Source organism: Streptomyces sp. TP-A0356, from assembly GCF_001417775.1.
Lineage (GTDB): Bacteria > Actinomycetota > Actinomycetes > Streptomycetales > Streptomycetaceae > Streptomyces.
In genome coordinates, this window is the sequence record NZ_BBZJ01000018.1 from 269,942 (window position 1) to 327,612 (window position 57,671).

Annotated in this window: 43 protein-coding genes and 1 tRNA gene (1 of these 44 cut by a window edge); 21 read left to right on the top strand and 23 right to left on the bottom strand. The window is 70.1% G+C overall.

Annotation, left to right across the window (positions count from 1 at the left end):
- Positions 1-280 precede the first annotated feature (280 nt).
- From ASC56_RS16390 to ASC56_RS39730, 4 genes are all read left to right on the top strand, one after another.
- Positions 281-1,075: a glutaminyl-peptide cyclotransferase gene (locus tag ASC56_RS16390; protein WP_234376972.1), complete on the top strand. Its 795-nt coding sequence runs from the start codon at positions 281-283 to the stop codon at positions 1,073-1,075.
- Positions 1,076-1,312: 237 nt separating this feature from the next.
- Positions 1,313-3,619 (top strand): (Fe-S)-binding protein, encoded by a 2,307-nt coding sequence (locus tag ASC56_RS16395; protein ID WP_055492150.1) that lies wholly within the window; start codon positions 1,313-1,315, stop codon positions 3,617-3,619.
- Between the two features lie 242 nt (positions 3,620-3,861).
- Complete coding sequence (locus ASC56_RS16400; RefSeq protein ID WP_079102556.1) at positions 3,862-5,334, top strand: sugar transferase; 1,473 nt, start codon at positions 3,862-3,864, stop codon at positions 5,332-5,334.
- 75 nt (positions 5,335-5,409) lie between these two features.
- Entirely contained in the window at positions 5,410-6,672 is a 1,263-nt protein-coding gene (locus ASC56_RS39730; RefSeq protein ID WP_055492151.1) for a hypothetical protein, read from the top strand.
- On the opposite strand, the gene ASC56_RS16410 is transcribed toward ASC56_RS39730, so the two are convergent.
- A complete protein-coding gene (locus ASC56_RS16410) occupies positions 6,648-7,553 on the bottom strand; it encodes a bifunctional 2-polyprenyl-6-hydroxyphenol methylase/3-demethylubiquinol 3-O-methyltransferase UbiG (RefSeq protein ID WP_079102535.1) in 906 nt (301 codons plus the stop codon). The two genes, ASC56_RS39730 and ASC56_RS16410, sit on opposite strands and share 25 nt — an antisense overlap.
- 365 nt (positions 7,554-7,918) lie before the next feature.
- Here ASC56_RS16410 and ASC56_RS16415 point away from each other — a divergent pair, with 365 nt between their 5' ends.
- Both ASC56_RS16415 and ASC56_RS16420 read left to right on the top strand, forming a co-directional pair.
- Positions 7,919-9,418 (top strand): O-antigen ligase, encoded by a 1,500-nt coding sequence (locus ASC56_RS16415; RefSeq protein ID WP_055492153.1) that lies wholly within the window; start codon positions 7,919-7,921, stop codon positions 9,416-9,418.
- Entirely contained in the window at positions 9,415-10,773 is a 1,359-nt protein-coding gene (locus ASC56_RS16420) for a lipopolysaccharide biosynthesis protein (protein WP_055492154.1), read from the top strand. The genes ASC56_RS16415 and ASC56_RS16420 overlap by 4 nt, the downstream gene beginning before the upstream one ends.
- Here ASC56_RS16420 and asnB (ASC56_RS16425) read toward each other — a convergent pair.
- From asnB (ASC56_RS16425) to ASC56_RS16450, 6 genes are all read right to left on the bottom strand, one after another.
- A complete protein-coding gene (asnB, locus tag ASC56_RS16425) occupies positions 10,752-12,662 on the bottom strand; it encodes an asparagine synthase (glutamine-hydrolyzing) (RefSeq protein ID WP_159039664.1) in 1,911 nt (636 codons plus the stop codon). The genes ASC56_RS16420 and asnB (ASC56_RS16425) overlap by 22 nt on opposite strands.
- A 73-nt stretch (positions 12,663-12,735) precedes the next feature.
- Positions 12,736-15,018, bottom strand: coding sequence for a bi-domain-containing oxidoreductase (locus tag ASC56_RS16430; protein WP_055492156.1), 2,283 nt, complete (start codon positions 15,016-15,018; stop codon positions 12,736-12,738).
- Position 15,019: 1 nt separating this feature from the next.
- Positions 15,020-16,225 (bottom strand): glycosyltransferase, encoded by a 1,206-nt coding sequence (locus ASC56_RS16435; protein WP_055492157.1) that lies wholly within the window; start codon positions 16,223-16,225, stop codon positions 15,020-15,022.
- Positions 16,222-18,204 (bottom strand): alginate lyase family protein, encoded by a 1,983-nt coding sequence (locus ASC56_RS16440; RefSeq protein ID WP_055492158.1) that lies wholly within the window; start codon positions 18,202-18,204, stop codon positions 16,222-16,224. Before ASC56_RS16440 ends, ASC56_RS16435 begins: the two co-directional genes overlap by 4 nt.
- Complete coding sequence (asnB, locus tag ASC56_RS16445; RefSeq protein WP_055492159.1) at positions 18,194-20,113, bottom strand: asparagine synthase (glutamine-hydrolyzing); 1,920 nt, start codon at positions 20,111-20,113, stop codon at positions 18,194-18,196. Before asnB (ASC56_RS16445) ends, ASC56_RS16440 begins: the two co-directional genes overlap by 11 nt.
- A gap of 1 nt (position 20,114) precedes the next feature.
- Positions 20,115-21,647, bottom strand: a complete 1,533-nt coding sequence (locus tag ASC56_RS16450; RefSeq protein ID WP_055492160.1) for a glycosyltransferase — start codon at positions 21,645-21,647, stop codon at positions 20,115-20,117.
- A 295-nt stretch (positions 21,648-21,942) separates the two neighbouring features.
- Here ASC56_RS16450 and ASC56_RS38075 point away from each other — a divergent pair, with 295 nt between their 5' ends.
- The gene (locus ASC56_RS38075; protein ID WP_159039665.1) at positions 21,943-22,707 is read left to right on the top strand and encodes a class I SAM-dependent methyltransferase; all 765 of its coding nucleotides are present in this window, start codon (positions 21,943-21,945) and stop codon (positions 22,705-22,707) included.
- 93 nt (positions 22,708-22,800) lie between these two features.
- Here the strand turns inward: ASC56_RS38075 and wecC are convergent, their stop codons facing one another.
- On the bottom strand, positions 22,801-24,042 hold the full coding sequence (wecC, locus tag ASC56_RS16460; RefSeq protein WP_055492162.1) for a UDP-N-acetyl-D-mannosamine dehydrogenase: 1,242 nt from the start codon (positions 24,040-24,042) through the stop codon (positions 22,801-22,803).
- A gap of 88 nt (positions 24,043-24,130) precedes the next feature.
- A complete protein-coding gene (locus tag ASC56_RS16465; protein ID WP_199836005.1) occupies positions 24,131-24,763 on the bottom strand; it encodes a WecB/TagA/CpsF family glycosyltransferase in 633 nt (210 codons plus the stop codon).
- Between the two features lie 517 nt (positions 24,764-25,280).
- Between ASC56_RS16465 and wecB the strand changes: the two genes are divergently transcribed.
- Together wecB and ASC56_RS16475 are read left to right on the top strand one after the other, a co-directional pair.
- A complete protein-coding gene (wecB, locus tag ASC56_RS16470; RefSeq protein ID WP_199836006.1) occupies positions 25,281-26,558 on the top strand; it encodes a non-hydrolyzing UDP-N-acetylglucosamine 2-epimerase in 1,278 nt (425 codons plus the stop codon).
- Positions 26,559-26,902: 344 nt separating this feature from the next.
- Complete coding sequence (locus ASC56_RS16475; RefSeq protein WP_055492164.1) at positions 26,903-27,874, top strand: Yip1 family protein; 972 nt, start codon at positions 26,903-26,905, stop codon at positions 27,872-27,874.
- Positions 27,875-28,020: 146 nt separating this feature from the next.
- On the opposite strand, the gene ASC56_RS16480 is transcribed toward ASC56_RS16475, so the two are convergent.
- A complete protein-coding gene (locus tag ASC56_RS16480; RefSeq protein WP_055492165.1) occupies positions 28,021-29,346 on the bottom strand; it encodes a UDP-glucose/GDP-mannose dehydrogenase family protein in 1,326 nt (441 codons plus the stop codon).
- Between the two features lie 297 nt (positions 29,347-29,643).
- Between ASC56_RS16480 and ASC56_RS16490 the strand changes: the two genes are divergently transcribed.
- Both ASC56_RS16490 and ASC56_RS16495 read left to right on the top strand, forming a co-directional pair.
- A complete protein-coding gene (locus tag ASC56_RS16490) occupies positions 29,644-29,865 on the top strand; it encodes a hypothetical protein (protein WP_159039666.1) in 222 nt (73 codons plus the stop codon).
- Between the two features lie 65 nt (positions 29,866-29,930).
- The gene (locus tag ASC56_RS16495) at positions 29,931-31,256 is read left to right on the top strand and encodes a glycosyltransferase (RefSeq protein ID WP_234376973.1); all 1,326 of its coding nucleotides are present in this window, start codon (positions 29,931-29,933) and stop codon (positions 31,254-31,256) included.
- A 653-nt stretch (positions 31,257-31,909) separates the two neighbouring features.
- On the opposite strand, the gene ASC56_RS16500 is transcribed toward ASC56_RS16495, so the two are convergent.
- Both ASC56_RS16500 and dcd read right to left on the bottom strand, forming a co-directional pair.
- Positions 31,910-32,419: a phosphoribosyltransferase gene (locus ASC56_RS16500; RefSeq protein WP_055492168.1), complete on the bottom strand. Its 510-nt coding sequence runs from the start codon at positions 32,417-32,419 to the stop codon at positions 31,910-31,912.
- A gap of 7 nt (positions 32,420-32,426) precedes the next feature.
- Positions 32,427-33,002 (bottom strand): dCTP deaminase, encoded by a 576-nt coding sequence (gene dcd, locus ASC56_RS16505; RefSeq protein ID WP_055492169.1) that lies wholly within the window; start codon positions 33,000-33,002, stop codon positions 32,427-32,429.
- Between the two features lie 515 nt (positions 33,003-33,517).
- Between dcd and ASC56_RS16510 the strand changes: the two genes are divergently transcribed.
- Positions 33,518-33,591: transfer RNA gene (locus ASC56_RS16510), tRNA-Gly, on the top strand.
- A gap of 15 nt (positions 33,592-33,606) precedes the next feature.
- Here ASC56_RS16510 and ASC56_RS41200 read toward each other — a convergent pair.
- Positions 33,607-33,849 (bottom strand): hypothetical protein, encoded by a 243-nt coding sequence (locus ASC56_RS41200; protein ID WP_055492170.1) that lies wholly within the window; start codon positions 33,847-33,849, stop codon positions 33,607-33,609.
- A gap of 353 nt (positions 33,850-34,202) precedes the next feature.
- Positions 34,203-35,180, bottom strand: coding sequence for a serine/threonine-protein kinase (locus ASC56_RS16520; protein WP_199836007.1), 978 nt, complete (start codon positions 35,178-35,180; stop codon positions 34,203-34,205).
- 39 nt (positions 35,181-35,219) lie between these two features.
- Between ASC56_RS16520 and ASC56_RS16525 the strand changes: the two genes are divergently transcribed.
- From ASC56_RS16525 to ASC56_RS16535, 3 genes are all read left to right on the top strand, one after another.
- Positions 35,220-35,765: an RNA polymerase sigma factor gene (locus tag ASC56_RS16525; protein ID WP_055492172.1), complete on the top strand. Its 546-nt coding sequence runs from the start codon at positions 35,220-35,222 to the stop codon at positions 35,763-35,765.
- A gap of 235 nt (positions 35,766-36,000) precedes the next feature.
- Positions 36,001-36,573, top strand: a complete 573-nt coding sequence (locus ASC56_RS16530; RefSeq protein ID WP_055492173.1) for a hypothetical protein — start codon at positions 36,001-36,003, stop codon at positions 36,571-36,573.
- A gap of 137 nt (positions 36,574-36,710) precedes the next feature.
- Complete coding sequence (locus tag ASC56_RS16535; RefSeq protein ID WP_055492174.1) at positions 36,711-37,406, top strand: hypothetical protein; 696 nt, start codon at positions 36,711-36,713, stop codon at positions 37,404-37,406.
- Positions 37,407-37,904: 498 nt separating this feature from the next.
- Here the strand turns inward: ASC56_RS16535 and ASC56_RS16540 are convergent, their stop codons facing one another.
- The 4 genes from ASC56_RS16540 to ASC56_RS16555 all read right to left on the bottom strand — a co-directional run bounded on the left by ASC56_RS16540 (position 37,905) and on the right by ASC56_RS16555 (position 44,413).
- Complete coding sequence (locus ASC56_RS16540) at positions 37,905-39,272, bottom strand: deoxyribodipyrimidine photo-lyase (RefSeq protein ID WP_055492175.1); 1,368 nt, start codon at positions 39,270-39,272, stop codon at positions 37,905-37,907.
- A gap of 16 nt (positions 39,273-39,288) precedes the next feature.
- The gene (locus tag ASC56_RS16545) at positions 39,289-40,815 is read right to left on the bottom strand and encodes an SDR family oxidoreductase (protein ID WP_234376974.1); all 1,527 of its coding nucleotides are present in this window, start codon (positions 40,813-40,815) and stop codon (positions 39,289-39,291) included.
- A gap of 544 nt (positions 40,816-41,359) precedes the next feature.
- Complete coding sequence (locus ASC56_RS16550; RefSeq protein ID WP_159039668.1) at positions 41,360-42,430, bottom strand: hypothetical protein; 1,071 nt, start codon at positions 42,428-42,430, stop codon at positions 41,360-41,362.
- A 273-nt stretch (positions 42,431-42,703) separates the two neighbouring features.
- Positions 42,704-44,413 (bottom strand): trypsin-like serine protease, encoded by a 1,710-nt coding sequence (locus ASC56_RS16555; RefSeq protein WP_371330069.1) that lies wholly within the window; start codon positions 44,411-44,413, stop codon positions 42,704-42,706.
- A gap of 701 nt (positions 44,414-45,114) precedes the next feature.
- Here ASC56_RS16555 and ASC56_RS16560 point away from each other — a divergent pair.
- Positions 45,115-46,146: a metallophosphoesterase gene (locus ASC56_RS16560; protein WP_055492177.1), complete on the top strand. Its 1,032-nt coding sequence runs from the start codon at positions 45,115-45,117 to the stop codon at positions 46,144-46,146.
- Here ASC56_RS16560 and ASC56_RS16565 read toward each other — a convergent pair.
- Entirely contained in the window at positions 46,074-46,742 is a 669-nt protein-coding gene (locus ASC56_RS16565) for an alpha/beta fold hydrolase (RefSeq protein WP_055492178.1), read from the bottom strand. The two genes, ASC56_RS16560 and ASC56_RS16565, sit on opposite strands and share 73 nt — an antisense overlap.
- 63 nt (positions 46,743-46,805) lie before the next feature.
- Between ASC56_RS16565 and ASC56_RS16570 the strand changes: the two genes are divergently transcribed.
- Positions 46,806-47,339: a cysteine hydrolase family protein gene (locus ASC56_RS16570; protein ID WP_055492179.1), complete on the top strand. Its 534-nt coding sequence runs from the start codon at positions 46,806-46,808 to the stop codon at positions 47,337-47,339.
- Between the two features lie 532 nt (positions 47,340-47,871).
- Here ASC56_RS16570 and ASC56_RS16575 read toward each other — a convergent pair.
- A complete protein-coding gene (locus ASC56_RS16575) occupies positions 47,872-48,081 on the bottom strand; it encodes a hypothetical protein (protein ID WP_055492180.1) in 210 nt (69 codons plus the stop codon).
- Between the two features lie 897 nt (positions 48,082-48,978).
- Here ASC56_RS16575 and ASC56_RS16580 point away from each other — a divergent pair.
- A complete protein-coding gene (locus ASC56_RS16580; RefSeq protein WP_159039669.1) occupies positions 48,979-49,128 on the top strand; it encodes a hypothetical protein in 150 nt (49 codons plus the stop codon).
- Positions 49,129-49,211: 83 nt separating this feature from the next.
- Here the strand turns inward: ASC56_RS16580 and ASC56_RS16585 are convergent, their stop codons facing one another.
- From ASC56_RS16585 to ASC56_RS16595, 3 genes are all read right to left on the bottom strand, one after another.
- Positions 49,212-51,887, bottom strand: coding sequence for a hypothetical protein (locus ASC56_RS16585; RefSeq protein ID WP_055492182.1), 2,676 nt, complete (start codon positions 51,885-51,887; stop codon positions 49,212-49,214).
- A 168-nt stretch (positions 51,888-52,055) separates the two neighbouring features.
- Positions 52,056-52,682 carry a hypothetical protein gene (locus ASC56_RS16590; RefSeq protein ID WP_055492262.1) on the bottom strand — a complete coding sequence of 209 codons (627 nt, stop codon included), beginning with the start codon at positions 52,680-52,682 and terminating at the stop codon, positions 52,056-52,058.
- The gene (locus ASC56_RS16595) at positions 52,679-54,376 is read right to left on the bottom strand and encodes a PHP domain-containing protein (RefSeq protein ID WP_055492183.1); all 1,698 of its coding nucleotides are present in this window, start codon (positions 54,374-54,376) and stop codon (positions 52,679-52,681) included. The genes ASC56_RS16590 and ASC56_RS16595 overlap by 4 nt, the downstream gene beginning before the upstream one ends.
- Before the next feature lie 319 nt (positions 54,377-54,695).
- Here ASC56_RS16595 and ASC56_RS16600 point away from each other — a divergent pair, with 319 nt between their 5' ends.
- From ASC56_RS16600 to ASC56_RS16610, 3 genes are all read left to right on the top strand, one after another.
- On the top strand, positions 54,696-55,319 hold the full coding sequence (locus tag ASC56_RS16600; RefSeq protein ID WP_055492184.1) for a DedA family protein: 624 nt from the start codon (positions 54,696-54,698) through the stop codon (positions 55,317-55,319).
- A gap of 406 nt (positions 55,320-55,725) precedes the next feature.
- Positions 55,726-57,012: a serine hydrolase gene (locus ASC56_RS16605; protein ID WP_063784973.1), complete on the top strand. Its 1,287-nt coding sequence runs from the start codon at positions 55,726-55,728 to the stop codon at positions 57,010-57,012.
- A 227-nt stretch (positions 57,013-57,239) separates the two neighbouring features.
- A protein-coding gene (locus ASC56_RS16610; RefSeq protein WP_055492185.1) for an undecaprenyl-diphosphate phosphatase crosses the window boundary here: on the top strand, positions 57,240-57,671 show its beginning. It continues 489 nt past the right edge of the window; only the first 432 of its 921 coding nucleotides appear in the window; it begins with the start codon at positions 57,240-57,242; its stop codon lies off the right edge, out of view.

Sequence of the window (57,671 nt, forward strand, 5' to 3'; positions counted from 1 at the left end):
GCCCACGCACCCCGACCGGGCACGCCCGACGGCGCCCACCGCATCCCGGCGGGGCCGCGCCACGAGACTCGCCGCGTGGGACTCGGCGCCTCCCCCGGCGCCCGCCGCATCGGAAGCGGTATCACTCCCGGCACCGGCTGCCGGGCGCGTCCACCACGCACGAGCAACCGCATCTGACCACGCCCGCCCCGCGAAACCCACCGCATCCACCCAGCCCCACCCCGCGAAACCCACCGCAGCCAACCGAGCCCGCCCCGCCGCGGTCGCCATGCTTGTCTGTGTGCTGTTGCTCGTCTCGTGCGGGTCGGCGGAGCGGGCCGACGAGCGGGCGCCACGGGCCACGGCGGGGCGGCGGGCCGCCGTGGCCCGGGTCGAGCATCTGCGGGTCAAGGTGCTCCAGGCCCTTCCGCACGACCCCGACGCCTTCACCGAGGGCCTGGAGATGGCCGGGGGCACCCTCTACGAAGCCACCGGGATCTCCGGCCGGTCCTCGGTACGGGCCGGGCCTCCCGGCAGGAAGCCCACGGTCAGCGCCGCACTGCCCACGCCCCTGTTCGGTGAAGGGATCACTGTGCTCGGCCGGACCCTGTGGCAGCTGACCTGGCGCAACCGGATCGCCATCGAGCGCGACGCCCGCACGCTCGCCGAGCTGCGCCGCGTCCCGTATCCCGGCGAGGGCTGGGGCATGTGCCTCCAGCGGGCACGGCACCGGCTGGTGACCAGCGACGGCTCCGCACGGCTGACGTTCCGTGACCCCGGCACACTCGCGAAGACGGGCGAGATCGCCGTCACCGAAGCGGGCCGGCCGGTGACACAGCTGAACGAGCTGGAGTGCGTCGGCACCACCGTGTACGCCAACGTCCTGTTCACCGACCGCATCGTGCGCATCGACCCCGCCACCGGCACGGTGACGGCGAGCGTCGACGCCTCCGGCCTGCTGCGCGACGACGAACTCGTCCCCGGGGCCACGCTGAACGGCATCGCGGCCCTCCCCGGAACGAACCAGTTCCTGATCACCGGGAAGTTCTGGCCCAGGATGTTCCGTGTGCAGTTCGTCCCCGCCGGACCCGCCTGATCCTCCGGACCCCGCCGGACCCGCCGGCACCCGCCGGACGGACCGGCGGGTGCCGGCGCTGAGCCGGGCCCCACAGCGACGCAGATCACCGCCTGCCCCACTACAGTGCGGCGGCATAAGTGGGTAGTCTCAGACGGACTGCATAAGTTACCGCTTAGTAATGAACATCTTCGGAGTACACAGGAAGTACACCGAGGAAACCAGGAAACCCCCTCGCAGGCCCGAGGAGCCCCCAAAATGCAACTCGCCGCGATCATCGTGTCGCTGGTCCTGACCGTGGTCGGCGTTGCGCTGCTCGCACGCGCCATCGGTCAGTTCGTCCGGTACTTCAAGCTCGGCCAGCCCGTCCCCGCCGGCAGCCGGACCGACAACCCCTACCAGCGCAGCGTGACGCTGGTGCGGGAGTTCCTCGGGCACACGCGGATGAACCGCTGGGGCATCGTGGGCTTCGCCCACTGGTTCGTGGCCGTCGGCTTCCTGACCCTGCCGCCGACCCTGGCCCAGGCGTTCGGCCAGCTCTTCAAGGCCGACTGGACGCTGCCGCTCCTCGGTGACTTCCTGCCGTTCGAGATGTACACCGAGTTCATCGGCGTGATGACGACCCTCGGCATCCTCGTCCTGATGGCGATCCGCCTGCTGAGCCTGCCGTCGAGGGCCGGCCGCAAGTCCCGCTTCGCGGGCTCCAAAGCGGGCCAGGCGTACTTCGTCGAGTACGTCATCCTGACCATCGGCCTCGCCATCTACGTGCTGCGCGGCCTGGAGGGCACGCTGCACCACGTGGACGGCTACAGGGCGTCGTACTTCGCCTCGTACCCGCTCGTCCTCGCCTTCCAGGGCCTGTCGGTCGGCACGCTGCAGAACCTGGTCTACCTGGTCGCGATGATCAAGATCAGTGTCTCGTTCATCTGGATGATCGTGGTGTCCCTCAACACCAACATGGGTGTGGCCTGGCACCGCTTCCTCGCCTTCCCGAACATCTGGTTCAAGCGCAACGCGACCGGTGAGACGGCGCTCGGCGCCCTGCAGCCGATGACGTCGGGCGGCAAGCCGATCGACTTCGCCGACCCGGGCGAGGACGACGTCTTCGGTGTCTCGCAGGTCGAGCAGTTCTCCTGGAAGGGTCTGCTGGACTTCTCCACCTGCACCGAGTGCGGCCGCTGCCAGTCGCAGTGCCCGGCCTGGAACACCGGCAAGCCGCTGTCCCCGAAGCTGCTGATCATGTCGCTGCGCGACCACGCGCACGCCAAGGCGCCGTATCTGCTGGCCGGCGGCGGCAAGACCATGGAGGGCGAGGAGAAGGCGTCCGCCGAGCAGCTGAAGGACGTCCCCGCCGCCGCTCTCGCCGAGGCCGAGCGCCCGCTGATCGGCACCGCCCAGGAGAACGGCGTCATCGACCCGGACGTCCTGTGGTCCTGCACCACCTGCGGCGCCTGCGTCGAGCAGTGCCCGGTCGACATCGAGCACGTCGACCACATCGTCGACATGCGCCGCTACCAGGTGATGATCGAGTCGGCGTTCCCGTCCGAGGCGGGCACGATGCTCAAGAACCTGGAGAAGAAGGGCAACCCCTGGGGCCTGGCCAAGAAGCAGCGCCTGGAATGGACCAAGGAGGTCGACTTCGAGGTGCCGGTCGTCGGCCGGGACATCGAGGACCTGTCCGAGGTCGAGTACCTGTACTGGGTCGGCTGCGCCGGCGCCCTGGAGGACCGCGCCAAGAAGACCACCAAGGCCTTCGCGGAGCTGCTGCACATCGCGGGCGTCAAGTTCGCGATCATGGGCGGCGACGAGAAGTGCACCGGTGACTCCGCCCGCCGCCTGGGCAACGAGCCCCTGTTCCAGGAGCTCGGCATGGAGAACGTGGCCGCGCTGAACATGGCCTTCGGCGAGTCCCTCGACGAGGACGGCAACGTGGACCCGGCGACGAAGAAGCCGAAGTCCGCCAAGAAGATCGTCGCGACCTGCCCGCACTGCCTCAACACGATCGGCAACGAATACCCGCAGCTCGGCGGCGACTACGAGGTCATCCACCACACCCAGCTGCTCCAGCACCTCGTCGACGAGGGCAAGCTGGTCCCGGTCACCCCGGTCGAGGGCCTCATCACCTACCACGACCCGTGCTACCTGGGCCGCCACAACAAGATCTACACGCCCCCGCGCGAGATCATCGGCAAGGTCCCGGGCCTGCGCAACGAGGAGATGCACCGCCACAAGGAGCGCGGCTTCTGCTGCGGCGCCGGCGGCGCCCGCATGTGGATGGAGGAGCGGATCGGCAAGCGCATCAACAACGAGCGCGTCGACGAGGCCCTCTCCCTCAACCCGGACATCATCTCCACCGCCTGCCCGTTCTGCCTGGTCATGCTCACGGACTCGGTGAACGGCAAGAAGGCCGCAGCCGACAACGGCTCCGCCGCGGGCGGCAAGGTCAAGGAGTCCATCCAGGTCGTGGACGTCGCCCAGCTGCTCCTCGACTCCGTCAGGACGCCGGTCGACCCGGAGGGCGAGGCGGAGACGGAGAGCGAGCCGCAGCCGGAACCCGTGAAGTAGACGGCGTACGCAAGCCGCCGAGGGCCGGGGTCGCAGGGTGCGATCCCGGCCCTTCGTCACGCACCGGCCGCTCACCCTCTCGGACCTGCCGCCGCATATGCGCCGGGCATGGCGCTCTGCTCATCGGGTGACAGTTCCCCGTGACCCAGCGTCGCGCCCCCGTCACCCGCAGGCGGCCATACACACTCGAACAGTCCCTTTTGATCCCGCTTGGAGGGCGAATGTGGCTGTTCGGGGAGACCATGCCCCACGTACCAGTGGCAAGCCATACGCAGACACACGTCATCCCGAAGCAACCACCGTCCGGGCGCCGCACCGGCAAGCCTGCCTGGTACGCGCCGGCCGCCGTCCTCGGTGACGTGGCCGGCGCCGCCGTGCCGGTGTACCTGTTCTTCGCGCTGGCCGACAGCCCGTACGCCGCGGCGTACGCGACAGCGGCGGCCGCGGCCTGGCTGCTCGTGCGCGGCGCACGGGACCGCTACTGCGAACGCCGTCTCGGCGAGCGCGACAACATCGTCCCCGCACTGCAGGACTGGCTGGTGCTGGTCGGACTGCTCGCGGTGGTCAGGGCGGCGACGGGCGAGGAGTCCCCCTTCCTCCTCGCGCTCGCCGCCCTCGTGCCCTGCGCCCCGACGAGCGCCGGCGTGCAGACGCTGATCCACCGTCATCTGGTCACCCGGCGCCGGGGCGGCCGGGCCGTGCGCCGGGCCCTGCTGATCGGGGAGGCGGACGCGGTCGACGGTCTGGTGAGCCACCTCGCGAGGCGGACCGACCACGAGGTCGTCGTGGTCGGGGTGTGCCCGGTCGGCGACGAGGACCCCCAGGCCCTGGCCCCCGTCGCCGCCCGTCTCGACCGGCAGGCACCGCCGCGCATGTCGGCCGACTCCGCCCCGGTGCTGGAGGCGGCCCGGCGGCTCGACGTGGACGTGGTCCTCGTCGTGCCGGGTCCGTACATGGCCGGAACGCGTCTGCGCCGGCTGTCATGGGCCCTGCACGGCGAGGAGCGCCCGCTCGTGGTCGTGCCGGGCCTGACCGAGGTGGCGGGGCGCCGGGTGGGCGTCTCCTCCGTGGCCGGGCTCACCATGCTGAACGTCGCCCCGCCCCTGCGGCGGGGGCTCGCGACACTGCTGAAGTCGGTGACGGACCGGCTCGGCGCGGCGCTGCTGATCGTGCTGCTGGCCCCGGTGTTCGCGGTGGTGGCCCTGGCCGTACGACTGGACTCCCCGGGCCCCGTCGTGCACCGGCAGACCCGCATCGGCCGGGGTGGGGTGCCCTTCACCATGGCCAAGTTCCGCACCATGGTCGCCGACGCCGAGCGGCTCAGGCACCAGCTGGCCGGGACCAACGAGCAGGACGGCCGTATGTTCAAGATCCGCCGCGACCCGCGGATCACCCGCGTCGGCCGGGTGCTGCGCCGCTACTCCCTGGACGAACTGCCCCAGCTGTTCAACGTGGTGCAGGGACACATGTCCCTGGTGGGCCCACGGCCGCCGCTGCCCGCCGAGGTCGCCGGATACGACGAGGTGGAGCTGCGCAGGCTGGCGGTCAAGCCGGGCCTCACCGGCCTGTGGCAGGTCAGCGGCCGCTCGGACCTGTCCTGGGACGAGACGATCGCCCTGGACCTCAGGTACGTGGACAACTGGTCCCCGTCCGTGGACCTCGGCGTCCTCGTCCGCACCGTCCGCGCGGTCATCGCGGGGACCGGAGCCTACTGAACCACCGCCGGGCCCGCCCCCGTTCGACGGCACCGGCGACGACCACCACCACCGGCGATCCTCGGGGAGGGCCCCATGCCGTCGAGAACACCCACCGACCACTCGTCCCGGAACCGCTTCCGGCCGGGCCACCACACCGCGGGCGGCCACCTTCCCGAGCCCTGTGACACCGGGGACGTACTCCCCCTGGCGGACCGGCTCTTCCGGTGGGCCGACGCCCGCGACTGGGCGGGTCCCGACCCGTACGACGGGCTGACCGGCCCGCTGGGACGGCTGGCTGGTCACCGTGTGCTGCGGCAGGCGCTCCTGCAGGCGGTCAAACGCAGCCCGCTCGACCTGCGTCCGGTCCTGGGCATCCGCCCGCTGCGCACCGCGACGGCCACCGGATGCGCCGCGGGTGCCTGCGCCCGGCTCTCGTCGTCCCCCCTGTGGCGGGAGCGCGCCCTGCGTCTGGGCCGGCGGACGGCCGCCGAGCAGATGACGGGTCGTTACGCCGGCCTGTGGCGCTACGAGTTCGACGTACAGACCCGGTGGTCGTACTACCCCGCCTCCGTCCCCAACCTCGTGGCCACCACCTTCTGCGCGGACGGCTGCCTGGACACCGGGACACTCGACGACGATGCGGTGCGCTTGCTCGCCCACGGACTCCTTGAGCACCTGTACAACGGCACGTTCTTCACCTACACCCCGACCAGCGGCGTCCTCGTCCACAACGCCAACCTCATGGGCGCCGCGCTCGCCGCCCGTCTGGCCCGCATCGGAACACTGCCCGGCGGTCTGGCGGAACGTCTGGCCGGTGCCGCCCGCAGTGCCGTCGAGGTGAGCCTGGACGGCCAGCGTGCCGACGGTTCCTGGCCGTACGGACGGGGCCCGCGGCTGGACTGGGTGGACGGCTTCCACACCGGGTACGTGCTGCTGCGCCTCGAACAGGCGGGCACCCTGCTCGGTATGGATGTCCGGACCCCTCTCGAACGGGGGGCCGACCACTACCTGCGGAACCTGTTCGACGGCCCCCTGCCCCTCTACTTCGCGGGCGGCCGGACCAGACGGGACCCGAACAACGATGCGACAGCGGTACGGATGGCGGCGTGGGCGACCGAACGCGGCTTCGCCGCGGCCGACTTCGGGTGTGCCGTACTGGCAGCGGTCGTGGGACGCTATCCGGGCCTCGGCACCGGCACACCGGCCGAGGGCTCCCAGGGGAACGGGGCCCTGTGGAGGTCGCCCCGCTGGAGCGCCGCTCCGCTGCTGGACGCGCTGACCGCCCTCCACGCCGTGGTGGCGGGCGGGCCGCGCCCCTCCTCCCCCACCGCTCAGCGGACGGCGGCGGCCTCGTAGCCCGACGGGACGTCGGCCCGCTCCTTCGGCCTCATGTGGACCCACAGATGCCAGCCCGCCACCCGGCCTCCGGGAAGACGGTGGACGGGCAACGGCGGCGCGTGCAGGAAGTGCTTGTGCGCCCGGGTGACGGAGAAGTCCGGGAAGTGCTGACGCACCGTGCGCACGTCGTAGACGCGTGAGTGCGGGTTGTCCGGCCCGTCGGTGTTGTGGTGGATGAACTCCCGCATCCTCAGATAGCTGCGCAGCCCCGTACGGCGCGCGTTCGTCACATGCGCGCCGACGACTCCGGACGGCTTGAGCAGGCCGGCCCGGGCCAGGGGGTAGACCACCGCCAGCGCGGCCCGCCGGACCAGGCCGATGGCCAGCAGATAGTTCAGCGACCACCGGGCATAGAGCATGACGACCAGCTCGCCTCCCGGGCGGAGCACCCGGTGGATCTCCCGCTGAGCCGCCAGGATGTCCGGCACATGGTGCAGCACACCATGGCTGAAGACCAGGTCGAAGGAATCGGCCGGGAACGGAAGATCCAAGACGCTTCCGCAGTGCAGCCCCTCCCGGGGCAGGTTGCGCTGCGACAGCCGTGCTCCGACCCGCTCCACAGAAGTCCGGGTCAGATCGACACCCGTCCACAGCGCGCCCCGGCGAATGAGCTGTTCCGACTCGGCTCCCTGACCGAGACCGATTTCAAGCACCCGCCGACCGGCGACGTCGAGGTCATCGAGGCACCCGGGGATGTGCGGCTCCAATCGGTACTTGAATGTGTCATACCGTGTGAAGAATTCCTCGGAGTCGGATCGGCCTCCTCTGGAGGCGCCACCCACCAGATGGTCTCCGCACGGGTGCGCCGACCAGAATTCGGAAATTGTGTTCTCTCGCATGTCGCCCTCTCACTCCGGTGAGGCAGCGGACGTCCGGGGACCGGAACATCGGCAATGAATTCCGGGTCAAGGCCTCACACCTCGTCAGCATGGTCACACAGCCGACAATCCCAAGCGGGGAACGCGGGACAGAACGCCCGAAGGAACGAATGGCCTCTTACCCGAGCGGCTCATTCGGAGTGGAAATTCGGCCGGTAAGGTGCGTCGTCCGACATCGTAGAGGAAGTCATGACACTAGCGTGTCCCTCCGCGACCTCGCCATGGAAAACCGACCCTGCCGGACGGATATTCGGAGAGTCAGTGGCCGTTTGGAAGAGCAGCAATGTGATGGAATGCAAAAGCGCCTGCGACAGGTCAACACCCCTATGAAGACGAATCAGGCCCGGAAAATCACGGCCACAACCGTCTGTTCCGTCCTCTACACGGGGATCGGCACGGCGGCACTGGCCGGCTTCCTCTTCTCGCCGAGCATGCTCTCGGTGATCTTGTTCTCCGCTGTGATAATGACGGCTTTCGCCCTTGTGGCGGCCCGGAACCCGCTCGCCGCGGGCCTCACCTGGCTGGTCCTGTCTCCCGTCCTCTATCCCTTCGCCCGCTATCCGCAGTCGGGGACAGTGCTGACGTTCGACCGTGTCTACCTGGGCGCCCTGGCTCTCACGGTCCTGCTGACAAGGCGGGCCGGAAGGCCGAGCGCCCCCGGTGTGCGGTCCTTCGTCACCGCGGTCACGGGGTTCGCCGCTGCCTTCCTCTGCCGTGCCCTGAGCACGCACCCCAGCAGCCTGGGCGCACTGCAGACCTTCATCGACGCGATCCTGCTCCCCTGCATCGCCTTCGCTGTCTGCCGCCGCACGGCGGACAGCCCCGGGCGACTGCGGGCCTGGGCGGCGGGACTGATGGTCTGCGGCACCTCTGTGGCCGTGCTCGGCATCACGGAGCACCTCTTCGGATACGAGCTGGCGACCCTCAGCGGCGGAGCCGTGCGAACCGACACCGAGGTCGGCGGGTTGGTCCGTGTCTCCGGGCCGTATGCCGCCCCGGAGGTCTACGCGCTCACCCTGGCCCTGACACTCGCCGCGACGCTCTTCTGGTGGATGAGCGCGGGCCCCGACGGCTCGCGCCGAAGAGGGTTTGCCGCCCTCACGGGCCCCCTGCTGGCCGCCGTGCAGATCACGGGCATGGCGCTCTCGCTGTTCCGCGTGGCCTGGGCCTGTGCCCTCCTGGTCCTCTTCCTCGGGCTCGGCCTGCGGGCCGGGAAGAGGCTGAGACTCGCCGCCGTGGCCGTCGCCGTGGCCCTGGGGGCCCTCATCCTCTTCGTACCGTTGCAGGACAACGACCTCTTCCGTGCCCGCATGGCCGACACCGACAACGTGGCCGGCCGGTTCGCGACGTATCAGGTGGGTCTGGAGATCTGGCGTTCCGCCCCGGTCACCGGAGTGGGGATCAACCAGTTCGTCGAGGCTCAGAAGCGGGTCGACCCCAAGGTGGTGTGGGGCGTGCGGTCCGTGCAGTCTCCCCACAGCTCGTTCGTCGGGACGCTGGCGGAGCAGGGCGTGATCGGCTTCGCGGCCCTGCTCACCGTGTGCGGACACGGCACCAGGATGCTCCGCCGGCTCGGCCGGGCGGCACGTGAGGACGCGACGCGCCAAGTGCTGCATGCGGCCGTGATCGCCGGGGCCGTGTCCTATCTGGCCTTCTCCGTCGAGTTGACGATGCTGCCGCTGGGGCCGAGCAATGCCGTACTGGCCGTGGTCCTGGCACTCGCCGCGTCGGCCGTCGAAACGGCCCAGCGGCGACCGGCTCGTGAAAAGGCCGCGGCGGCGGCCCCGGAGCGGGCTCTGGCGCGTATCGCGGAGCCGGTGGCATGACGGCCGTCAACGTCGGTGCCGCCGTGAGGACCTGCGCCAAGGTGAGGATCGCCTGGTCCTCCACGACGGTTCGTCAGGCCGTCGGCTTCGCCTGCTCGAATGCGGCGCTCGGCGGACTGGGCATGATCACGTCCGCGCTGCTGGCCAGGGCCCTGGACGTCGACGCCTACTCGAGCTACACGTTCGGCAAGCAGCTGCTCCTGTTCAGCGCGATGTTCTTCGAGTTCGGGCTGTTCCTACCCGCGGCCCGGATGCTGGCGCTCTCGGACCCGGCGGAACGGCGTCGCACCGCCGGCGCGGTCGTGGCGCTCTTCGTTCCGGTCTCCGTCCTGTTCGGGGTCACCGTCTTCGCGCTGTCCTGGATCGTGGACGCCTGCCTGGACGTTCACGCGGGCCCGGCGCTGAGAATGGTGGCCCTCGTCTCGGTGGGTTACCCCCTCGACTTCGTGTGTCTCCAGACGGCCCAGGGTCTCGACCGGCTCCACAGCTACTCGATCGCCTCCGTACTGTCGCGGCTGGGTTTCCTCGGCCTGCTCATGACCCTGCCGACGACGGGGGTACGGCTGACATCGTCAGGAGTTCTTCTGGCGGACACCCTGTTCCTGCTCGTCGGCTGGGTCGCGCTCCTGGCGAACCTCCGGCCCGTGTTCCGCGGACTTCGCGAAACCATGTCGCGGATGCTCCGAGGTGCCCGTGACTACGGCTTCTCGGCCTACGTCGGCCGGGTACTGAGCATGGGCACCTACCACATGGACACGCTGATGCTCGGTGCCGCGAGCGATCCGCGTTCGTTCGCCTGCTACATGTGTGCCGCAGCGCTCGCGTCTCCCATCGCCCTGCCGAGTGCGGGTGTGGCGACGGCGCTCTTCGGACGGCTCACCCGCCAGCCTCGTATGGAACCGCGCTGGGTCGCGACGGTGACGCTGATGAGCCTCCTACCGGCGGTCGCGTTGAGCACGCTGGCCGAGCCGGTGGTCCGGCTCGTCTATTCCGAGAAGTTCGAGATGGCGGCGGGCCTGGTACCGGTCCTGGCCGCGGCGCAGGTGATCAGCGCCGTGACCCGCCTGTTCAATTCCTTTCTGGCGGCGCACGGGCTCGGCTCGGACCTGCGGACCGCGGCGATCACCCTGACGGTGTCGAACCTCGTCCTCAACCTCCTGCTGATTCCGGCCTTCGGAGCCGCGGGAGCGGCATGGGCGAGCCTTCTCGCGCTGGCCGTGAACCTGATCGCCCACATCCTGCGCTACCGGCGGGCCGTGGACGCGGGGGAGACCGCCCTCCCGGACGGCGGGGGAAGCCCGGGAACGAGCTCCACGGTCCCGCCGCCGAGGGGTCAGGGCGCGACCGCGTGGTAGTCCTGAAGCGCTTCGGCGACCCGTCCGTCACCGTCGACGTTCCGTTCCCACCACACCGCCGCGCAGATGAGGCCGAAAACGGCCAGCCCGCGCTCACGCTCTCCCGACACGTGCTCGGTCACGAACCGGTCGGCGGTCCGCCGGTCGAAGAGCTCGTCGAAGATCCCGGACTGCCGCACCCACGGCCACAGTTGCCGTCCGTGCCGCCTCAGCAGGGAGCGGACCGGTGCTCCGAACCCCGTCTTCGAACGGCGCGTGACGAAGTCCGGAACCCCCGCGGCCGACGCGGCGGCTCTGAACTGCGCCTTGCCCTTCCCGGTACGGAGCTGGTCTTCCGCTCGCACCGCGAGCGCCGAGGCGACGACGGGTTCGCCGAGGAACGGCACGCGCAGTTCCACGCTGGCCCGCATGGACGCGCGATCCGCGTACAGGAGGTTGAGGCCCGGCAGGAACAGACGCCGGTCGCACTCCGCGACGGCGCTCAGCGGGCTCGCTCCCCCCGCCAGCAGGGGGTCCGTGATGTCACGGTGGGCAGCCACGACCTCTTCCAGTTCGACCTTCGGAGACAGTTGTGCCCATTCCTCGGCCGTGAAGTAGGACTGGCCTCCCCATGCCCAGTCGCGGGGACTCTGCCGGCACATCCGGCCGAGCTTGTCCGTCCGTTCGCGAAACCTCCCCGGGACCGGACCCTGTGACGCACGTCCGAGGAGACTGCGGCCCGCCGCCGGAATCCGCTGCAGCATCCGTACGGCCTGGTACCGCTCGTATCCCAGGAACAGCTCCTCCACCCCGATCCCGGACAGCAGCACGGTCGCCTCGCCGCGGGCGGCCCGTGACAGGCGCATGAGCGCGATGGCCGCCGGGTCTCCGAACGGCAGCTCCATCACCCGTACCATCTCGGGGATCTGCCGCAGTACGTCGACATCGAGATCCACCCAGTGCAGCGGCACCCCGAGGTGACGGGCCGCCCGCTCGGCGTACGGGGCGTCCTTCTCGAAGGGCTCCGCCGGGTCTTGCCGCGGCGAGGCGTCACGCGCCGAGAAGACGGGTCCCGAGAACCCCGCACGGCCCAGTTCCACACCCAGCCATGTGCTGTCGACTCCCCCGCTCAGCAGCAGCCCGACCGGGACGTCCGCCCTGACCTGGCGTCTCACCGACTCACGCACCGCCTCACCGATTCCCTGCGCCGATGAGGTGGCCTCCGCCTGCCAGAGGAGCCGGGGGCGTGTGTACTCGGGTGGCCGGACGCAGTGCGCGGAGCCGGCCGGTGCCGCGTGCACGCGGCGCCAGCCCGTGCGCGGGGGAGGCGTCCAGAGGAACATCGCCCCCTGCGCGACGGCCACGGGATCGACATGGTCGGCGAGGCCGATCGCGCGCAGCGGAGCGATCTCACTGGCCAGGGCGACGAGGCGGCCCGACGTGTCCGAGGCGACGTAGAGGGGCTTGACGCCCAGCCGGTCGCGTCCATAGCGCACCTGTCCGTCGGGCAGGACCTGGACGAAGCCGAACATCCCGTCGACCCGCCCGAGCAGTTGTGCGGCATCGGGCTGGAGCAGCAGCTCGTGGAGGACCTCGGTGTCGCCTTCGGTGGTGAACCGGACCCCTCGGGACCGCAGCGTCCCCCGCAGTTCGGGAGCGTTGTAGATCTCCCCGTTGTAGACGAGGACCCCCCGCTCGGCGTCACCGAAGGGCTGGTCGCTGCGGGAGCCGACGTCGACGATCGCAAGCCGGCGGAAGTGCAGTGACGCGTGCCAGCCCGCACCCCGAAGGTCCCGATGCCCGCAGGAGTCCGGGCCCCGGTGCTCGATCGTCGTACACGGGTCGTCCGTCGTACACGGGTTCCTCGTACGGGGGTTGTCCCCGGCCGCACCACGGTTCAGGACCACCACGAAACCGCACATCATGCCTCCGTCGTCGCACTCGGCGCCGCAGCCACCGGTACGGCGGCCGCGCCCCGGGAACTCATGCGCCGGAATTCCCTGTCGTGCCCACGGCGCCCTGAGGCGTGGCAAGGGCCTGCTCCGGGACCACACCCACGGCACTCCCGGCTCCAGCGCCGGGGGGTGTGCAGCCGAGGGCCTCCGCGAGCGCCGGGGTGGCCGGCGCGGTCCCGACCTGGCCGCCTTCCGCGAGGGCGGCAGCCGCGCGGCATGCCACCAGCGAGCTCCACAACGCCAGCCGGAAGTCCGCCTCAGCGACCTTCTCGCCCCTCAGCAGCCGTGTCAGGGCCCGCATCTCCTCGGCGTGTCCCTTCGGAGCTCCCCGGTAGAGCGACTCCGACTTCTTCCCCCGCTTCCACAGCGTCAAGGAAGCGAAGTCCTCGATCCGGGCGGCGACACCGTCACAGGCCACCTCGATGAGCTCCTTGGGGGCCCCGGGCGGTGTGGTCCCGCCGTACACGATGGAAGCGGTCGACGCGTCCGAGTAGGTGATCTGCAGGGTGACGCTCTGGGCCGACACCGGGTCCCTGCTGTCGACGCCCGTCGCGGTCACGCTCACCGGCCCGCCAGGCACGAGGAAGTTCGCGGTGTCGATGAAATGGCAGACCTCGCCGAGCAGACGGCCGCCCTGCCGGTCATCGAAGTACCAGTGGTCGTCGGGCAGCCGGCCGGCGAAGACCCGATGAACGACCTGGAGCGGCGCCCCCTCGGGCAGGGCGGCACGCAACTCCCGCACGGCCGGGGCGAACCGCCGGTTGAAACCGGCGAGGGCCGGGGCGCCGGACCGGGCCCAGGCGGCCGCCACCTCCTCCAGCTCCTGCTCCGAGAGGCCCACGGGCTTCTCGCAGTACAACGCGATCCCGCGGCGCAGCACTTCTGCCGCGTAGCGCCCATGGCTGTCATGACGGGACAGCACCATGACACAGTCGGCGTCGGCCGCCGCGAGCCCGTGCTCGGCGCTCTCCGCGACATCGCGGAACCCCCAGCGCTTGCTCTGCTGGACGGCCGTCAGGCCTCGTGCGCTCGTCACCCAGGAGAAGCCGACACCCTGTTCACGGCGCAGATGCGGGAAGAGCATCTTGGTGGCGAAGTTCCCGGCTCCGATCGCGGCGATCCTCGCTTCCGCGGCAGGCGGTGACCACCTGGCGGACCCGCCCTGGTGGCGCGGCGGCTCGCTCACCTTCGCGGTGCCGGGATAGCGCAGCAGCAGAGCGGGGCGCCGGCGGGGCCGTACCGTGTTCAGGACGCGGTACGCCTCGGCGGCGTCCTCGACGGCGAAGACATGGGGGTCGAGGCTCTCCAGGTCCAGGCTCGGCACCATCCTGAGGACCTCGGCCAGATTACGGCGTTCGGTCCAGGGCACGTAGCCCTCCGGGTACTCCTGGCCGGCCTCCTCGTAGCGCGGGTCGTAGCGTCCGGGTCCGTACGACCGTGAGTAACGGACCGTCAGTTCCTTGTGGTAGTACGACGACCGGGGCGGGGCCACCTTGACGTCTCCCACGATGACCACGGTGGCCCGGTCCCGCGCCAGACTCCCGGCCAGCTCCACCGGATCCGTGCTCGAGGTCGCCGCGGTCACCAGCACCGCGTCCGCCCGTGCCCCGCGCCAATGCCGCGCGACGGTCCCGGGGAGGTCCTCCGTCTCCCGGGGGTGGGCGACGAATCCGGCCGCTCGCGCCGCCTCGACGGCCGCGGGGTCCTGGTCCACGCCGACCGCGTCGTACCCGTAGGCCCGCAGCAGCCGCAGGGTGAGCTGCCCCACCAGTCCGAGGCCGATCACCGCGACACGGGACCCCGCGGGCGCCTCGGTCTGGTGGATTCCCTGGAGTGCGATGGCGCCCACGGTGGCGAACGCGGCCCAGCGGTCCTCCACTCCGTCCGGTACGGGCACGACGAGGTTGCGCGGCACGGCCACGATCTCGGCGTGGGAGGCGTAACCGGCTCCGCCCGCGGCCACACGCAAGCCAGGGGTGAGGTCGTCCACCCCCTCCCCGACCGCGATCACCACACCGGCACAGGAGTACCCGAGCGTCATGGGCCGGTCGAGCCGGTCCTGGACCATGCGGTAGGTCTCGACGACGCCCAGTTGCCGCGCCGTGTCGAGGACCTGCCGGACCTGGTCGGGACGCTGCCGTGCCTTGCTCAGGAGGCTGCCGGCGCCCGTCTCGAGGGTCGCGCGCTCGGTGCCCGCGCTGATCAGCGAGTAGGTGTTGCGGATCAGCACCGTGCCCCACTGGGCCACCGGGGGCGGCATCTCCTCCACGCTGATCGAACCGTCCCGGGCCGACAGCAGTACTGCCTTCACGTCAAGCGCCTTTCGGAAGACTGGACGGCTCAGCCGGCCGCCCCTGTTCGGTTTCGGGCCGTGCGTCTGCCCGAGAGGCGAGCGCACGGTACAGGCGGGTCAGGGTCCTGCTCTCGGTCTCCCAGGAGTAGGTGCCGCGCAGCTTCTCGGCGTTGCGCCGGAACGTTTCCAGGCCATCGGCGGCCTCGCGCAGCGCGCGGGCCACCGACGCGGGCTCCGCCGGGTCGAAGAGCGCACCCGCCGGGCCGATCCCATTGCCCAGCAGGGCCCTGCGGACCTCGGGGAAGTCACTGCCCACCACGGCCAGACCGGCCATCAGGTACTCGAAGAGCTTGTTGGTGTCGCCCAGGTAGCAGTTGAGATGTGCGTTGGTGAGGGCGACGACGCCGACGTCCGCCGCCGCGGTGTACGAGAGCAGTTCGTCCACCGGGACCGCGGGGAGGATGCTGGTGCGGTCCTCGATGCCGCACTCCGCGACGATCTCGTGCAGCTTCCGTACGCTGTCGTCGCTGCCGAACCCGATGATCACCCAGTGCCACTCCGGAAGATCCCGCAGCGCCGCCGCGACGGTGTCGAAGCAGCGGGAGTCCAGATAGAAGCCCCCCTGGAAGATCAGCACGAGCCGGTCACGCGGAATGCCCAGCCGGCGGCGGAGATCCTTCGGTTCGACGTCGGCGTCCGGTGTACGGGGGTAGTTGCCGACGACGACGGGCCGGTCCCCGTGCAGTTTCTCCAGATAGGCCGCGCGCGAGGCGTTGGTGGTGATCCGTGCCCGCGAGCGCCGCCAGACCGCCCGCTCCCACCACTCGATCACCTGCCGCACCGGCCACCGGTGCATACAGGCCTCCAGCTCGTGTGCGTCGTACACCAGCGCGGCGCGGCGACGACGGGCGACCAGTAGGGCAGGCAGGCTGAGATGGAGGTTGTGGCAGTGCACGACGTCCGGCTCACCGCGGCCCATGAGCAGTGCCGCGCGCAGGATGCCGAGACCCGCCAGGCCCACCCGCAGGGGCCTCGGCAGGTTCCTCCGTGGGAACGGCAGGACCTCGTAGCGGACGCCTTCCTCGACCATGGCGGTCCGACGCCGGACCCCCGAGTCGAAGCCCACGACCCGTACCCGGTGCCCGTCCGCGGCCAGGGAGGCCGCTTCCCGTCGCACGCGCGCGTCGCTGCGCAGGTCCGACACCACCGCCATGAGGATCTTCATCCCTGCGCTCCGTCCGCCAGGCAGAACCGCACCGACCAGGTGACCGGGCCCTCGACCCGCAGGGTGGCGCGGAGGACGTGTGTGGTGACGACCCGGCCGTAGGCGGGCGACCACGGCATCTCCTCGACACGGAAGGAGAGCTGGGGTCCGGCGGTCTGCTCCAGCCTCACCACCGCGTCGTCGGCGAACAGCAAGGTGTGGCCGCCACGCGGCTCGGCACACACGCCCGGCGCCAGGGGAAGGCTGACCACGAGGGTGTGCCCGGCGCCGCAGTCGATGTCGTCCGAGACCGTCAGCCCGTGCCGGTCGAGGGTGAAGCGGCGCCGGTGCACCACCGGATCGCCGAGCCTGCGGTAACCCTCGTGGACCGCTTCCACGACCTGTCGGCCACCGCTGTCCCTGTGGTGATGGACCACGCGGGCGTGATCGTCATTCCGTAAGGTGAACAGCAGCTCGGGATCGATGTGGTTCTGTTCCTCACCGTCCACTTCGACCGTGGAGTGCGAGCGGGTCGCGCGCAGGAGGTTCCGCAGATCCGGATCGGGGGTGTACACGCCGGTTCCGGGGTCCGTGACGATCTCCCGGCCGTCCACACACAGCACGAACGACAGCGTGTCGTTGTGCCCGTGCCCGCCGTTGCCGTGCTGTCCCACGCCCCCGCACTCCGTGAGACACCAGTACGGCCCGTCGGCCAGCACGTACCAGCCGGCCCCCGGGAAGGACGTGGCCCGTGTCCGGGCGTCGACGCCACCGGCCCGCGCCCCGCACCACTGCGCCAGTTCGGGTGCGGGTTCCGCCACTTCCCGGGAAGGACCCGAATCACTCATGACGGTCGCGGCGGCCAGAACCGGGGACGGGTCACGGGGGTCCCGGCCGGACTGCAGGCCGACCACCAGACCGCTGTCGTCGTCGCCCAGGGCGGGAATCAGCCCGTCGGGTTTGGTGAGAGCGGACAGCACCCCGGCCGCCGACAGCACGCGTTCCCGGACCTCGGGACGTACGGGGATGCCCAGGCGCCGCAGCGCGAGCAGCCCCAGGAGAGCCAGTTCGGTCGAGAGACGGTGGTACCCGGTGGAGGCCTCGAAGTTGGAGCCGTCCTCGTGGAACTGTTTGAGGACTTCCCGCTGCAACTGCCGGGAGCCCGTCCGGAGCCAGAGGCGCCCGGCGGTGCTGTGGCGCAGAGCCCCGCCCGCATGGACCAGGCCGACGAGATCGGCCAGGTAGTGGTTGCTGGTCAGGCGCGGGGTGTACTCGAGGTTCGCCAGGATGAACCATCCATGGCCGCGCAGCATCCCACCGGCCAGAGCGGTCAGCTCCGGGTCATCGAGGATCTCGGCGGACCACACGAGGTTGGCCGCGCGGATTCCCGCCTCCATCGCGTTGGTCCAGTTCGGCCCCGAGCCGACGGGGTTCGCCTCGGCCCACGAACGGAGCAGGTCCACCGCACCGTCGCGGTACCGGGTGTCACCGGTGTGGGCGTGGGCGCGCGCGAGGGCGGTCAGCCACTGGAGCCGGCTCACCTCCCAGGGAACCTTGATGTCGGCGCGGCCCGGGACGGGGGCCAGGCAACGGTGGTGCCGGGCCGGCCAGGTGAATCCGTGGACGGGGTCCTGGTGCCAGCCCCGCTCCCGCGGGGCGACCGCCACGGGTCCGTAACCGAGGACGGTGAACCTGCCGTCGAGCGCCGCGTCCGCCTCGCGCAGGCATTCCTCGAGCTCCAGTGGACTCGGCTCCACCTTCGAACGCGTGCCGACGCCGCCGAGGAGGAAGGGCCTCCAGGGCTCCGGGAGCGGCGGGCGCGCCCCCGCCCTCCGTTCCCGTCCGTCCTCGAGTCTCCTGGCCCCGGTACGCATGATCCGCCACCCCGCCTCGGCGGCCAGCACACCGGGCGGCAACGCGGCGGCCGAGACGGCCAGCCGACGCAGGCGCACCAGGCGCCGGGTTCCGGCGGAGTGGTGGCCGGTGCCGTCAGCGGGCATCGACGGTGCACCTGCTCATCATCCGGTCCGTCAGCTCCTCGGCCGGGACGCCTTCGACCCATACGCGGTGCCACACCGCGAAGTTGAGGACGGGCCACAGGGACCACGCATGCTGCGCCCGTCCGGCCCGGTGCTCGGCGACCATTTCGGAGAGGGTCCGGGTACGGAAGTACCGGCCCATCGCGGGCGAGGCCAGCAGGTCGAGGAGCGCGTCCCCCATGGGGCCGCGCAGCCAGTGCGCGATCGGGGCGCCGAATCCCTGCTTCCGCCGCTTCATCACCCTCTCGGGCACGATGTCGGCGAGGGCCTGTCGCAGAACGATCTTCGTGCGGTCCCGGTCCAACTTGTAGTGGACGGGCAGCCGGTAGGCGAACTCCACGAGCTCGGGGTCGAGGAAGGGAACACGGGCTTCGACCGAGTGCGCCATGGAGAACCGGTCGATGCGCATGAGAAGCAGCTCGGGCAGCCGGAGGGTGAACTCGTAGTGCTGGGTGTCGAACGCCACCGTCTGCAGGCCGGTCTCTCCGTCGCCGAGCGGAGGCCGGACGAGCGGCGGGTCGTACTGACGCGGGATCAGCAGCTCCGAGCGCAGGGTCGTGGGCATGCAGAGCGGGAAGTGCATCGGGTACTGCCTGCCCGCCGCGGCGCCCGAGAGGATGTCGTAGGCCCTGCCGCGCCGGGAGCGGGGCACCGCACCGGCGAGGAGGCGGCGCGCGCCGACGGGCAGCCTCTGGAACATCTGCAGCTCGCGTTGCCGTCGCATCACGCGCGCATAGCCCGGGTATCCCCAGAACAGTTCGTCGGCTCCCTCACCGGCCAGCACCACGGGGACACCCCGCTGCCGGGCCAGGGCACAGACGAAGCCGAGGGGCATGCAGACCGGATCTGCGAGCGGCTCGTCCTGGTGGTGGACCATGGCCGCCAGCGTCTCCAGCGCCTCGCGGGGGGAGACCGTCACCTCGTGGTGGTCGGTGCCGAAGTGCCGGGCCACCCAGCGCGCCTCGTGCCGCTCGTCCAGCTCCGGTGCGTCGCCGAAGCCCACGGAGAAGGTCGAGGTGCCCTCGGCCCGGTCGCGCAGCAGCGCGACGAGCGCGGTGGAGTCGAAGCCGCCGCTGAGCAGGACCCCGACCGGAACGTCGCTCATCAGCCGGGCCTGCACGGACTGTTCCAGCAGGGTGCGCACCCGCTCCGCCGCGTCGGACAACGGCACATCGAGGAACGTGCGGCCCTCGGCGAGGTCGCGGTACCGCCATGTCCGCACGCCCCCGGCGTCGCACGTGCCGGCAGTCCCGGGAGGCAGCTTGTTGATGCCGCGGTAGAGGGTCGCCGGGGAGGGAACCACAAGGTTGGCCAGGTAGCTCTCGAGAACCGCGGTGTTGACCTCGGCGGTCACGCGTGGGTGAGCCAGCAGCGCCTTGGTCTCGGACGCGAACAGGAACGTGCCGTCCTGGACGGTCCAGTAGAAGGGCTTCTCCCCGACCGGGTCACGGGCGAACAGAAGCCGCTCGGCACCGGGGTCCCAGAGCGCGAAGGCGAACATGCCGGTGAGGTGCTCGACGCACGCGTCACCGTAGTGCCGGTACGCGTGCAGAATGACCTCGGTGTCGCAGTCGGTGCGGAAACGGGCGCCCCTGCCCTCGAGTTCCCGGCGCAGTGCGGGGTAGTTGTAGATCTCCCCGTTGAAGACCAGGCACTCCCCGCCCTCACCGAACATGGGCTGCAGGCCGTGGGACAGGTCGACGATGGCGAGCCGCCGATGACCGAGGCCCACCCGGCCGTCCTCGCTGATGTGGACTCCGGCGCCGTCCGGGCCCCGGTGGCCCAGGGTGTCCCGCATCCGCGTGACCGTTTCGGAGGTGACACGCCCCACCGCGCGTCCGTACTCGTAGATCCCTGCGATGCCGCACATGTCAGCCCCTCTCCAGGACCGGCCGGGGGGCGGGAAGGGACGGCAGGGACAGCTTCGAGAGGATCTGTGCCGCCCGCTTGTCCCAGGTGTGCTCCGCCAGTGCCTGTCGACGTGCCTCGAGTCCCATGGCCGCTCCCCGGTCGGGCAGTTCCAGCGCCCTTGTGACACCGGCGGCCAGGGACTTCGGGTCACCGGGCTGGGTGAGCATCGCCGTGACCGCGTCCACGAGGATCTCGCCGATCTGCTCCAGACGGCTGGCCACGATGGGCCTACCGAGTGCCATGTACTCGAACACCTTCGTGGGTGAACCGAAGAACGCGCCATCTCCCTTCCACACATGGGGCGACAGCAGGACGTCGCAGCCCGACAGGACCCGGAGGGCCTCGGCCCGGGGAAGACTCCCGGTCCAGGTGATGCGGCCGCCCAGGCCCAGCCGGGCCGCCATCTGCTCACACGCCTCTCGCCGCTCCCCGTCGCCGACCATGACCAGCTCGACGTCCCGGGGGAGGTGGCACAGGCATTCGATCGCCGCCTCGACACCGTGCCAGTGGCCGAAACTGCCGGCCCATCCCAGCAGGGCGCCCGGGCGGGGGTCCTTCGGTGCCGGTTCGGGAACATCCGCGGCGTCGACCGCGTTGGCCACCACCGCGATGCTCGCCGGATCGGCTCCCACGTCCGTCGCCATCGTCGCCGCACCGCGCGAGACCGCGGCCACGACATCGGCGCTCCTCGTGGTGTACCTCTCGTAGCGCTCCCCGAGGGCCGCGAAGAACTTCTTCGCGGGGCTCTGCCGGTACCAGTGCCGGTGCTCCCAGACGGCCGAGGCGTTCCATTCCAGGACGAAGGGGGTGCCCAGTCGGCGGCTGACATCGGCGCCCGCGCGGGTCAGGAAGGCATTGCGCTCGTAGACGAAGGCAGGCGGCATACGACGGGCGACGTCGAGGGCGGTCCTGCACATCTCGTCGTTGGCGGCGACCCACGCCGACTCCCTGGTGAACCGGGACCCCCGGGGCAACGGTGCGGCCATCTCGACGACATCGACCGCCGCCCGGAGCGGTTCGGGCGGACTGCCGTTGGTCACCAGGGCCACCCGCCAGCCGAGCTGCCGGAAACCGCCGAGGATGCCCGCCACATGACTGACGGCCCCGCCCGCCCCGGCGTCCGGGGCGTCCCGCCACAGGGCGAGGATCCAGGACCGTCCGGCCGGAGCGGTACCGGATGGGTTCTTCGGTGGCCCCTCCACCTGAGAGGTCAGCCCCCTCACGAGGAGACGGCCGGCCGTGGCGGCGTCCCGGGCGCAGCGCGCCACCACGGGCCCGGTGCCGCCGACCGGCAGCGTGCGGCCGGGTGGGCGCGCGTCGATGACGCAGCGTTCTCGCACCGGCGCCAGCGCCAGCACCAGGTCGTAGGGGCCGGCGAACGTTCTGCGCGCCGCGTCCTTGCTGAGCAGCGCGACACCCGACACGTCCTGCCGCCTCAGCTGTGCCCGGTATCCGCCGAGGTTGCGGATGGCGTCGGACGCGGCCATCACCATGACCGGTTCCTGTCCGAGCACCTGGGCGGCGACGCGGCCCGCCTCATGGACCTGGGAGCGCGACTCGGCCAGGACCGCCCACCTCGATCCCCCGCCTCCACCGCTTCGACCATCGCTATGAGCAGACAGTGGAACCTCCAGAGGACGGCCGTACGCATTCGGGCGAAGGCCAACATACGGCCGCGACTTCCTCTGTCGGCCCTGCAACACCGGAATACCCAAAAGTCATCCCGGAACCAGGAATCGCCGCCCCATGGGAGACGCTTTTTCAGCCGTAATGGGTAGCATCCGGTTCATGGAGACCGAAGCGCGCACAGCGGCGACAAAACAATGGTCGGAGAATCCGGCGGGTATCAACCACGCAGCCGCACCAGAGGGAACACCAGAATTCTACGAACAAATGACACGCAGTCGATATGCACTACAGCCCTGGCTTCCGGACCTGCTGCGCTCGTGGGTACCCGCCGGGGGGCGTGTCCTGGAGATCGGGTGCGGTGCAGGAACCGACCACTCCGTAATTGCCGGAATCGCCCGGGAAACCGCCGCGATCGATCTGGCTTCCCGCGGCGCCCGGCTGACTCAGAAACGACTGGAACTCGAGGGACGTCCGGGAATCGCTCAGGTGGCCGATGCCGAGGACATGCCCTTCCCGGACCAGTCGTTCGACGGTGTCTACTCCTTCGGTGTGCTGCACCACACGGACCACCCGGAGCGCGTGGTCGAGGAGATGTGGCGAGTCATGCGTCCGGGCGCGACATTCATGGTCGCGCTGTACCACAAACACAGCATGTTCGCCGCGCAGAAGGCCATCGAGTACATCGTCCGGTTCCGCTGGCGTTCGCAGACGTGGCGGGACTTCCTTGCGGAGCTGGAATACGGAGCGGCCGACCTGGTACAGCGCCCGCTCGTGCGTCTCTACAGCCGGCAGGCCGCACGGAACCTGTTCGCCCGATTCCACGACGTCCGCGTACGCACCGAGCACCCGGCCCTGAGCGGTTACCTCCTGTCGGACCGGCTCCGCCCCTTCGGCTGGTACGTCGTGGTGACCGGTCGGCGGTGAACCGGCCGGCGGTGAACCGGCCGGGCCGACGGCCCGGCCGGTTCCGTCTCGCCGCGCCGACTGTGGACACCCTGCGCAGCCGCCCACCGGGCATTACCGCCAGATGCCCCGTGTGTCGAAGACGACCTTTCCCCTCAGCTGGGTCCGCTTGACCGCACGGAACGCGTCATGGTCGACCAGCAGGACGATGACATCCGCCTCGTGGAGGGCGGCCTCGAGGTCGACGAGCTTGGACTGTCCCGTCTCGGCCAGCACGGCGGGCAGTTCATCGATGTGCGGCTCGACCACGAGCAGGCGGCCGACCTCCTGCCGGGCGAGTTCCGACGCGATGTGCAGGGCGGGGCTCTCCCGCAGATCGTCGACGTTCGCCTTGAAGGCGAGTCCCAGGCAGGCGATGACGGGGGACTTGAACCGCGAGGCCGTGTTCCGCACTTCGGCGATGACGTGCCCCGGCTTGGTGTCGTTCACCTGCCTCGCGGTTCTGATCAGCTGGGCCTGTTCGGGCGCCGCACTGACGATGAACCACGGATCGACGGCGATGCAGTGCCCGCCCACTCCCGGGCCCGGTTGCAGGATGTTCACCCGCGGATGCCGATTGGCCAGCGCGATCACGTCGGCGGTGTCGACGCCGAGCCTGTCGCAGATCATCGAAAGCTCGTTCGCGAAGGCGATGTTGACGTCCCGGAAGGCGTTCTCACTCAGCTTGGCGATCTCCGCGGTGGTGGCATCCGTGACATGGCACCGCCCCTGGGTGAACACCTCGTACAGGCCCTTCGCCCGAGCGCCGCAGCATTCGCTCACCCCGCCGATCAGACGGTCGTTGGTGACGATCTCGATCATGATCCTGCCCGGCAGGACGCGCTCCGGGCAGTGTGCGACGTGCACGTCCGCGGCACTGCCGGCGCTGTGCGGGAAGGTCAGGTCGGGCCGACGCTCGGCCAGCCACCGGGAGAGCCGCAATGTCGTTCCCGGTGGCGACGTCGACTCCAGGACCACGAGCGCCCCGGGTTGCAGCACATCGGCCACCGCTGTCGCCGCGTCCCGGACGTAGGAGAGATCCGGTTCCCGGTCCTCACCCACGGGAGTGGGGACGGCGATGATGAACGCGTCGGCAGGCTCGGCCTTCGACGAGGCCCGCAGGCGTCCCATCGCCACCGCACCGCTCACCGCGACGGCGAGGTCCGGTTCCACGAAGGGCGCCTGTCCGGCGTTGATCAGATCGACGGTGGCCTGGTTGACGTCCACGCCGACGACGTCCACTCCCTTGGTGGCGAGCGCGGCGGCGGTCGGCAGCCCGATGTATCCGAGCCCTACGACGGAGACGGTGCTGAACACACGAGTTCCTTTCTCAACTTCGTCAAGCGGGAGCACAGGGGATAAGAGGTCATCGCCAGAGGACGAGAAGGGCGGAACCGCCACGGTGCTAGCCACGGTGGGTGCGCCGCGCCACGACGTCACGCAGGACCATCAGGACGAAGGCGGTGTTGCCGACGAGGTAGCGGGCGAACAGACGCCGTGGCTCCTGCATGAGCCGGAAGAGCCACTCCAGACCGGCCCTGCGCATGCATCGGGGAGCACGCGCCCGGATCCCGGCCACCACGTCGAAGGACCCGCCGACGCCCACCGCCAGGCCGCAGTTCAGTGCCACCAGATGCCGGGCGAGGAAGTACTCCTTCCGCGGTGTCGGCACCGCGAGGAAGAGAAGGTCGGGACGGGCCGCGCGGACGGCGGCGACCACGTCCTGCTCCTGTTCCTCCCGCCAGTAGCCATCGCGCTGTCCGACGACGTGCACGCCCCGGCTCGCCGCGATGGCCGCCACCCTGCTCACCACGTCGGGCTCGGCGCCCAGCAGGAAGACCCGGTAGTGCTCACGCGCGGCGCGTTCCCACAGAGCGAGCATGAGGTCGATACCGGTGACCCGTTCGGGCAGAGGCTGTCCGAGAATGCGGCCGGCCCACACCACCGCCTGTCCATCGGCATTGATCAGGGAACAGGAACGGATGATGCGCGCCAGTTCGGGATCCCGCCGGGCCCTGACGATTTTCGCCGCGTTCACCGACACGTGTTGGTGGGGTCGTCTTTCGGCGATCAACTCTTCAGCCGCGGCGACGCTTTCCGCCAGGGTCAATGCGTGCACCGGAACCCCGCAAATGGGGACCGGAACTGTCTCGCTCAAGAGGGTCGACCGATCCATCGGTGCGGGAACATTTTCAGGCCCCATAGCCTCCGCCTGGACAGTGGACGTGTTCGCCACGCTATGTGCCTGTGCCACCCATACGGTCCCTGAATTGCGCGACCGGCCCGTAACGCAACTCGAATGGACCACCTGGGGCACCGGCGCCGGCCTCGCCGGGACATACCGCCGGGCGCCGCTGTCACGCTGCGACGGAGACGGCTCCCTCCGTCGAAAGGACGGCGGAACCGACGGTCCGGCCGATCATCAAGGACCTGAAAGGGCGATTTCCCTCGTCCGGCCAGCCGACTGACGCGCCCGCCTTCACCACCGGCCTCGTCCAGCGGGATAGCTAGCTGCATATGCACGAGTGCGGTGACCCCACAGCCGGAGGAGAGACTTGAAGCGAATCATGGCCGTCTACGGAACCCGGCCGGAAGCGATCAAAATGGCCCCCGCTGTCGAGGCGCTGCGGGAGTCGGCCGGCTTCGAGCCGCTGGTCGCGGTCACCGGACAGCACCGGTCGATGCTCGACCAGGTGAATCGGCTGTTCGGCATCGAACCCGACTACGACCTGGACATCCTCAGCGCCGGGCAGACTCTGACCGACATCACCAACCGCACGCTGCACCGGCTGCGGCCCGTCCTCGAGAAGGAACGGCCGGACGCGGTGCTCGTCCAGGGGGACACCACCACCACGCTGGCGGGTGCGCTGGCCGCCTTCTACCAGAAGATCCCCGTCTTCCATCTGGAGGCGGGGCTGCGGACACGAAGCAAGTACGCTCCCTACCCGGAGGAGATGAACCGCCGGCTCACCACCCGGCTGGCGGACCTGCACCTGGCGCCGACCACGAACGCACGGCAGAACCTCCTGCGCGAGGGAGTCGGGGAGAAGTCGGTCGTCGTCACCGGCAACACGGTCATCGACGCCCTGCTCAGGACCCTTGACCGCACGGCCGACCAGGCGTCCGACCCCACCATGGAGCTCCTGGAGAAGGACCCCCGGCGAGTCCTCCTGGTCACGGCACACCGCCGCGAGTCCTGGGGCGAAGGCATGGAGTCCATCGGCGGCGCCCTCGCCACCCTGGCCGCGCTCCACCCCGACCTGCTGGTGGTCTTCCCCATTCACCGCAACCCGGCCGTACGGTCCGCCATCCTGCCCAAGGTCGCGGGACTGGAGAACGTCAGGGTGGTGGAGCCGCTGGACTACCAGGGCTTCGCCCATCTGATGAACCGTGCGCATCTCATCCTCACGGACAGCGGCGGTGTCCAGGAGGAGGGGCCCAGCCTCGGCAAGCCGGTCCTGGTGATGCGTGAGAGCACCGAACGCCCCGAGGGGGTGACCGCGGGAACCGTGGCACTTGTCGGCACCGACGGCGCGCGCATCGTGGCCGAGGTGACGCGATTGCTGCGTGACCCCGTGGCGCACGCCAGGATGGCGCAGGCCGTGAATCCCTACGGTGACGGGCGCGCGGCGGAGCGCATGGTCCAGGCCCTGGGGCACTGGTTCGGACTGTGCGACGCACCGGCGGACTTCATCGGGGCGTCGGCCGTGGCCGCCGCGGCCACGGCCGGGGACGACGTCCCGGCGCAGTCTCGCCGACACGACGCGCTGGCCGCCGGTCTTGAAGGGGACGGGCTCCGCCTCTCCCTGTCGGGCGGCGTCGGCCACCCCTGAAAGCAGCCGCCCTCGCTCACCGTGACCACAGGGCAGTCAGCCCGCCGCGGCACCCCGGCCCGCCCGATCCGCTTCCCGACCATGACCCGCTCGACGGGGACGGCCTGAACAAGCTTCCACGGAGGCCGACCAGGCCGTCACCGTCGCGGTTCATGTCCGCGGGCGGGCCCACCTCGGGCAGCGTCGGGGGAGGCGGGTGGCGGGTGGCGGGTGTTCCGAGGCCGGACGACGGCCCGTAGACATCGGAACTAGGAGGCGCCAGGGGCTTTCCCGGTGCAGTCCGCCGAAACCCCGAGGGGCCACTGAGACCCCCCTGATTCTGCATTTCAGGGGCCCCCTAGGGGATGTCACAGGTCGGCCGCAAAGCCGGGCCCGTTGCCCCGGGCCCGGCACATCGCCCTCCGGGACCGGGTACGTTCGAGAGCGTGGCTGGATTCAGGATCGGGCGCGGCCGGGACAACCGCGCTCCTCAAGCGCGACCGCAACGACCCCCGTACGGACGGCAGGCGCCGCAGGGCCCGTCGTACGGCTACCCCTCCGCGCCGCAGCAGCGGTACGGCGGAGCACAGCCCTACGGCGGCCACCCGCAGTGGCAGGCGCCGCAGGGCCAGGGCGAGCCGGAGTACTTCGGCGACGACGGCCGGGGCCACCCGCGGACCCCGGATCCTTACGCGGCCAACAACCCGGGCCACACCCAGGCCTTCTCCGTCGGCGAGGACCCCTACAGCGAGGGCGAGACCTACCGCGCGGGCCAGGCCTCGGCGCCCCCGGTCGGTCCGCGCCTGCACTGGAAGGACCTGCTGCGGGGCATCGTGATGTCCCCGACGCAGACGTTCCTGCAGATGCGGGACTACACGATGTGGGCCCCGGCCCTGATCGTGACCCTCCTGTACGGGCTGCTCGCGGTCTTCGGCTTCGACGGCGCGCGCCACGACGCGATCAACGCCACCCTGTCCAGCGCGGTCCCGATCGTCCTGACGACGTCCGTGGCCATGGTGCTCAGCTCCTTCGTCCTGGGCGTGGTCACCCACACCCTGGCCCGGCAGCTCGGTGGCGACGGGGCCTGGCAGCCCACGGTCGGCCTCTCCATGCTGATCATGTCCATCACGGACGCGCCACGCCTGGTCGTCGCGATGTTCTTCGGCGGCAACGCGCCCTTCGTCCAGCTGCTGGGCTGGGTGACCTGGATCGCGGCGGGCGCACTGCTGACCCTGATGGTCTCCAAGTCCCACGACCTGCCGTGGCCCAAGGCGCTGGGCGCGTCGGCGATCCAGCTGATCGCGATCCTGTCGATCGTGAAGCTGGGCACCTTCTGACCGAGAAGCTGGGCACCTTCTAACCGAGGCCTCAAGCCTCGCCTGCCACGCACACGGGCCCCGGCGCCGCGTCCCCCGGGGCCCTTTCGCGTCCCCGCACCGGTCCGTCGTCGCCGGTCAGGACCGGCCGGGCCGCGGGTCCCCGATCACTCCGATCCGGAAGCCCGTCGTGGACGGGCGGTGGCGCGCCCCACGCTCATGCAGATGAAACCCACCCGGGCCAGGGCGGCCGGGTCGAGCGTGTTGCGCCCGTCGAAGAGCAGCGGCGTGCGCATCAGGTCGCGCACCGCCTCCCAGTCCACCTCGCGGAGCTCGGGCCACTCGGTCACGAGCACGGCGGCATCGGCATGCGTCACGGCCTCCGCGACGGTCGGGTGACGCTCCGCCGCGTTCCAGGGTGCGGCGTCGGCCGGGCGTGCCACCGGGTCCCAGCAGGTGAGGGTGGCGCCTTCGGCGAGGAGCCGCGAGGCGAGGACGGTGCTCGGGGCCTCCCGCATGTCGTCGGTGCCGGGCTTGAACGTCATCCCCAGCAGGGCGATGCGGCGCTGGTTCAGGGTGCCGAGCTCGGCCTTCAGACGCTGGACGGCGCGGCGGGGCTGGAGATCGTTGACCTCGATGACGGCGTTGAGGAGCTGGAAGGAGTAGCCGGTGTTGCTCGCCATGGCGCGCAGGGCGCGGGAGTCCTTGGGGAAGCAGGATCCGCCGTAGCCGAGGCCGGCGTTGAGGAAGTGGCGGCCGAGGCGGTGGTCCAGGCCCACGGCGTCGGCGACGCGGGTGACATCGGCGCCGGTGGCTTCGCACACGGTGGCGCTCTCGTTGATGAAGGTGATCTTGGTGGCGAGCAGCGCGTTGGAGGCCAGCTTGACCATCTCGGCCGACGCGACGTCCATCCTCTGGACGGGACCGTCGATACCGGCGTGAAGGTCGGTCAGCAGGGCGGCCGTGGCTTCGTCGGCGGTACCGATGACGATGCGGTCGGGACGCAGGAAGTCCTCGACGGCCCGGCCCTCCGCGGTGAACTCGGGGTTGGAGGCGTAGCCGACCCGCTCCAGGCCCGCCTCGTCCAGGGCGGCACGGACGCGCGAGCCGGTACCCACCGGGACGGTCGACTTGACCACGACGGCGGCGAGATGGGAAGCCCCGCGCAGGGCGTCGATGACCGCCCAGACCCGGGACAGGTCGGCGTCGCCGGACGCGGTGGGCGGCGTGTCCACGCAGATGTAGGCGACTTCCGCCTCCGCGACCGCTTCGGCGGCGTCGAGCGTGTAGACGAGGCGCTCCTTGTTCTGCGCCAGCATGTCGCCCAGGCCGGGCTCGTAGATGGGCACATCCCCGGCGCGCAGCAGCCGGATGCGTTCCGGCTGGATGTCACGGACCGTGACCCGGTGGCCCAGTTGGGCGAAGCACGCGGCCGTGACCAGGCCGATGTATCCGGCGCCGAAGACGGCAACGCTGCGGCTGCTGCCCGCCATGAGGGATGCTCCAATTCGTCGGGGGTCGAGGAGGCGTCGGCGCTGTGTGGGGCAGGCGGGGCGGCCTCGGGTTGCTCGCGGGGTACGCGCGTGAGGGGACGTCAGCAGCTGTCCGGATGACGGTCGGCCGGGCGTGTGCCCCGGCGCAGGAGAGTAAACGATTCTGCAGCGCTCAGCTGCAACTTCTCCAGATCGTCTCCTACTCCGAGATGAAGTATCTGGTTCAACTAATCGCATGATATACACGTCCTCCACAACTCCTTCACTCCTGTTTCTTAACTCCTTGGGGGGAGCTCCATGTCCGGACACGGACAGCTTGCGCAGACCGGTATGCCCGCCATCGTGATCGGCGGCATCACCTACCCGCTCGGCGGCTGGATGGTCGCCGCCGCCGTCGCCGTGGTGGTCGGCGCGATCCTCGTCGCGCGCTTCCGTTACCGCCCCGGCCTGGAGGCCGGGCAGGGCACGGTCGGCCAGGACGCCGCGTCGCAGGGCCGCTCCCGGCGCCGGCGCCGCTAGTGCAGGCAAGCACCCGCCAGGAACCGGTGCTGTCGGCCCATCAGCACCGGTCCGCAACGGTCCTCATGGGGATCGTCGTCATGCTGGCGGCAGCAGCCTGGGCCGGTCACCACGCGCTCAGCGCGTTCGCCCACGACAGCCGGAGCCAGAGCCGTCTGACCGTGGTGTGGACCTCGCTGTTCGTCATCTTCCTGCTGCAGACGTTCATGTACCACCTCGAACGTCCGAGGAGGCTCACCCCGCGCATCGCGCGACAACTGCGCGATCTGCACGTGGCCGTCCTCGTCCCCGTCTACAACGAGGATCCCGGCTACCTCAAGCTCGGTCTGGAGTCCTTCCTGCGCCAGACCCGCCTGCCGGACTCCGTCCACATCGTCGACGACGGCTCCACCAACGGGGACTACGCCGACGTACGCGCCTGGTGGGAGCAGGCCGCGCAGCAGGCGGGCGTCGCCACCACCTGGCAGCGCGTCCCCAACGGCGGCAAGCGCCACGCCCAGACCCACGCCGTACGGGTCAGCCCCGAGGCCGAGATCTACATCACCTGCGACAGCGACAGCTGTTTCGCGCCCACGGCAATCGAACAGGCCCTCATCCCGTTCTCACGCCCCCGGGTTCAGTCCGTGGCCGGCATCGTCATCGCGACCAACAACCGCGCGAACTGGCTCGTACGCATCACCGACCTCTGGTTCGTGGTCTGCCAGCTCGTCGACCGTTCCGGCCAGTCCGCCGTGGGGGCCGTCATGGTCAACTCCGGTCCACTGGCCGCCTATCGAGCAGCCGTTATCCGCGACAACCTCGACGGATACCTGAACGAGACGTTCATGGGACGCCCCGTGAACTTCTCCGACGACAGCATGCTCACCCTCTACGCGCAGGAGAGGGGACTGACCGTCCAGCAGCCCTCGGCGATCTGCTTCACCGCGATGCCGGAGAAATGGTCGCACTTCAATCGCATGTACCTGCGCTGGATGCGTGGCTCGACGATACGTTCCATCTGGCGTATGCGTTACCTCACACCGACGCGGCCGGCGTTCTGGTTGCACACGATGCGCTGGACCCAGATGGTCCTCACCCAGGTGGTCACCCTCTGGATGCTCGTCGTCGAACCGCTCGCCTACGACAACATGCCCCCCACCAGCATGCTGGTGGTGCCGTTCCTCATCGGCTGGGCCCAGGGCCTGCGCTACCTGAGCATCATCCGCTCCGACGAACGCATCCGCTCCCGCGTGGTGACCTGGCTCGCCATGCCCGCGGCCATCCTGCTGGCCTGGACCGTGCTGCGCTGGCTGCGCTGGTACGGCATCATCACCTGCGCCAAGACGGGCTGGGGAACCCGCCAGAACGGCGCCGAGGTCGCACTCGCCGACTCGGTGACGACGGCGGCGTAGGCGGAGGGTTCCTGTAGCCGGAGGGTTCGCGTAGCCGGGGGGTTCGCGTAGCCGGAGGGTTCGCACTAGGCGGGTTCGCATGACCGGCGGGTTCGCGCAACCGCCAACGTCGGCGGCGCCGACGAGGCGCACGTGACCGACGACGACAGCGTGACGGACGACGACCGCGTGACTGCGGCCCGCCGACCATCGAAGCGCCCGTCAATGCCGACGGGCGCTTCGGCGTGACCGGGGGCGTCGGCGTTTCCTGGGGACGGGCTGGGCGGGGGCGGGCGGGGGCGTGGGCGTTCGCTGGCTGTGCGCCCGACGCCCTGCCACATAACCAGGAGCCCGGCTGGCCGGAAGGCCGGACGGAAGCCCGGAGACCGGAAGGCCGGAAAGCCGGAAAGCCGGAAAGCCGGACGGAAGCCCGGAAAGCCGGAACGGGAAGCCCGGAGAGCCGGAAGGCCGGAAGGCCGACTGCCCGGCCGCCCGGAACGCCTACTCGGCCGGGATGACCGCCTCGGCCGCCACCCCGGCTCGTCGGCGGAAGGCCGCATGCTCACGCCCTACGAGGCCACTACGGGGCCCCTTACGGGCGGCCCCGTACACGAGGACGACCGCACCGCTGCCCCTTCCGCTCCGGCGGCCGGCGGCCGGCGATCAAGCCCTGCTCAGAGCGCTTCCTTGGACGGAGTGATCGGCTCCCCCGCCTTACGGACGGGAGGCAGCACGCTCCACGGGAAGTTGATCCACTCGTCCGTCCGCTTCCAGACGTACTCGCACTTCACGAGGGACTGGGACTTCTCATAGATCACCGCGGAGCGGACCTCGGCGACGGTCTCCAGGCAGAAGTCATGCACCAGCTTGAGCGTCTTGCCGGTGTCGGCCACGTCGTCGGCGATCAGCACCTTCTGGTCGGTGAAGTCGATCACGTTGGGGACGGGAGCGAGCATGACGGGCATTTCGAGCGTGGTGCCCACACCTGTGTAGAACTCCACGTTGACCAAGTGGATGTTCTTGCAGTCCAGGGCGTACGCGAGCCCACCGGCCACGAACACGCCGCCGCGCGCGATGCTGAGCACGATGTCGGGCTCGTAGCCGTCGTCGGCGATGGTCTGGGCGAGCTCACGAACGGCGCGCCCGAACGCCTCGTAGGTCAGGTTCTCTCGTACGTCGGTCATGTCGCGCTCACACCTGGGTGCGGTGGAAGTTCACGAAGGAGCGGGAGGCGGTGGGTCCGCGCTGCCCCTGGTAGCGGGAGCCGTACCGCTCGCTGCCGTAGGGGAACTCGGACGGCGAGCTGAGCCGGAACATGCACAGCTGCCCGATCTTCATGCCCGGCCAGAGCTTGATGGGAAGGGTGGCGAGGTTGGACAGTTCAAGCGTCACGTGACCGGAGAAGCCGGGATCGATGAACCCGGCGGTGGAGTGGGTGACGAGCCCGAGCCGCCCGAGGGAGCTCTTCCCCTCCAGCCGCGACGCGAGATCGTCGGGCAGGGTGATGACCTCGTAGGTACTGGCGAGGACGAACTCCCCGGGGTGGAGGATGAACGGCTCGTCGCCCTCGGGCTCGACAAGCCGGGTGAGGTCGACCTGCTCGATGGAGGGATCGATGTGGGGGTACTTGTGGTTCTCGAACACCCGGAAGTAGCGGTCGAGCCGCACGTCGATGCTCGAGGGCTGGACCATGGTCGGATCGAATGGATCGATCACGACCCGCCCCTTGTCGATCTCGGTCCGGATGTCCTTGTCTGAGAGAAGCACCCCCCGAGAATACGCAAGGCGCGTGGGGTCGCCACAATCGTGGCGACCCCACGCGCCCGGACCGCTATGCCACTACTGCTTCTGCTACTGCTTCTGCAAGGTCACCGGCACCACACTGCGGAGCCGGGCGCAGCGCGGACACCGGACGAGCCGGCCGGGGCCGAGGCGCTCGGCCCGCTGCATCGGGAACGAAGCGGTGCTGAACACGTGCCCCTCGGCACAACGGACGACGGTGCGCTCCATCAAGTCCTCAGAGTCCCTTCCCCAAGAGCCTTCGTCTCACCTGCATGACGGACGACGAAAGCCACATTACGGGATGAAAGGGACGGCCCTCCAGGGGGCACTCCGACCACACACAGCCCCTCTTCCCCACCGCCACCGTACGCCCCAACTCCTGCCCGCCGCAGCCTCATCCACACCCCACAACGACGCCGGACCCCACGGCTTGAGCACCGGGGGTCCGACATGAGGTACAGTGAGCGAGCGTTCAGACACCGGGCGATCCGGCGTCTTACGCGGGTGTAGTTTAATGGTAGAACATCAGCTTCCCAAGCTGAGAGCGCGAGTTCGATTCTCGTCACCCGCTCCAGAGAGAAACCCCAGGTCAGCGGCCTGGGGTTTTGTTGTCCGGTCTCGGCGGGCCGAGTCGCGCCGCCCCGCCGGGGTCCTGACCCAGTGAGCCGGGGCTCCCTTCGCCCCGGCTTCCGGTCCGTCGGCGGAGATGCAGGCCGTCACGCACCATCGCGGCGACGATCTGGACGTGGCGGTCGGCCGCCGTGTTCGAGTACTCGTTGTCGTGGTCCAGGGCCGTACGGCCAGAAGCGCCCGGCTCCGACGGCTTGACCATGAGCGGCCGGCTCTTTCGTGTCGGGTACGAGTACAGGTCGGCGGGCGAGAACGTCGCCTACGGGTACAACCTCCCGAGACGTCATGGACGGCTGGATGAACAGCTCCGGCCACAGGGCGAACATGCGGCTCAAGGAGATCCGCAAGCGGGCGGACTCGTCACCGGTACGTCGCGCTGCGGGCGCGGCCGGTGCGGTGCGCCCGCTCGCCCAGCAGTGCACCGCGGACAGCAATGTCTCCCCAGCAGGCCGAAGGCACCGAGGCGAACCATGAGCTGCGGCGAGTCGTCCGGGAACCTGCTGCGGCGCTCGCGAGCAGGCGGCACCTTCTGTATGGGAGCCGGTACCCGCAAGTTCAGCGGAACGACCAGGTCAGCACCGCTGTCATCAGGAACACGACGACCGCCGCAAGCCAGACCATCAGGCGCGTCGGCCCCGAAGACCTGACCGACGCCCACTCCTCTCCCTCCCGTGACAGCAGCGCGTCCGCGAACGCCTGCGCGGTCTGCGGTCGTTCGTCAGGTTCAACGGACAGCGCAGCGCGAAGCAGTGTTTCGATGCCGTCCGGAACCCCCAGCTCCCTGGGAAGGGACGGCAACGACGTCGTCGACGCCTGCTGCGTCACAAGGACTGTGCGACCGCCCGACCCGAACGGCTTGCGTCCGGTCAACAACTCGAACGCGACGACACCGAGGGCGTACACATCGGCTCGGCCGTCGAACCCGCCCGTCTGAAAGGCCTGTTCGGGCGCCATGTACGCGGGAGTGCCGGTGGTGACTGTCAGCCCCGACGCGTCGGCCAGTTGCTTCGCGCTGCCGAGGTCCGCGACAAGTACGGCGGCAGGCGTGCGGCCGGCGTCGAGCAGGAGGTTCGACGGCTTGATGTCGCGGTGGATGACGCCCGCGTCATGGAGCTCCTGAACTGCGTATCCGGCCTCGGCCGCGAGCCGGAGCGCCTCCGCAGGCCGGCAGTGCCCTGTCTTCTCGGCCAGCGTGCCGCCTCGGACGTAGTCCATGACGAAGTACGGCCGGTCGTCCTGGACGCCGACGTCGTGAACGCGCACGACACGTGGGCTGGAAATCCTGCGGAGCAGCCTCGCCTCCGCCAGGAAGCGCTGTCGTACATCGGCGTTCGACGCCCAGTTGTCGGCCAGCACCTTGACCGCGACATCGGTGTCGAGCTCGGGGTCGTATGCCTTCCAGACGGTGGCGAACGAACCGGCTCCCAGCCTGTCCTCAAGGAGATAACGACCTAGCTTCTGCATGTGGCAACATTTTTCCCGGGGCGATGTGGCGGATGTGGCCGGCTGTAGTCGGGAACTTCCGTGCGACACAGTGGGGTCCAGGTCGGACGATAGCGGGGGGACAGCAGGGTGCTCGAGGAGGATGAGCTGACGCAGCTCGTGGCGTCTGCCCAGGCAGGTGACCGGGCGTCCCTGGACCGCCTCCTCGTCAGGCTTCGGCCCACCGTGATGCGCCGCTGCTCCCGGTTTCTTCCGCACCACGCCGACGCCGAAGAGGCGGCGCAGGACGCCCTGTTGTCCATCAGCACACATCTGCACGAGTACACCGGGCGAGGCTCGTTCCTCGGCTGGGTGACAGTGATCGCCTCGAACGCCGCCAGGTCCACGTATCGCTCGATGCGCCGACGCGCGGAGGACAGTCATGCCATCGTTCCCGACGGTGTCGATCCACGGACGACGAGCGTCATCGCGGGGACCCGCCTGGACCTGATGGAGTCGCTGGCCGCACTGGAGGAGCGGCACCCGGCCCTGGTGGAGTCCTTCGTGCTCCGCGATCTCGGAGACCTGACCTATCTTCAGGTCGCCGAGATCACCGACGCTCCTTTGGGCACGGTCAAGGACCGCATCCATCAGGCCCGCCGCTTCATGCGGGACCGCCTCGGCGGTGGCCTCTGAGACGCCCCGGCTTCCCGCTCTCACCTGGCATCAGCTCGACCGCGGACCGGGAGGTGCTGCCGTGCGTCCTCGGACGATTGTCGTCATCCTGGCGGTAGCCATCGGACTCGGCCTGTTGACAGGCCGGTTCGTCCTGCCCGCGCCCTCTGCTCCGGCCACCCCGACGGTGACGCCAGGCGCTGCGGCGTCCTCGCGGGGCAACGGCTCTCCGACGCCGAGGCCCGCGAGCGGGCCCATGACGAACGGGCACTTGTTGACAGCGGCCGACTTCAGGAAGGTTGGTCTCTCCAAGCGCATCTACGTGCGGGATCGCGTCGGAGACGGCAACTACGCCAATGCGGCCTGCACCGGCGAGAAGACCCTCGGCGAGACGCTGGGATCGTCCGACGCGCACTTCCGCGGGTTGGTGACGAGCAAGGACACAGGCCAGGGCGACCCCACCGAGGCGGCGAACATCGACGATCAGGTCGCACGCGAAGTCGCCGACGACGCCGGAAGCCGCGCACTGGCTCAGAACTACGCGCAACGCCTGCTGTTGGAGGAGGTGCCGTGCCAGAGCGAGCCCGCCACCCACTGGATCTACGGGCCGACGCACACGATTGACGTCGCTGCGGACATCACCGCGAGTTGGATGGGTGTTTACGGCGGCGACCTGAACACCACAGGGACCGCACCACGAGGCAAGGAGCCGTGTGGAGGCGTCGCCATACTCCGCAACGGCTCGCACTACGGGGTCCTGGAGGTTGATGCCTGCCTGGACACGGCTGCGATGACGCGGATCGTCCGTGCGGCCGTGACACGGCTCTGAGACCACCACCACCCCACCAGTGGACGTGACATACGTCACATCGACCGCGGTAGATCGCCATCCAACATCTCCCGTACCTCCGGCATCTCCCAGATGTGTGACGACGCCAACCGCGTCGCGACCAGACAGGAGATGAGATGTTCGACAACCAGGCAGCCCGCAGGAAGTTCGCGCGTCGCGGTCGTACCGCAGGAATAGCCGCCTCCGTCGGTGCCGCCCTGATAGCGGTCGGCATCGGCGCGCTTCCCGCCGTCGGCGCGGACACGAGCTCTGCGAGCCGGTCGGCAACCGCCCTTGCCGCCGCTCCTGCCGAACCCGGTCTCGGCTCCGCCGGCCTGATGCAGAGTGACGACTTCTTCCAGCAGGGCCTGGCCCCGGTCCGCGCGACGGTGGACCTGACCGGGAAGCAAGCTCTCTCGGCATGCTCCGGCGAGGAGACGATGCGAGAGCTGACCAAGGGGCAGGCCGCCGCCTATGCCGACGTGACCTGGTCCTTCGACACCAAAGGCACCTCGCTGACCGAATCCGTCGCTGACGGTTCCACCGACACATCGGCGGCCTCGTACGAGAAGCAGCTCGACAAGCTGGTGCGCGGCTGCCAGGACGAGCCGCATGGTCACTGGTACTACGGCAAGGGGCACACGATCACCGTCAAGGCCGGCGAGGGCAGTTGGTACCCGGCCTTCAGCGGCGACGGCAAGGTTTCCGGCGGCGTCGCGGTGATCCGCAGCGGCCACAGGTTCGGCATCGTCGAACTCACCGGTCAGCCCAGTGACGACCCCGGCTACGTGGAGGGCATCACCGCCGGTGCCGTCAACCGGCTGGCCGGCTGATCTGGTCCGGGCGGTTCCGGGAGCTGTTCGCGTGGGTGCTGCCCCGGCCCCTGGAACCGTCCGGGCAAGCCGATGAACGTCTGGTCGGGGCACGGCTTCGGCGGCCCGCGACCGCCGTCCGACGCCACCGGTTCCTGAACCTCGGCTACCGGCTGTCGTTCGACGTCGGCTCCGGGCCCGCCTACGCATCCGCAATCACGCATGTCCTGGGCAAGAGGCACCTGGACGCAGGATCCTTCCAACGTCCGTCGCCCAATCCCCCTGGCCAATGGCTCCGGAGCCGTGCCCATAGCGTGCCCGTGAGGACGGACGACCACGGTCGACAGCGGTGCGATCCGGCCCACGCGACCACCTCGAGGACCACGTATCTGCGCTGGTCAGAACCCATGGAACCCGCCCAGGCTCCGTCGCTTCCCAAGCTGAGAGCGCGAGTTCGATTCTCGTCACCCGCTCCAGAGAGAAGCCCCAGGTCAGCGGCCTGGGTTTGATCTGTTCCGGTCACTCGGCGCCCCGTCGCTCCCTGAACCGGGCGGCGGCCTCGGCGAGATCCACGATCGGAGCGGGGTAGTCCAGGCCCGCATGGGTGGCTGCGTCCAGGTGGGGGACGCGGTGGACCGCCGTGGCGTCGAGGTGGCGGAGCTCGGGGAGCCAGCGGCGTTCGTACTCCCCGCGGGGGTCGTACCGGCGTGCCTGGACGAGTGGGTTGAGGAGCCGGTTCGGGCGGGTGTCCGTGCCGGTCCCGGCGACCCATTGCCAGTTGAGCTGGTTGTTCGCCACATCTCCGTCGACAAGGAGGTCCAGGAAGTGGCGGGCTCCCACCCGCCAGTCCACGTACAGCGTCTTGGTGAGAAAGCTTGCCGCGAGCAGGCGGGCCCGGCCCGGCATCCAGCCCTCGTGGCGCAGCTGCCGCATGGCGGCGTCGACGACGGGGTAGCCCGTGCGGCCGTCCTGCCAGGCTTCGAACTCCTTCGTGGCACGGCGCCAGCGGTCGTGCCGGGGCCGGTAGTCGTGGTCGGCCGCGTCGGGGCGGGCCGCCAGGACCTGGTGGTGGAAGTCCCGCCAGGCGAGCTGGCGGACGAAGGCGTGCGCACCGGGATCGTCCTGGGCGCGGGCCCGGTGCAGCAGTTCGGTCGGTGAGAGGCAGCCGAAGTGCAGGTAGGGGGAGAGCCGGGAGGTCGCGTCGGCGGCCAGGTCGTCGTGCCGGTCCCCGTATACGGACAGCGGGCCCGCCAGCCATGACCGCAGCCTGCGACGGGCCTCGGATTCCCCGCCGGCGGGCAGGCCCGGCGACGTGGGGCCCGACGCGATGGACTCTGCGCGAGGAAGGCCGACCGAGCCGACGTCCGGTAGCCGTACGACGTCCGGTGCGGGCAGGACGCCGCGCACGGAGAAGCTCTCCCACCGCCGGAAGTACGGGGTGAAGACGGCGAAGTGGTCCTTGCCCGCCGGTGTCAGCGCTCCCGGCGGTACGACCGTCAACGAGGCGTCGTGGACGTGTAGTTCGCGTCGGCCGTCGGCCAGCTCCGCGCGCAGCCGCTCCTCGCGCCGTGCCGCGTAGCGGCTCACCCCGCCCGCGATGTGCACCACGGCTGCCCCGGTCTCCGCCGCCACCCGACAGGTCTCCTCGACCACGTCACCGACGCGCACCACCAGCCGGCCGCCCCGAGCCCGCAGGGCCGCGTCGAGGTCGGCCAGGCTGTCGGCGAGGAACGCCGCGCGGTTGGGTCCGGCGAAGCCGGTGCGGCGGATGCCGGTGTCGACGACGAAGAGCGGGACCACACGTTCGGCGTCCTTCAGAGCGGCCTGGAGGACCGGGTTGTCGTGCACCCGCAGGTCGGCGGTGAACAGGGCGACCGAGACGCGCACAGTCCCTCGAGCCCCCTCAGTGAGTACGGGCCGGTTCAGGGGCGGCCGATTCGGCCGCGGCGGCGATGTTGCGGGCCATGCCACCGAAGACCGCGGCGTGGAAGGGGGCCACGCCCCACCAGTACACGTGCCCGGCCAGGCCGTGCGGATGGAACAGGGCCCGCTGCCGGTACACCGTGCGCCCCTGTGGGTCTCGGTCGACGGCCATCTCCAGCCAGGCCAGGCCAGGCAGCCGCATCTCCGCGCGCAGCCGGAGCAGCCGGCCCGGCTCGATCTCCTCCACTCGCCAGAAGTCCAGGCTGTCGCCGACCCTCAGCCGGGTCGCGTCCCGGCGGCCCCGACGCAGGCCGACACCACCCACCAGGGTGTCCAGCCAGCCCCGCAGGGACCAGGCGAGCGGCGAGGAGTACCAGCCGTTCTCGCCGCCGATCGCCTCCACCACCCGCCACAGGGCCTGCGGCGACGCCGCGACCGTGCGCTCGCGGTGATCCGTGTAGAGGCTCCCGCCCGCCCAGTCGGGGTCGGTGGGCAGCGGATCGCTGGGGGCGCGGGGAATCGAGGCCGAGGACCACCTGGTGGCAACGTCCGCGTCCTGCACGCGCCTCAGAGCCAGCCGGATCGCCTGGTCGAGGTTAACCGGTGCCTCCGGCGGGTCCGGCACATAACGGACGATGTCCCGCTCGGCGCAGACCACCTCGTGCTTCAGGGACTCGACCAACGGGCGCGCGAGAGCGCCCGGCACCGGGGTGACCAGACCGACCCACAGGCTGGACAGCCGGGGGGTGAGCAGCGGAACCGGGAGGATGACGCGTTTCGGTAGCCCGGCGACGACGGCGTACTGCCGCATCATCTCCTCGTACGTGACGATGTCCGGTCCGCCGATGTCGAAGGCACGGTTCACGTCGTACGGAAGCCTCGCGCATCCCACGAGGAAGCGCAGCACGTCGCGGACGGCGATCGGCTGGATGCCGGTGCGCACCCAGCTCGGGGTCACCATCACGGGCAGCCGCTCGGTCAGATACCGCAGCATCTCGAACGAGGCCGAACCCGACCCGATGATCACGGCTGCCCGCAGTACGGCGGTGGGCACGCCCGAGGCCAGGAAGATGCGGCCCACTTCGGCGCGGGACCGCAGATGGGGCGAGAGTGCGTGCTCGGGTACTCCGGAAGGGCTCAGACCGCCGAGGTAAACGATCCGGCGGATTCCGGCGGCACGCGCCTGCTCACCGAAGATCCTGGCCGCGCGCCTGTCGGTCTCCTCGAAGCCCCGACCGGTGCCCAGTGCGTGCACCAGGTAGTACGCGACGTCCATGCCCTTCATGGCCGCGCGCACGGCCCACTCGTCCGTCACGTCCCCGCGCACGGCCTCCACCTGCCCAGACCACGGATGGTCCCGCAGCTTGCCGGGGGCGCGGGCCAGGCAGCGCACGTTGTGCCCGGCGGCCAGCAGCTCCGGCACCAGCCTGCCGCCGATGTAACCGGTGGCACCGGTGACCAGACAGCGCAGCGGCCGGTCGTCGTCGGTCATGCCGATCGCACGCATGCCTGTCGAGTGCGCCTTGTCCTGCGACGGCCGACGGACCGGGGGGCAGGAAACGTCATGGCTCTCATGTCCTCCCGGGACGTTCCCCCTCCGATGTGCTCTGTCGCTGTTCTCCTCAGCCCATGCTTGGGCCCGAGGACGAAGACCGCAACCTCGCCGGTCCCGGCCGGAGGGTGGTGACCACGGGGTCGGCACACGCCTGGGTGCCAACCGTATGGGTCGGTCTCACTTCGGACGGGGCCGAAAGGCGCGTGACAGACCCCCGGGACGGCGAGGACGGGTTGCGGCAGGGACGTGCCCGATCCGTGCCCGTAAGTGCGCAGGTCAGAGGTCTGGGGGTTCTTTGTTGTCTAGACCGGTGGGTGGTGACGCACCACAAGTGTGACGAAGGTCGTAGAGGTGGAAGCCGTCCGGGCGACCCGCAGCGGCGCGAGCCCGACGCCACTTCCGGCCGAACGAGGTGCGCCGGAAGGCCGCAGTGCACACAAGCCGGGGGCCCCGGAGTGATCCGGGGCCCCCTGGTGTTTCCGACGCGGGGAGCGGTCTACTTTCGCTCGTCGCGGTCGGCGGCGACGAAGAGCAGGCCCTTCGGGCTGGCGACGGCGTTGCCGAAGGCAGTGACCGTGCCGGTCTTCAGGCTGAGAGTGCCGAGACCGCCCTTCGCGGAGACGAACGCCTCGCCCTTGGTGAAGTGGCCGGTGACGGCAACGACCTGGCCCTTGGCGCTGTCCACCACGTAGAGGGTGCCCTCGGTGGAGGTCGCAAAGGCGGTGTCGTCGACCTGCTGGCTCAGCGGCAGAACGTCGGCGCGCTGCTTCTTCGTCCCCCAGTTCTTGACGAAGACCGCCTGCTGGTCGCCCTGACCGTCGAGCAGCAGGCTACCGCCGAGGCCAGGCACGCTGCGCGGGACGAAGGTGCTGGAGTCCGGGTCGGTGAGGTTGAGCGCGCCGGCTTTGCCGGTCACCAGGTTGGTGGCGGTGATGTTGTCGTCGAAGACCGGGGTGGTCTTGGCGGTGGTGCCGTGGAAGCTGACCTTGTAAAGCGCGGGGCGGCCGGCGGTGCTGCCCTTGGCGTCCGCGGTCGGGTTGGAGGCGACGATGTAGACGACGCCGTTCCGGACACTGACGTTGTCGGTGCCGCCGCCGTGCGGCAGCGAGCTGAAGTGGTAGTGCTTGACGGCGTGGTGCTTACTGTCCGGGTCGATGGTGTAAGCGCTGCTGTCGCCGTCCTCGTTGACCGTGGCGATGACCTGCCCGGTGCGCTTGTCGGCGCCGAGACCGTCGACCTTGCCGGCCACGTCCCAGTGCGCCACCTCCTTGCCGTGCTTGTCGAACTCCACCACGGTGCTGTTCTTGGTGCCGTTGGCAGCGGGCTCACCCTTGGAGCCAACACCGTTCTGGTAACCGACGAAGAGCTTGTCGCCGAGCCGGGCGATGTCGTCCGCTCCGGTCAGCTTCCCCCCGGCATGGGCGAACACGGTCGTGGAGAAGCCCGCGGGCACGGTCGCCGACGTCGTGGCGGCACCCGCCGACGCCGAGAAGCCGAGCCCGGTGACGGCCACAGCCGCGACGGCTGCCGCGCAGTTGCGGACGAACTTGGTGGACATCCTTGCCATGAGATTCCTTAAGCCGTGAGGGTGGGGGGCTCGTGTCCGACCCTTCGCGGAATGCATGGCGCACTTGTGGCCCTGAACAAGCCCACAGACAACACGCGGATTAACGTCTACACCTATGTAGACGCTGATGGCCCAGACCCGCTCCCCTCGGCATCGGACAGGCGCCCGGCGCAGTGCTGGGACCTCTGTCCCGTGCGGCTCCTGACCGGTCAGTGTGACGCGGCCCCGGCGTGTCCCGAGGACATGCCGGGGCCGCTCGGCGATGGTCGGCCGTCAGCCGAAGAGGTTGTACTGCTGCCAGCCGGTGCCGATCGTCACAGGGGTGCTGAAGATGTCGGACGTGGCCTTGCCCGTGCCCGGGTACAGGTAGAGCGTGCCGGCCGGGGTGCGTGCGACGAGGTCGGCCCTGCCGTCCCCGGTGATGTCGCCGACGGTGTCGAACGCGTTGAACTGGCCCCACGTACGGACGTGGATCCGGGTGCCGAACGCCCCCGAACCGGACTTGCCGGTGCCCGGGTAGACGTAGACGTAGGAGTTGCTGCTGCTGCGGGCGATCAGGTCCGCCTTGCCGTCGCCCGTGAAGTCGCCGTGGCCGAGAAGCCGGTTGTACTGGTTCCAGCCGCTGCTGACCGCGACCGGTGAGCCGAAGGTGCCGTTGCCCATGCCCGGGTAGATGTAGAGGGTCCCGCTCGCCGTCACCGACAGCAGGTCGGGCAGGGCGTCGCCGGTGACGTCGCCGGGCGCGACGATCTGCGTACGGGTGGACCAGTTGCCGAAGACCATGGTGGTGGCCCAGCTGTTGCTCGCCGGGATGTAGTGCCGCCAGTAGACGGCGCCGGTGGAGGCGCGGCGGATGATCTGGTCCTGGTAGCCGTCCCGGTTGAGGTCGGTCTGCAGGATGACGTTCTTGTCGCTGTAGGAACCCCAGGGGATCCGCGTGCCGAAGGACGTGCCCTTGGAGTCGTACTCGAAACCGGAGTTGTCGGACGCGCGGCGCACGAACAGGTCGGCGTTGGCATCGCCGCTCAGGTTGGTGTCGTCGAGACGCGGGTAGGCCGCGCCGACGTACGTGCTCACCTTCGTGAAGACGCTGTACGAGCCGGAGGCCACGCAGTTCTCGACGCCCCAGGAGACCACGCCGACGATCTTGCCGCCGACGATCAGCGGGCCGCCCGAGTCACCGTTGCAGGCGGCGACGGTGCCGCTGTCCGAGCCGGTGGCCGGGGTGCCGGCGCAGACCATGTGGCCCGCGACGAAGTTGGTGGTGTAGGTGCTGGAGCAGGTGGCGTCCGAGACCATGGGAAGGGTTGCGGTGCGCAGCGTCTGCGAGATGTCGCCGCTGGTGGAGCTGGTGCGGCCCCAGCCGTACAGGGTGGCCTTGGTACCCGCGGTGTAGGAGGAGGCGTCGTTCGACGTGGTGATGTTGATGGGCTTGGCGCTGACCGGGTTCGGCAGCGTCAGGACCGCGATGTCGTTGTCGACCGTCGTCGAGTTGAAGGACGGGTGGTTCCACTGCCGCCATACGCCGGAGACGGTGCCTCCGTGCAGGTCGACGGAGCCGTCGCTGTTGTCGGTCGGCAGTTGGCTGGTGCCGGTGACAATGGTGCCGTTCGCGTGCCAGTCGTAGCCCTTGACGCAGTGCGCGGCGGTGAGGATCTTCGTCGGGGACACGACCGAGCCGCCGCAGAAGAAGCCGACGTCGTCCGTGGTGTCGCTGGTGCCCTTGTCGTCGTAGTACCAGAGCTGGGCCATCCACGGCGCCGTGGCGATCGTGGTCTCCGTACCGCCGATGATCTTCGGGTCGACGGTGGACGGCGAGGTGGTCGAGGACCTGGCGGTGGGCGGCGCGGTGGTCGCGGACGGGGCGGTGGGCCGCGCGGTGGTCGCGGACGGCTTGGACCGCGTCCGCGAGGCGTGGTCGGTCCGCAGTGCGCCCTTCACGCGGGCCGTCAGTTGGGTCTGGGAGGGGACCGCGGCCCTCACCGGGGTGGGAGCAGCCGGGGGAAGCGTGGGCGGACGCGAAAGAGAGGGCGCCGGCGAGGGCGGCGGCGAGCGCCACCGCTGCGGGAACGACTCTCCGCGCCCGTCGCCTCCGTCTTGCGCCCTTGTTGGCCCTGTGGGCAGAGAACACTCAGGTCTCCCGTCGGTGAAAGGGGTCTTCTCGCACGCGGACAGGGAGAAAGCCGTCGACCGACGGCAGCTCGTGGATACCGCCAACTGGTTCGGGACCAACGCGTTCCCGAAATTCTGTTCCCCGCCCGGCGGCCGCCCGACCATATGGTCAATCAAGAATTGACGCGAGACCGTCCAGGAAACGAATGCGGAACAATCGCACAAGGCTTTGCAAAGTCACTGCAGTTGGCGAAGGTGCCGGAGACTACCCTGACCGTCGCTCAGCGAGACTCGCTGAGTTGTGCGCGCCAACGGCGCGGAGTGGGTTGGCAGTTCCGCCCGCACTTCGGGACCTCCGGCGTCAACGCGGCTCCGGACCCGGCCTCGCGGGCCTACGAACGTTGGGCATGGCGCTCGGTGAACGCAGGCGCCGCCGATGACGTGAGATCGCGGACCGACCGCGCGAACCACCACGCCGCCGGGCACTGTTCACCGCTTGTCCTCCGTGAGGGGACCTGGTGGTCGACCACGTCCGGGAGATTGACGCGCCTTTCCGATCACAGGAGGACACGATGAGACAGTGGCGTTATGCAGCATCCACCGCGGTTGCCCTGAGCGTGTTGTCCATCACCCTGTCCACCGGGTCGGCGCCGGCCGGCGCGGCCACCGCCGGTTCCCCCGACTCCCGGTTCACCTTCGCGGTGATCGGTGACGTTCCCTACGGGAACGCCGAGATCGCCCAGTTCCCCAAAGTCGTCCAGCAGATCAACGCCGATCCCGACGTGCAGTTCGTGGATCACCTCGGTGACATCAAGAACGGCTCGTCCGTGTGCAGTGACGCCTACTTCCAGATGATCAAGTCGGACTTCGACCAGTTCAAGGACCCGCTGGTCTACACCGTTGGCGACAATGAGTGGACCGACTGCCACCGGCCGAACAACGGCCCGTACAACCCGCTCGAACGCCTCGCCACGATCCGCAGAGTGTTCTTCCCGAGTCCCGGCCGGACACTCGGGCAGAACAGTGTCCGCGTCGCCTCGCAGGCAAACCAGGGATACCCCGAGGATGTCCGCTACACCCGGGCGGACGTGGCCTTCGCCGCGCTGCACATCGTCGGCAGCAACAACAGCATGGCGCCGTGGACCGGCAACACCCAGCCCACCCCGGAGCAGGCCGCCGAGGTCCTCGGCCGCACCGCCGCCGTGGTCCAGTCGATCCGCGAGACCTTCGACGGGGCCCGGCGCCACCACGACAAGGCCGTCGCCCTGCTCACCCAGGCCGACATGTTCGACCCGACGGTGACCGCCCCGTCGTACGCCGACTACTACGCCTGCCAGCCGATCGTCGACGCGATCGCCCAGGAATCCGCCCGATTCCGCGGCCCGGTGTACCTGTTCAACGGCGACAGCCACGTCTACAACGCCGACCAGCCGCTGGCCGCCGGCTCCAAGTGGCTGTCGTTCTACAAGCAGACGGCCGCTGTGCCCAACCTGCACCGCGTCACCGTCGACGGGTCCGGCAACGCCACCAACTACCTCAAGGTGACGGTCGACCCCGGCAGCCCGCAGGTCCTCAACTGGACCCGCGTGCCCTTCACCTCCTGACCACACCAGGGAGACGTCCGGCGGTCGGTGGGAAGCGTGCGGATCCGACCGACCGTCGGCCTCTTTGTCGGCGTGCGGTGCCCGAAGTGCAGGCACAGGCGTCCGACGGTCGGGACCGAGCGGCGGCGAAGCGGCGAGCCGGGCGGCCCGCTCCAGCATCGGCGGACGCGGACCGGGCAGACCGGTGCGCGGGGCAGCCACACGTCACCGTTCGCGTCCGGGGAGCTGGACAACAGCACCAGCGACCACACGAGTTCGGGCCGGTCGAGGGCGAGCAACTGGGCCACCATGCCGCCGAACGACGGGCCCACCACGTGCGCCCGGCCCAGCCCGAGCCCGGCGATCACCTCGGCGGCGTCCGATGCCGGCGCCGACAGGTCGTACTCGCCGTCGGACTTGCCCGATCTGCCGGTGTCCCGGTGGTCGTAGCGCGCCACGAAGTAGCCGTCCACGGCGAGCAGTCGGCACAGTTCGTCCGGCCACACGATGCCGGGCGCCGTACCGCCTATCCCCGGCAGCACCGCCGGATCACGGCGGCTGCCGAACGTCTCCGTCCACAGCCGCAGTCCGTCCCGCGTCGTGATTGGCCTCTCCACTGAGCTGTTCTTCCCCTTGGTAGTGTGCGCAGGACCGCCGATCACCCGTCCCTGGGGGACCACATGACCCGCGCCCGCACGGCACTTGTCCTGATTGATCTGCAGCGGTGGATCGTCGACATGCCGTGGCAGCCGGTCAGCGGTGACGCCGTGGTCGACGCGTGTGGAAGGCTGCGCGAGCACTTCACGAACGCCGACTCCTCGACCGTCGTCCTCGTCCGGTACGTACGGGCCGACGGCGCCGACGGCGGCATCGGTGCCGCCCCCAACCAGCTGGTCCCCGCCTGCGCACCGCGCACCGGCGACCACCTGGTGACCAAGAACGGCCTCGACGCCTTCGAGGGCACCGAACTGCACGACGTCCTGCGCCGCGAGGAGGTCGCCGAGGTGGTGGTCGCCGGACTGTCCACCGCACACGGTGTCGCGGCCACGGCCGCGACGGCGCTGCGCCTGGGCTACAACGTGGTGGTCGTCTCCGACGCCACCGCGAGCGTGGACGAGGCGCAGCACCGCGAGGCGCTCGACCGGCTCACCGCGCTCGGCGCGCGCACCGCCCTGGTGGCGGATCTCCTGGCCACACAGATCGCCGGGAACTGACCCGGCGACCGGCGGTCGGGCCGCTACTGGTGGCTGACCGCCGTGGGCTTGACCACGTACACGATCCGGTGCTCGGCGTCCGGCGGCGGGCCGTCCAGCTTCATGCCGTACCCGGACGCCTTCCTGCCGGGCGCGAACAACACCGCCCCGACCTACACCCTGAAGCTGTCCGACAGCACCGCGAAGCTGACCCGCATCTTCGGCGTCAACGACACGGCCACCGTGATCAACCCCGCCAAGGGCGCCCCGGCCAAGGCCAAGCTCGGCCTGACCGGCCCGGACTCAAACCGCTGGATCCCCGGCCGCGACGGCGGCACGCTGCCCCGCCGGGGCCGGGGCGGGCCAGGTGGGCGAAGGCGTGCCGGGGGGGGCGCCGTACCAACACGCGAAGCTCCTGGCAGGTGTGGGGGTCTTGATCGAGACCCGTGCCTGCCAGGAGCTCTGTCGTTCCGTACGGCCTGCATCCGCCTTGCCGGCCCCGATCACGCCGTGGGGCCGGGGGGACATCAGCGAGCGGCGGTCAGGCTGTCGGTCAGAAGGAGACGGCGACGCCGGCCTGGTGGTACTGGCTGACGGTGCCCAGAACCTCGTTCTTGACGCCGTCGGCCTGAGCCAGGACAGCGGAGTCGCTGATCGTCGTGGCGCCGACGAAGACGCTGGCGTGCGGGTTCAGGCCGCCGGAGACGTTGTCGAGCTCGGCGTCGGAGATCTCGGCGGTCTGAACCTGGGGAGCGGAGTTCACGATGAAACTTCCCTTCGCATGGATATTCCACAAGGGGGGAGCGGCGCACAGGATCCAATCACGGAGCGCGCCGGGCATCCAATCAATCGCCACACCGGTCGGGGCAGTTGAACGCAGGGGCTACGCATACGTGCGGACGTGACCACGAATTGGGGGCGGTTTCTCTACACGTTGTTCGCCACAGCGCGATGACCGGTATTTCCACGGCGCCCCCGAATGGGACACTCCACGCCAACGGAGCAGAGTCCGGCAGGCGTTCATGCAGATGCAGCGCACCCCGTGCGGCGGTTGCGCATTCGATGTGCAGATTCACTGAAGCCGGTTCACCGGCCCACTCGCGCGAACCGAATGCGGTCGACCGACAGCAGTCTGTGATCGGCGGAACCGCGGCGTGGAGCAGGACGTCACAATGGCGTTCGGTGGAGCGAGGGGGCCGTTGTGGCGGTGGAGCGCAGGGGACCCGGCCCGGGGGTCGGGTCGGCCCGGCCTTGGTTCGGGACCGTCCTGGTGGCCGTTTGCTGTCTGCTCACCGCCTGCGCGGGAAGCGGCAGCGACTCACCGGCGCGACCCTCCGCCGATCCGCGGCCCTCCACCGATCCGCGGCCCTCCACCGATCCGCGGCCCTCCGCCGATCCGCGGCCCTCCACCGATCCGCGGCCCTCCGCCGATCCGCGGCCCTCCGCCGATCCGCGGCCCTCGACGCCCTCGGGGAGTGGCCCCGCGACAGCCTCCGCGTCACCGGGCTGTGTCGCCGGCTCCGCCACCGTCACCCATGGCCCCGGGGACGTCCCCGTCCGATCCTTGTGTGTACGCCCCGGCGCGAGGGTGACCGTCGTCCTGGCGCCCCGTCCCGAGGGTTCCTGGCCGCAGCCGCACAGCAGCAGTCCGATGCTGGCGATGGTGACCTCGAACGCCACCGACGGGCAGGGCGTCACCCGCGTCACGGTGCGGGCCGCGCGGACCGGCTCGGTGACCGTCATCTGGGGCACCGGGGGCGAGCCCGTGTTCACTCTCCGGCTGAGTGTGGCGGCGTATCCGGTGCAGTGACGCGATCGAACGCGAGACGGCCGGTGCGCCCCCGGGAGCGGGGGCCGCACCGGCCGTCGTGGTGAGACGGGCGTCGACCGCGGTCAGTCGTTACGGCCCTTGAGGCGTCGTACGTCGAAGGACCACAGGCCGCGTCCGTGGGTGGCGGCGTACAACTTGCCGTCCGGGCCGAGGCGCAGTTGCATCACGGCCGTGCTGGGCAGGTTGTGTCCCAGCACCTGCCACCGGGTGGCGCCGGCGGGCCGGTAGAAGGTGGCCAGGTCGGTGCCGAGGGCGAGGCCGCCGCCCGGGATCAGCTTCACCGTGTTGGCGGGGACGTCGGGGAGGTTCGCCGAGATGTCCGTCCAGTCGGCGCCGCCGTTCTTCGACTCGAAGATGTGGCCGACGCCCGCGCCTGGGCCTTCGGTCCACTTGCGGGAGAAGCCGTTGACGGCGACGTACACGTGCTGGGCGTTGGCCGGGTCGACCTCGAAGCCGGAGATGTAGCGGTTCGGGATGGTGCCGTCGACCGGGAGGTCCAGCTGGTGCCAGCCGGTGCCGTCGGCGTTGCCGACCGCGATGCCCCGGGTGAAGCCCTGGTTGTTGCAGGGCCCGCACCAGCCGACGTACACCGTGCCGCCCGATGACGTCACGGCGGTGGCCACATGGCCGGCACCGAGGTCGTAGGCGTTCTTCCACTCCGCGCCGGAGCGGATCGCGAAGCCCTTGGTGTTGATCCACACGTGCCGGCCGCCGGCCACCCAGGTGTTGGTGTCCTTGGCGTCGGCGTTGATCGGCGCGATGAAGCGGGCGCCCGCGCCACCCAGATCCTTGTCCGGCGGGGCGACCTCGTACTCGGTGGCCTTGGACGGGTCGGTGCTCCACGAACCGTCGTTGACACCGCAGTTCTGGGTGACCCACATGTCGAGGTAGACGTACTCCTCGGCGATGTTGCAGCCGTTGGCAGGGTCGGCGATGGTGTCGCCGCCGTCACCGCCGAAGTTGGAACCCATGACCTTGTCCCGGCCGCGCAGGATCGACTGGCCGTTGTCCTGGAGGCCTCCGGTCACCGACACGCCGCCGTGGGAGAGGTCCTTGCCGACGCCCACGGAGTAGTACTGCAGGGTGTCGAGGGTGCCGTCGTTGAGGGACTGCCAGTCCTTGGCGTGGCCCCCGGAGTCGACCGCGCCGTTGAGCGGACGCCGGTAGATGCCGCCGTCGTTGCCGACGTAGGCCCAGGTCCTGCCCTTGTAGCTGCCGAACGCGACCGCGTGCTGGTCGGAGTGGGTGGTGGGTGAGCAGTCGCCGGTCTGCTTGGCCGGGTCGATGCTCCAGCAGGGGAAGGGGAAGTTCCAGTACGGCCCCGGCGTGGTCCAGCTCGCGCCGCCGTTCTTGGTCTCGAACACCTCTTCAAGACCGAGGTAGAGGTGGTCGGCGTTGGCCGGGTCGACCTGAAGGAACTGGTTGTACCAGGACTGGATGCCGGGCTGGTAGCCCGCGCCCTGAAGCGCCGATCCGGACGCCTTCAGCTTGGTGTAGTCCGCGATCAGCGTCCACGGCCCGAACGGCGAACCGTCCTTCGACACGTACACGCCCTTGAGCCCGCTGTCCGGGTTGGTGGCCATCTGCGCCGGCGACTGGTCGATGGCGTACAGGCGCGAGCCGTCGGCCGAGGCGGCGAAGGTCATATTGCCGACATCGTCACTGCTGGTGGGCAGGTCGCCGAGTCCGCCGACCGGCTTCCAGCTGCCGTCGGCCTGCTTCGCGTACAGCCCGTTGTAGGTGTCGCCGCCGCGCCAGCCGACCGCGAGCAGGACCTTGGAGGGGTCCTTCGGGTCGACGGCGATGTCGTTGGCGATGTTCTTGTACGGCGCGCTGGGGTCGGACGCCTTCGGACCGCCCGGCAGATAGTCGGGGTTGGGCGCGAACTCCTGCTTCCACGGCCCCGACAGGGTGGTCGTGGAGTGGGACCACACGCCGCTGCTGGTCGCCGCCCAGACCTTGGTGCCGGCGAACCGCAGCGCGTGGATGACGGTGCTCTCCAGTTCGGCACCGCCCACGCGGTCGCCGGGCTGGAACTGCCCGTGGCGGGGGTCCTTCAGCAGGTAGACGCCCGTGCCGACGAAGGACGTCGCCCCGGTGTTGGACTCGCCGGTGGCGTACCAGAGGCGCTCCTTGCCGTCCAGGGCGAGCGTGCCCGTCGACAGGGACGGCAGCTTGTCGGAGATCGGCTGCCAGTGTCCGCCACCGGTCTTCGACCGGAAGACGCCGCCGTTGGCACCGCCCGCGTACACATAGCCCTGGTCGTCGGCGGCGATCCCGGTGATACGGCCGGTCACGTCGCCCGCGCCGCCGCTGGAGTTGGAGTTCACATCGCGATAGCGGGGATCGTCCGAGTTGTACTTCTTGCCGGTGACGTGGTCCCAGTCGCCGCGCGTGTGCCGCAGCGACTGGAGTTGCTGCCAGGCCGCTCCGTAGGCGCCGGGTGCGACCACGCCGGGGGCGGTGCGCGCCTCGGTGAACTGGGCCGTGGCCTCGGCGGAGTTCTCGGCCTCGTCGGAGCCGCCGTCCCCGCCCCCGGATGTGGCGAGGGCGGACATCCCGTTGCCGGCGTGCACCGCCTTGATGTGATGGCGGCCTATGTCGGCCTGGTGGCGCGCGTTCCAGGGCCGGGGTCTGGTGTCGGCCTGTGCGGCGAACGACTGGGTACTGACCAGCCCGAACGCGACCGCTACGACGGTGCAGGTGATGAACCGTCGCTGATGCCGTTGGGGCATCATGAGCTCTCCTCCCTACGACCGGGTTTGGGGTGTCGTCCCCGGGCGCGGAGCAGATCTTGGCGTGCCCGTGACAGTGGCTGAATGAACTCACAGGAAAAATGGCGGGGAGTTTACCGAGGACCTGGCACTCGGTCCGCCGTCGTCCACGACCGGGGCGCGAGGAGCTCCTCAGGCGTGATCCGCGCAGCAGGGCGTGGGATTGGGCACTTCGAAGGGCGCGAGTGCGCCGCCGACGGCCGGGACCAGGGCGAGGGCCAGTCGTCCGTCCCGCCACTCGGGTCGTACGTGGTCGCGCGTGAGCACCCGTGTGGCGGGGCTGGGTCCATCGGCGTCCGCCGACGGTGCGCCGACCACGGTGACCAGGTCGATGGCGGTCAGGGCGAGCAGGTCGGCCACGGTGACGGTGCCGGTGAGGTGCTGGACTCCGGGGAAGACCACGGCTCGCCCGCTGCTGCGGCGGGCGTGCTCCACGGCTGCCAGTGCCGCCGCGCGGGCAGCCTCCTCCGGGCCGTACCCACGCTCCCCCAGTACCGCTCCCACCACCGGCCCTTCCCGCGTACCGGCGAGGCGCTCCCATGCCGCCTCGGCCGCTCCGGTGTCGGGCAGGGCGAGGGAGACGGCCGTGCCCCGGCGCTCACCGGTGCGGATCAGATGGGTGCAGGCGATGGTGCCCGGCAGGAGGCCGAGGTGATCCACCAGGTGGTGGATCAGGTGGTCGGCCTCACGCAGGCTGCCCGTCCCGGCGTCCACCCCGATGACGGAGTGGACGCCGGGCGCGAGGTGCGGTGCGGTCATGCGGGCAGGACCCACATCGGGTTGGAGTAAAACCACAGGTCCTTCCACGGGTCGGCGTCCCCGAGGACATCCATGGCCGGACCTGCCGGGTCGACGGCGGCGCCGTTCAGGCCGACGGCGGTGCGGTTTCCGTCGGTGCCGCGCAGCCGGACGTAGACCGGCCTGTCGACCTGGCCGAGCGAGTAGGTCAGGCGCACCGAGCCGGTGGACCGGTTCACCTCGAAGGACTTGACGACCTTGGTGTTGGGCGTGGTGAGGGCGTCCTTGTCGGAGACCGGGCCGGTGACGTCTCCCTGGATGACGTCCACGCGGGCCAGCGTGGGCACGAACTGCGCCCAGTTGGGGCCGTTGGCCAGGCTGATCTCGACGACCAGGTCGACCTGACTGCCGCGGCGTACGGTCAGCGCCCCGCCCAGCGTGACCGCGTCTCCCCGGGAGCGCAGCCGGGCGTCGAGGCCGCTGATGAGCCCTCCGTGGTCGACCCAGACACGGCCGGCGCGGATGCCGTCCATGACCGCCTTGTAGGAGAAGGAGGCGGCGCCGACGTGGGTGCGGGAGTACTGGCCCGGCCAGTAGTCGCCGTCGGACAGGTTCAGGCCGCCGCCGTAGACGGGGTCGTTGTAGCGGCCGTTCGTGGCGAAGTCGCTGTTCGGGCCGCGAACGGCGGTGTCGGCGTAGACGTTGTGGGAGTCGGAGTTCGCGGTGATCCACCAGGGCTTGCCCTCGGCCAGCAGGCTGTCCCACAGGCCGCCGACGGTGGCGGTCATCCAGTCGAAGCCGCCCCAGGTGCGGTAGCTCTCCAGCGGGTAGCCGGCGAAGGAGTCGGCGCTGGGGCTGTTGTCGTAGTAGCCGCGGCCGGAGCCCGGGCCCTGCGGGGCGCGGATGCCGGCGGCCTGGTGGCCGGGAGCGCCCTCCATACCGACCGCGATGGTGGGCTGGGCGTCGCGCCAGGCGCGGATCTCGTGCGGGGAGTCGATGCCCTTGCGGGCCGGGTGGTTGGCCAGGAACAGGATGTCCTTGACCTTGCGGCGCTGCACCTGTTCGGCGAGGAAGTTGATGCCCGCGATGGCCAGCGTCTCGTTCGCCGGGGTGCCGGCGGAGGCCTTCTTCACCGCGCCGTCGAAGGAGTTCTCGAACTCCTTCAGCACCGCGACCTCGTTCTTGCCGGGGTGCACGAAGACGGTGCCGTGCTCGGCGGCCGGGATGTTCCACTCCAGGCCCTGGAAGACCAGCGTGTCGTCGATCTGCTCGCGGGCGGCGACGATGTCCGGGTTGACCTTCTCCACACCGATCTTGGCGTGCGTCTCACTGCCGTGGTCGGTGATGACCATCCAGTCCAGGCCGTGCGCGTTGGCCTGGCGCACGTGGTCGATGACCCGGTACTTGGCGTCGGAGCTGTACTGCGTGTGGATGTGGTGGTCACCGGCCAGCCACAGATACCCGTCGGAATGCTCGTCCCGGGAGTCCCCGTGCGCGGGCTCCGCCGCGGTGGCCCGGGCCGTGCCGCCGAGGACGCTGCCCGCCGCGAGGCCCGCCCCGAGAAGGCCGGTGCGACGCAGCATGGAGCGCCGCGAGAGCTGGCTGGGAGTCAGTTCCTCGTCCGGGACCGACATGTCGAGGGCGGGTGGCAGGGAGGAGGCGTCGCCGCTCCCGTGGTGGTGGTGACCGTGGTCATGTCTGTGGCCGTGGCTCATACGCAACTCCCGCGTGCGACAGGGACGCTTGGGACGTGCAGAGTCTGAGAAGGCCGGGTGAACAACGGGAGTCAAGGTGATAGTGAGGTAAGGAAGGACAGAAGGCGGATGTGCAGCGGGAGCGGTTCGGGACCGCGGCTCGTGCTCGCCCGGGGTTCCTTCACCGCGTCGTGGTGCTGGGGCACTACCGCGTGCTCAGAGCTCCGAACAGAATGGGCGCCCGGCTCCCGGCTCGGACTCCCACTGTGTTCGGAGGGCCCTGGAAGGCCGGTACGGGTCGTACGGGCCCGTCGTGCAGGGCGGGACGTACGGTGGGGGCATGGCCCCTCCTCCGCTTCCGGGTCCGCTGGCTCACCTGGCCCCACTGCTCAGCCACTACGGCTACTGGGCCGTCGGCGTCCTGGTCTTCGTGGAGGACTTCGGGGTGCCCGCCCCGGGCGAGACGATCCTGATCGCCGCCGGTGTCTACGCCGGTGCGGGTCAGCTGAACATCGTGGCGGTGGCCGCCATCGCGTTCGCCGCGGCCGTGATCGGGGACAACGTCGGCTATCTGATCGGCCGGGTCGGCGGGCGTGCCTTCGTCCACCGGTGCGGCCGGTACGTCTTCCTGACTCCTCAACGCTTCCACTCGGCCGAGGAGTTCTTCACCCGCCACGGCGGCAAGATCGTCACCGTCGCCCGCTTCGTCGAGGGCCTGCGCCAGGCCAACGGCATCATCGCGGGCACCACCGGGATGCACTGGCGCCGCTTCCTCGCCTTCAACGCGCTCGGCGCGGCGCTGTGGGTCGGCCTGTGGGCGACCCTGGCCTACGTGGCCGGGTCCCACATCACCGTGATCTACGAGGAGATCCACCGCTACCAGCTCTACGCCCTGATCGCCCTGGGAGTGCTGGTCGCCGCATTCGTCGTCCGGCATCTGCTGCGTCGCAGGCGCGAGCGGTGACACCGCGTGCTTCGGCGCGCGGGGTCGTTCCCCACGGACCGGAGCCGACGCCCGCGTGTCCATTGGCGGCGCCCGGGGGCGCCGATATCGACACTCGCCCGTTCGGCCCGAGGGCGCGGCGGTGCCCGGTCGGGGACGGGGACGGACCAGGACCAGGGCGGGGAGGGACCAGGGTCAGGGGCGGGGACGGATCAGGATCAGGGTCGGGACGGACCAGGATCAGGGTCGGGGACGGACCAGGATCAGGATCGGGACGGACCAGGATCAGGGTCGGGGACGGACCAGGGTCAGCTTCGGGGACGAGTCAGGGCCGGTCCCGGTACCCCTCGGGTCGGGTCCCGAACAGGATGGGCCGGGTCGGTGAGTACCGCTCGCCCACCCGAATCCCGATCTCATGGAGCGTCATATGAAGCCTGTCACGCGCCGCGTCGTAGCCCTCGGTCTGATCGGCTCCGCCTTCCTCGGCCTCACCGCCGGCACCGGCGCGCAGGCATTCGCCTCCGGTGACGCACGTACCAGCGCCACAAGGTCCTTTCCCCCACTCGACCCGACGGCGCTCCAGGACTCCATCCGGACCCGGCCCACCGACGGCGCCTCCGGCGCGATCGCCCGGGTCGGCGAGCCGGGGCAGATCTGGCGGGGTTCCACCGTCGACGCCCAGAGCGGCCGGAAGATCCCGGAGAACGCGCACTTCCACATCGGCAGCATCTCCAAGGTCTTCGAGACCACCGTCATCCTGCAACTCGCCGCCGAGGGCCGGATCGACCTCGACCGGACCGTCCAGCACTACCTGCCCGGGGTGCTCCCGGACACCTTCCAGCCCATCACCGTCCGCGAACTGATCACCTACACGAGCGGCCTTCCGGACGTGGACGAGGGCAAGCCCGCCGAGAGCGTCGACGAGACGATCGCCCACCGCTACACGTACCGCACCTTCGACGAGATCATCCGGAGCACCCTGCGCCCCGCAGGCCGTCCGTGGCCCGGACCGCACTTCGCGCCGGGAACCAAGCAGGAGTACAACTCCCTGGGCTTCCGGATCGCGGGCGAACTCATCGAACGGATCACCGGCCACTCCTTCAAGCAGGAGGTCACGACGCGCATCCTGGAGCCGCTGCACCTCGAACAGACCTCGGTGCCCGAGGACGACCCCACGATGCCCAGGCCCTGTCTGCACGGCTACGTGACCGACAGCCGGGGCACGGCGGTGGACGTCAGCGAGCAGGGCGGCGATCCGTCCAACATGATCTCCACCCCGGCCGACCTCGACCGCTTCATCACCGCCCTGTTCCAGGGCCGCCTGCTGACCGCCGCCCAGCTGGACGAGATGTTCACCCTGCCCAAGGACGCCAAGGGCGAAATCGTCCCGTTCGTCGGCGGTACCGCCTGCGGCAACCTGGCCTGCTTCGGCGCCGGCCTCATGTCCACTCCGCTGCCGAACGGCACCGTGCTCTGGGGCAAGACCGGCCACGACGAGGGCTACGCCAACGGCATGTTCGCCACCCGCGACCTGTCCGTGCGCGGTGTCTACTCGGTCTCCAACCTGAGCCTCGACTTCGGCGCGCCGACCCCCCTGGCCAACCGCCTGCTGGCGGCGGTCCTGAGGCCCGTACACGACGGCGCCCGCTCCCCGGGCCGGTCCATGGCGCAGCGGACCGCCCACGGGACTGCCCTCGGGGACGCCCGCTCGTAAGCTCCAGTTCACTTCGCGCGGGCAGAATCCGCCGTGCACGGCCACCTTGCCAAGCGGCCCGGCATACGGCACGGGCGCAGGGGGGTGGCCGGATGGGCGCGGCTGGGGCGAACGCTATCCTTCAGGAGTTGCGCAACCTTTGAAGTCTGTTGGCCGCATCAGGCCGGTCTTCCCGGGGCGCTCGACGGTCGGCACGTCAGCCCCAGACTGAGAGGAAATCGCTTCTGATGTCCGCCTTGTCCTACAGCGAAGCCGTGGGGGTCGGTCTCCTGCAAGGCGTCACGGAACTGTTCCCGGTGTCCAGCCTGGGCCACAGCATTCTGCTGCCCGCCCTGCTCGGGGGCCACTGGGCACGGGATCTGAACGTCTCGGCCGACAAGTCGCCCTATCTGAGCGTCCTGGTCGGCCTGCACCTCGCCACGGCGGCGGCCCTGGTCGTCTACTTCCGACGCGACTGGGCCCGTGTGATCGGCGGCCTGGTCTCCTCCCTGCGCACCCGCCGCATAGAGACACCCGCGCAGAAGCTCGCCTGGCTGCTCATCGTGGGCACGATCCCGGTCGGCATCGTGGGACTGGCCCTGGAGCACTTCCTGCGCACGGTGATGGGCCGCCCCACACCCGTCGCGATCTTCCTCACCCTCAACGGCCTGGTGCTGTAC

Bases quoted from the DNA above. Each gene is read 5' to 3' on its own strand.
- ASC56_RS16395 (WP_055492150.1), top strand. From the start codon at position 1,313: ATGCAACTCGCCGCGATCATCGTGTCGCTGGTCCTGACCGTGGTCGGC.
- ASC56_RS16400 (WP_079102556.1), top strand. From the start codon at position 3,862: ATGCCCCACGTACCAGTGGCAAGCCATACGCAGACACACGTCATCCCG.
- ASC56_RS39730 (WP_055492151.1), top strand. From the start codon at position 5,410: ATGCCGTCGAGAACACCCACCGACCACTCGTCCCGGAACCGCTTCCGG.
- ASC56_RS16410 (WP_079102535.1), bottom strand. From the start codon at position 7,553: ATGCGAGAGAACACAATTTCCGAATTCTGGTCGGCGCACCCGTGCGGA.
- ASC56_RS16415 (WP_055492153.1), top strand. From the start codon at position 7,919: ATGAAGACGAATCAGGCCCGGAAAATCACGGCCACAACCGTCTGTTCC.
- ASC56_RS16420 (WP_055492154.1), top strand. From the start codon at position 9,415: ATGACGGCCGTCAACGTCGGTGCCGCCGTGAGGACCTGCGCCAAGGTG.
- ASC56_RS16435 (WP_055492157.1), bottom strand. From the start codon at position 16,225: ATGAAGATCCTCATGGCGGTGGTGTCGGACCTGCGCAGCGACGCGCGC.
- ASC56_RS16440 (WP_055492158.1), bottom strand. From the start codon at position 18,204: ATGCCCGCTGACGGCACCGGCCACCACTCCGCCGGAACCCGGCGCCTG.
- asnB (WP_055492159.1), bottom strand. From the start codon at position 20,113: ATGTGCGGCATCGCAGGGATCTACGAGTACGGACGCGCGGTGGGGCGT.
- ASC56_RS16450 (WP_055492160.1), bottom strand. From the start codon at position 21,647: ATGGTGATGGCCGCGTCCGACGCCATCCGCAACCTCGGCGGATACCGG.
- ASC56_RS38075 (WP_159039665.1), top strand. From the start codon at position 21,943: ATGGAGACCGAAGCGCGCACAGCGGCGACAAAACAATGGTCGGAGAAT.
- ASC56_RS16475 (WP_055492164.1), top strand. From the start codon at position 26,903: ATGTCACAGGTCGGCCGCAAAGCCGGGCCCGTTGCCCCGGGCCCGGCA.
- ASC56_RS16480 (WP_055492165.1), bottom strand. From the start codon at position 29,346: ATGGCGGGCAGCAGCCGCAGCGTTGCCGTCTTCGGCGCCGGATACATC.
- ASC56_RS16490 (WP_159039666.1), top strand. From the start codon at position 29,644: ATGTCCGGACACGGACAGCTTGCGCAGACCGGTATGCCCGCCATCGTG.
- ASC56_RS16495 (WP_234376973.1), top strand. From the start codon at position 29,931: ATGGGGATCGTCGTCATGCTGGCGGCAGCAGCCTGGGCCGGTCACCAC.
- ASC56_RS16500 (WP_055492168.1), bottom strand. From the start codon at position 32,419: ATGACCGACGTACGAGAGAACCTGACCTACGAGGCGTTCGGGCGCGCC.
- ASC56_RS41200 (WP_055492170.1), bottom strand. From the start codon at position 33,849: ATGGTCAAGCCGTCGGAGCCGGGCGCTTCTGGCCGTACGGCCCTGGAC.
- ASC56_RS16530 (WP_055492173.1), top strand. From the start codon at position 36,001: ATGACGAACGGGCACTTGTTGACAGCGGCCGACTTCAGGAAGGTTGGT.
- ASC56_RS16535 (WP_055492174.1), top strand. From the start codon at position 36,711: ATGTTCGACAACCAGGCAGCCCGCAGGAAGTTCGCGCGTCGCGGTCGT.
- ASC56_RS16545 (WP_234376974.1), bottom strand. From the start codon at position 40,815: ATGCGTGCGATCGGCATGACCGACGACGACCGGCCGCTGCGCTGTCTG.
- ASC56_RS16550 (WP_159039668.1), bottom strand. From the start codon at position 42,430: ATGGCAAGGATGTCCACCAAGTTCGTCCGCAACTGCGCGGCAGCCGTC.
- ASC56_RS16560 (WP_055492177.1), top strand. From the start codon at position 45,115: ATGAGACAGTGGCGTTATGCAGCATCCACCGCGGTTGCCCTGAGCGTG.
- ASC56_RS16570 (WP_055492179.1), top strand. From the start codon at position 46,806: ATGACCCGCGCCCGCACGGCACTTGTCCTGATTGATCTGCAGCGGTGG.
- ASC56_RS16580 (WP_159039669.1), top strand. From the start codon at position 48,979: ATGGTGACCTCGAACGCCACCGACGGGCAGGGCGTCACCCGCGTCACG.
- ASC56_RS16585 (WP_055492182.1), bottom strand. From the start codon at position 51,887: ATGATGCCCCAACGGCATCAGCGACGGTTCATCACCTGCACCGTCGTA.
- ASC56_RS16590 (WP_055492262.1), bottom strand. From the start codon at position 52,682: ATGACCGCACCGCACCTCGCGCCCGGCGTCCACTCCGTCATCGGGGTG.
- ASC56_RS16595 (WP_055492183.1), bottom strand. From the start codon at position 54,376: ATGAGCCACGGCCACAGACATGACCACGGTCACCACCACCACGGGAGC.
- ASC56_RS16600 (WP_055492184.1), top strand. From the start codon at position 54,696: ATGGCCCCTCCTCCGCTTCCGGGTCCGCTGGCTCACCTGGCCCCACTG.
- ASC56_RS16605 (WP_063784973.1), top strand. From the start codon at position 55,726: ATGAAGCCTGTCACGCGCCGCGTCGTAGCCCTCGGTCTGATCGGCTCC.